Annotated in this window: 54 protein-coding genes and 2 pseudogenes; 29 read left to right on the top strand and 27 right to left on the bottom strand. The window is 68.6% G+C overall.

The features are described 5' to 3' along the window. Positions 1 to 97 precede the first annotated feature (97 nt). Positions 98 to 1,294 (top strand): annotated as a pseudogene (locus EX20_RS33235) (M24 family metallopeptidase); the annotation flags it as partial. Positions 1,295 to 1,361: 67 nt separating this feature from the next. On the opposite strand, the gene EX20_RS00990 reads toward EX20_RS33235, so the two are convergent. The 3 genes from EX20_RS00990 to flgA all read right to left on the bottom strand — a co-directional run bounded on the left by EX20_RS00990 (position 1,362) and on the right by flgA (position 3,622). Beyond that, positions 1,362 to 1,802, bottom strand: a complete 441-nt coding sequence (locus EX20_RS00990) for a flagella synthesis protein FlgN (protein WP_011886266.1) — start codon at positions 1,800 to 1,802, stop codon at positions 1,362 to 1,364. A gap of 85 nt (positions 1,803 to 1,887) precedes the next feature. Further along, positions 1,888 to 2,220 (bottom strand): flagellar biosynthesis anti-sigma factor FlgM, encoded by a 333-nt coding sequence (gene flgM / locus EX20_RS00995; protein ID WP_011886265.1) that lies wholly within the window; start codon positions 2,218 to 2,220, stop codon positions 1,888 to 1,890. Between the two features lie 118 nt (positions 2,221 to 2,338). After that, positions 2,339 to 3,622: a flagellar basal body P-ring formation chaperone FlgA gene (flgA, locus tag EX20_RS01000; RefSeq protein ID WP_034192492.1), complete on the bottom strand. Its 1,284-nt coding sequence runs from the start codon at positions 3,620 to 3,622 to the stop codon at positions 2,339 to 2,341. Between the two features lie 205 nt (positions 3,623 to 3,827). On the opposite strand from flgA, the gene flgB reads away from it, so the two are divergent. The 13 genes from flgB to EX20_RS01065 all read left to right on the top strand — a co-directional run bounded on the left by flgB (position 3,828) and on the right by EX20_RS01065 (position 17,258). Then, positions 3,828 to 4,316, top strand: coding sequence for a flagellar basal body rod protein FlgB (gene flgB / locus EX20_RS01005; RefSeq protein ID WP_011886263.1), 489 nt, complete (start codon positions 3,828 to 3,830; stop codon positions 4,314 to 4,316). A 40-nt stretch (positions 4,317 to 4,356) separates the two neighbouring features. After that, entirely contained in the window at positions 4,357 to 4,782 is a 426-nt protein-coding gene (gene flgC / locus EX20_RS01010) for a flagellar basal body rod protein FlgC (RefSeq protein WP_034192493.1), read from the top strand. Positions 4,783 to 4,838: 56 nt separating this feature from the next. Further along, entirely contained in the window at positions 4,839 to 5,585 is a 747-nt protein-coding gene (locus EX20_RS01015) for a flagellar hook assembly protein FlgD (protein ID WP_011886261.1), read from the top strand. Between the two features lie 28 nt (positions 5,586 to 5,613). Continuing rightward, positions 5,614 to 6,855 (top strand): flagellar hook protein FlgE, encoded by a 1,242-nt coding sequence (gene flgE / locus EX20_RS01020; RefSeq protein ID WP_014723814.1) that lies wholly within the window; start codon positions 5,614 to 5,616, stop codon positions 6,853 to 6,855. Positions 6,856 to 6,875: 20 nt separating this feature from the next. Next, on the top strand, positions 6,876 to 7,634 hold the full coding sequence (flgF, locus tag EX20_RS01025; RefSeq protein ID WP_011886259.1) for a flagellar basal-body rod protein FlgF: 759 nt from the start codon (positions 6,876 to 6,878) through the stop codon (positions 7,632 to 7,634). Between the two features lie 35 nt (positions 7,635 to 7,669). Further along, positions 7,670 to 8,458, top strand: coding sequence for a flagellar basal-body rod protein FlgG (gene flgG / locus EX20_RS01030; RefSeq protein ID WP_011886258.1), 789 nt, complete (start codon positions 7,670 to 7,672; stop codon positions 8,456 to 8,458). Between the two features lie 20 nt (positions 8,459 to 8,478). Next, positions 8,479 to 9,168 carry a flagellar basal body L-ring protein FlgH gene (flgH, locus tag EX20_RS01035; RefSeq protein ID WP_011886257.1) on the top strand — a complete coding sequence of 230 codons (690 nt, stop codon included), beginning with the start codon at positions 8,479 to 8,481 and terminating at the stop codon, positions 9,166 to 9,168. Positions 9,169 to 9,173: 5 nt separating this feature from the next. Then, on the top strand, positions 9,174 to 10,346 hold the full coding sequence (locus EX20_RS01040) for a flagellar basal body P-ring protein FlgI (protein WP_034192572.1): 1,173 nt from the start codon (positions 9,174 to 9,176) through the stop codon (positions 10,344 to 10,346). Then, positions 10,346 to 11,335, top strand: coding sequence for a flagellar assembly peptidoglycan hydrolase FlgJ (gene flgJ, locus EX20_RS01045; RefSeq protein ID WP_014723811.1), 990 nt, complete (start codon positions 10,346 to 10,348; stop codon positions 11,333 to 11,335). Before EX20_RS01040 ends, flgJ begins: the two co-directional genes overlap by 1 nt. Before the next feature lie 231 nt (positions 11,336 to 11,566). After that, a complete protein-coding gene (locus EX20_RS01050) occupies positions 11,567 to 12,322 on the top strand; it encodes a flagellar brake protein (RefSeq protein WP_014723810.1) in 756 nt (251 codons plus the stop codon). A 136-nt stretch (positions 12,323 to 12,458) separates the two neighbouring features. Further along, positions 12,459 to 14,426 carry a flagellar hook-associated protein FlgK gene (gene flgK / locus EX20_RS01055; protein WP_011886253.1) on the top strand — a complete coding sequence of 656 codons (1,968 nt, stop codon included), beginning with the start codon at positions 12,459 to 12,461 and terminating at the stop codon, positions 14,424 to 14,426. A 22-nt stretch (positions 14,427 to 14,448) separates the two neighbouring features. Beyond that, positions 14,449 to 15,690: a flagellar hook-associated protein FlgL gene (gene flgL / locus EX20_RS01060; RefSeq protein ID WP_011886252.1), complete on the top strand. Its 1,242-nt coding sequence runs from the start codon at positions 14,449 to 14,451 to the stop codon at positions 15,688 to 15,690. Between the two features lie 260 nt (positions 15,691 to 15,950). Beyond that, positions 15,951 to 17,258, top strand: coding sequence for a solute carrier family 23 protein (locus EX20_RS01065; protein ID WP_034192494.1), 1,308 nt, complete (start codon positions 15,951 to 15,953; stop codon positions 17,256 to 17,258). Positions 17,259 to 17,291: 33 nt separating this feature from the next. Here the strand turns inward: EX20_RS01065 and EX20_RS01070 are convergent, their stop codons facing one another. Continuing rightward, positions 17,292 to 18,176, bottom strand: coding sequence for a transcriptional regulator GcvA (locus EX20_RS01070; protein ID WP_034192495.1), 885 nt, complete (start codon positions 18,174 to 18,176; stop codon positions 17,292 to 17,294). Positions 18,177 to 18,272: 96 nt separating this feature from the next. Here EX20_RS01070 and EX20_RS01075 point away from each other — a divergent pair, with 96 nt between their 5' ends. The 9 genes and pseudogenes from EX20_RS01075 (at position 18,273) to EX20_RS01115 (ending at position 26,627) form a co-directional block, all read left to right on the top strand. Continuing rightward, positions 18,273 to 18,887, top strand: a complete 615-nt coding sequence (locus EX20_RS01075) for a chromate transporter (protein WP_014723805.1) — start codon at positions 18,273 to 18,275, stop codon at positions 18,885 to 18,887. Next, entirely contained in the window at positions 18,884 to 19,411 is a 528-nt protein-coding gene (locus EX20_RS01080; protein WP_011886248.1) for a chromate transporter, read from the top strand. Before EX20_RS01075 ends, EX20_RS01080 begins: the two co-directional genes overlap by 4 nt. Positions 19,412 to 19,491: 80 nt before the next feature. Then, a pseudogene (locus tag EX20_RS01085) lies at positions 19,492 to 20,223 on the top strand (YoaK family protein); the annotation flags it as partial. Between the two features lie 665 nt (positions 20,224 to 20,888). Then, positions 20,889 to 22,010, top strand: a complete 1,122-nt coding sequence (locus EX20_RS01090) for a porin (protein WP_014723803.1) — start codon at positions 20,889 to 20,891, stop codon at positions 22,008 to 22,010. A gap of 331 nt (positions 22,011 to 22,341) precedes the next feature. Beyond that, positions 22,342 to 22,566 carry a hypothetical protein gene (locus EX20_RS01095; protein ID WP_034192573.1) on the top strand — a complete coding sequence of 75 codons (225 nt, stop codon included), beginning with the start codon at positions 22,342 to 22,344 and terminating at the stop codon, positions 22,564 to 22,566. 240 nt (positions 22,567 to 22,806) lie between these two features. Next, positions 22,807 to 24,162 carry a glutathione-disulfide reductase gene (gor, locus tag EX20_RS01100; protein WP_034192497.1) on the top strand — a complete coding sequence of 452 codons (1,356 nt, stop codon included), beginning with the start codon at positions 22,807 to 22,809 and terminating at the stop codon, positions 24,160 to 24,162. A 590-nt stretch (positions 24,163 to 24,752) separates the two neighbouring features. Beyond that, the gene (locus EX20_RS01105; RefSeq protein WP_014723798.1) at positions 24,753 to 25,430 is read left to right on the top strand and encodes a CsgG/HfaB family protein; all 678 of its coding nucleotides are present in this window, start codon (positions 24,753 to 24,755) and stop codon (positions 25,428 to 25,430) included. Positions 25,431 to 25,486: 56 nt separating this feature from the next. Beyond that, positions 25,487 to 25,942, top strand: a complete 456-nt coding sequence (locus EX20_RS01110; protein WP_011886243.1) for a DUF4810 domain-containing protein — start codon at positions 25,487 to 25,489, stop codon at positions 25,940 to 25,942. Positions 25,943 to 25,952: 10 nt separating this feature from the next. Further along, positions 25,953 to 26,627: a DUF799 domain-containing protein gene (locus EX20_RS01115; protein ID WP_011886242.1), complete on the top strand. Its 675-nt coding sequence runs from the start codon at positions 25,953 to 25,955 to the stop codon at positions 26,625 to 26,627. A 116-nt stretch (positions 26,628 to 26,743) separates the two neighbouring features. On the opposite strand, the gene EX20_RS01120 is transcribed toward EX20_RS01115, so the two are convergent. The 11 genes from EX20_RS01120 to EX20_RS32695 form a co-directional block, all read right to left on the bottom strand. Then, positions 26,744 to 28,045: an NAD(P)/FAD-dependent oxidoreductase gene (locus EX20_RS01120; RefSeq protein WP_011886241.1), complete on the bottom strand. Its 1,302-nt coding sequence runs from the start codon at positions 28,043 to 28,045 to the stop codon at positions 26,744 to 26,746. Between the two features lie 22 nt (positions 28,046 to 28,067). Next, positions 28,068 to 29,372, bottom strand: a complete 1,305-nt coding sequence (locus EX20_RS01125) for an NAD(P)/FAD-dependent oxidoreductase (protein ID WP_034192498.1) — start codon at positions 29,370 to 29,372, stop codon at positions 28,068 to 28,070. 112 nt (positions 29,373 to 29,484) lie between these two features. Beyond that, on the bottom strand, positions 29,485 to 31,077 hold the full coding sequence (locus tag EX20_RS01130; RefSeq protein ID WP_034192499.1) for a DUF3138 family protein: 1,593 nt from the start codon (positions 31,075 to 31,077) through the stop codon (positions 29,485 to 29,487). Between the two features lie 98 nt (positions 31,078 to 31,175). Continuing rightward, positions 31,176 to 32,015, bottom strand: coding sequence for an ABC transporter permease subunit (locus EX20_RS01135; protein ID WP_011886238.1), 840 nt, complete (start codon positions 32,013 to 32,015; stop codon positions 31,176 to 31,178). Then, positions 32,012 to 32,998 (bottom strand): ABC transporter permease subunit, encoded by a 987-nt coding sequence (locus EX20_RS01140; protein WP_034192574.1) that lies wholly within the window; start codon positions 32,996 to 32,998, stop codon positions 32,012 to 32,014. Before EX20_RS01140 ends, EX20_RS01135 begins: the two co-directional genes overlap by 4 nt. 10 nt (positions 32,999 to 33,008) lie before the next feature. Next, on the bottom strand, positions 33,009 to 34,163 hold the full coding sequence (locus EX20_RS01145; protein ID WP_014723792.1) for an ABC transporter ATP-binding protein: 1,155 nt from the start codon (positions 34,161 to 34,163) through the stop codon (positions 33,009 to 33,011). Between the two features lie 190 nt (positions 34,164 to 34,353). Continuing rightward, a complete protein-coding gene (locus EX20_RS01150; RefSeq protein ID WP_011886235.1) occupies positions 34,354 to 35,469 on the bottom strand; it encodes a polyamine ABC transporter substrate-binding protein in 1,116 nt (371 codons plus the stop codon). 61 nt (positions 35,470 to 35,530) lie between these two features. Next, positions 35,531 to 36,964: an aspartate aminotransferase family protein gene (locus tag EX20_RS01155; RefSeq protein ID WP_011886234.1), complete on the bottom strand. Its 1,434-nt coding sequence runs from the start codon at positions 36,962 to 36,964 to the stop codon at positions 35,531 to 35,533. A gap of 37 nt (positions 36,965 to 37,001) precedes the next feature. Next, positions 37,002 to 38,339 (bottom strand): glutamine synthetase family protein, encoded by a 1,338-nt coding sequence (locus tag EX20_RS01160; RefSeq protein WP_011886233.1) that lies wholly within the window; start codon positions 38,337 to 38,339, stop codon positions 37,002 to 37,004. Positions 38,340 to 38,368: 29 nt separating this feature from the next. After that, positions 38,369 to 39,154, bottom strand: coding sequence for a gamma-glutamyl-gamma-aminobutyrate hydrolase family protein (locus tag EX20_RS01165; protein WP_034192500.1), 786 nt, complete (start codon positions 39,152 to 39,154; stop codon positions 38,369 to 38,371). A gap of 282 nt (positions 39,155 to 39,436) precedes the next feature. Then, positions 39,437 to 39,661, bottom strand: a complete 225-nt coding sequence (locus EX20_RS32695) for a hypothetical protein (RefSeq protein WP_011886231.1) — start codon at positions 39,659 to 39,661, stop codon at positions 39,437 to 39,439. Between the two features lie 414 nt (positions 39,662 to 40,075). Between EX20_RS32695 and EX20_RS01170 the strand changes: the two genes are divergently transcribed. After that, a complete protein-coding gene (locus tag EX20_RS01170; RefSeq protein ID WP_011886230.1) occupies positions 40,076 to 40,627 on the top strand; it encodes a cupin domain-containing protein in 552 nt (183 codons plus the stop codon). Positions 40,628 to 40,710: 83 nt separating this feature from the next. Further along, complete coding sequence (locus tag EX20_RS01175) at positions 40,711 to 42,201, top strand: aldehyde dehydrogenase (protein ID WP_034192501.1); 1,491 nt, start codon at positions 40,711 to 40,713, stop codon at positions 42,199 to 42,201. Positions 42,202 to 42,250: 49 nt separating this feature from the next. Here EX20_RS01175 and EX20_RS01180 read toward each other — a convergent pair whose 3' ends face one another. After that, complete coding sequence (locus EX20_RS01180; protein WP_011886228.1) at positions 42,251 to 42,451, bottom strand: heavy-metal-associated domain-containing protein; 201 nt, start codon at positions 42,449 to 42,451, stop codon at positions 42,251 to 42,253. A gap of 306 nt (positions 42,452 to 42,757) precedes the next feature. Here EX20_RS01180 and EX20_RS01185 point away from each other — a divergent pair, with 306 nt between their 5' ends. Both EX20_RS01185 and EX20_RS01190 read left to right on the top strand, forming a co-directional pair. Next, positions 42,758 to 43,090 (top strand): cupredoxin domain-containing protein, encoded by a 333-nt coding sequence (locus EX20_RS01185; RefSeq protein ID WP_011886227.1) that lies wholly within the window; start codon positions 42,758 to 42,760, stop codon positions 43,088 to 43,090. A gap of 12 nt (positions 43,091 to 43,102) precedes the next feature. Next, positions 43,103 to 43,939, top strand: a complete 837-nt coding sequence (locus tag EX20_RS01190) for an FTR1 family iron permease (RefSeq protein ID WP_011886226.1) — start codon at positions 43,103 to 43,105, stop codon at positions 43,937 to 43,939. 72 nt (positions 43,940 to 44,011) lie between these two features. On the opposite strand, the gene EX20_RS01195 is transcribed toward EX20_RS01190, so the two are convergent. The 7 genes from EX20_RS01195 to EX20_RS01225 all read right to left on the bottom strand — a co-directional run bounded on the left by EX20_RS01195 (position 44,012) and on the right by EX20_RS01225 (position 50,367). Beyond that, positions 44,012 to 44,230 (bottom strand): hypothetical protein, encoded by a 219-nt coding sequence (locus EX20_RS01195; protein ID WP_011886225.1) that lies wholly within the window; start codon positions 44,228 to 44,230, stop codon positions 44,012 to 44,014. Beyond that, positions 44,230 to 44,706, bottom strand: coding sequence for a hypothetical protein (locus tag EX20_RS01200; protein ID WP_034192502.1), 477 nt, complete (start codon positions 44,704 to 44,706; stop codon positions 44,230 to 44,232). Before EX20_RS01200 ends, EX20_RS01195 begins: the two co-directional genes overlap by 1 nt. A 50-nt stretch (positions 44,707 to 44,756) precedes the next feature. Then, on the bottom strand, positions 44,757 to 46,574 hold the full coding sequence (gene glmS / locus EX20_RS01205; protein WP_011886223.1) for a glutamine--fructose-6-phosphate transaminase (isomerizing): 1,818 nt from the start codon (positions 46,572 to 46,574) through the stop codon (positions 44,757 to 44,759). Positions 46,575 to 46,631: 57 nt separating this feature from the next. Further along, on the bottom strand, positions 46,632 to 47,993 hold the full coding sequence (glmU, locus tag EX20_RS01210) for a bifunctional UDP-N-acetylglucosamine diphosphorylase/glucosamine-1-phosphate N-acetyltransferase GlmU (protein WP_034192503.1): 1,362 nt from the start codon (positions 47,991 to 47,993) through the stop codon (positions 46,632 to 46,634). A 136-nt stretch (positions 47,994 to 48,129) separates the two neighbouring features. After that, entirely contained in the window at positions 48,130 to 49,143 is a 1,014-nt protein-coding gene (ttcA, locus tag EX20_RS01215; RefSeq protein WP_034192504.1) for a tRNA 2-thiocytidine(32) synthetase TtcA, read from the bottom strand. Then, positions 49,140 to 49,544 (bottom strand): dihydroneopterin aldolase, encoded by a 405-nt coding sequence (locus tag EX20_RS01220; RefSeq protein WP_034192505.1) that lies wholly within the window; start codon positions 49,542 to 49,544, stop codon positions 49,140 to 49,142. Before EX20_RS01220 ends, ttcA begins: the two co-directional genes overlap by 4 nt. 79 nt (positions 49,545 to 49,623) lie before the next feature. Then, positions 49,624 to 50,367 carry an SDR family oxidoreductase gene (locus EX20_RS01225; RefSeq protein WP_034192506.1) on the bottom strand — a complete coding sequence of 248 codons (744 nt, stop codon included), beginning with the start codon at positions 50,365 to 50,367 and terminating at the stop codon, positions 49,624 to 49,626. A 13-nt stretch (positions 50,368 to 50,380) separates the two neighbouring features. Between EX20_RS01225 and EX20_RS01230 the strand changes: the two genes are divergently transcribed. Then, positions 50,381 to 51,571 carry a class I SAM-dependent methyltransferase gene (locus EX20_RS01230; RefSeq protein ID WP_034192507.1) on the top strand — a complete coding sequence of 397 codons (1,191 nt, stop codon included), beginning with the start codon at positions 50,381 to 50,383 and terminating at the stop codon, positions 51,569 to 51,571. Positions 51,572 to 51,583: 12 nt separating this feature from the next. Next, entirely contained in the window at positions 51,584 to 51,778 is a 195-nt protein-coding gene (locus tag EX20_RS01235) for a DUF2905 domain-containing protein (RefSeq protein ID WP_011886217.1), read from the top strand. Between the two features lie 134 nt (positions 51,779 to 51,912). On the opposite strand, the gene EX20_RS01240 is transcribed toward EX20_RS01235, so the two are convergent. From EX20_RS01240 to EX20_RS01255, 4 genes are all read right to left on the bottom strand, one after another. Next, a complete protein-coding gene (locus EX20_RS01240) occupies positions 51,913 to 52,134 on the bottom strand; it encodes a hypothetical protein (RefSeq protein ID WP_011886216.1) in 222 nt (73 codons plus the stop codon). Between the two features lie 128 nt (positions 52,135 to 52,262). Continuing rightward, positions 52,263 to 53,171, bottom strand: coding sequence for a carbohydrate kinase family protein (locus EX20_RS01245; RefSeq protein ID WP_011886215.1), 909 nt, complete (start codon positions 53,169 to 53,171; stop codon positions 52,263 to 52,265). After that, on the bottom strand, positions 53,168 to 54,448 hold the full coding sequence (locus EX20_RS01250; protein WP_034192508.1) for an AGE family epimerase/isomerase: 1,281 nt from the start codon (positions 54,446 to 54,448) through the stop codon (positions 53,168 to 53,170). Before EX20_RS01250 ends, EX20_RS01245 begins: the two co-directional genes overlap by 4 nt. Next, a complete protein-coding gene (locus EX20_RS01255; RefSeq protein ID WP_014723774.1) occupies positions 54,445 to 55,464 on the bottom strand; it encodes a LacI family DNA-binding transcriptional regulator in 1,020 nt (339 codons plus the stop codon). The genes EX20_RS01250 and EX20_RS01255 overlap by 4 nt, the downstream gene beginning before the upstream one ends. Positions 55,465 to 55,680: the final 216 nt, after the last annotated feature.

A 55,680-nucleotide genomic window follows, 5' to 3' on the forward strand; every position in this document is an offset into this window, starting at 1 on the left:
CACGGCGAGCGACACGGCGAGCGACACGGCGAGCGACACGGCGAGCGACACGGCGACCGCCACGGCGACCGCCACGACGAGCGACACGACGCCCCCCACGACCGCCTTCCTCACCTGCGCGTCCGACGATCTCGCCTATCTGCTGAACAGCCGCGGCTATCACATCCCGAATGCGTCGTCGCATCTCGGCTTCCTGTTCGTGCTCGGCGAGCAGGTCGCGCTGTTCTTGCCCGAAGGCTGCGACCGCTGTGCGGTCGACCTGCCGTCGTACCCGGCGTTGCACGTGATCCGCCGCGACTTCGCCGAACTGGAGCGCTTCCTTGCCCGCTTCGCCGTCGAGCACGTCTGCTACGGCTTCGAATCGGTCAACTGCGCGCTCGTCGAATCGGTGCGGCGCGTCTGGCCGCATGCGCGCCACGCCGATTTCAACCCGGTCGAGGCGCTGCGGGCGAGCAAGACGCCGGCGGCGCTCGAGCGCTTTCGCGATGCGTTCGCGCGCAGCTCGGCGGCGATCGCCGAGACGATGCGCTGGGCCAAGACCGGCGAGCCGGGACGGCGCCACACCGAATACGACCTGGCGCGCAAGATCAACGACGCGTACGGCGCGCGCTCGGCCGTCGCGCTGACGTTCCCGTCGATCGCCGCGAACGGCGCGAACAGCGCGTTCGCGCATTACACGGAGGCGAGCGCCGACGTCGAACTGACCGAGGGCGAACTCGTGCTGCTCGACAGCGGCGCGTACTACGACGCCGGCTTCGCGACCGACTGCACGCGCGTGGTGCTGCGTCGCACGCGAGCGGAGACGGTCGCGCAGCCGTGGCAGCGCGAAATCTACACGGTCGCGCTGAAGGCCTGCATCAAGGGGCTCGTCACGCGCTTCCCGAACACGGCGACGGGCGGCGACGTCGATGCGACGGTGCGCCAGGTGTGCCGCGACCACGGCTACGATTACGGCCACGGCACCGGTCACGGCGTCGGCATCCACGTGCACGAGGGCGGCGTGCGCTTCGCGCCCGGCGCGTCGTACGGGCTGGTGCCGAATGCGGTGATTTCGGTCGAACCGGGCATCTACCTGCCGGGCAAGGGCGGCGTGCGGATCGAGAACATCGTGATCGTCCATGCGGACGACGCCGAAGCGGGCACCGTCGCGTTCGAAAACCTCGTCACGGTGGGCTACGACTGGGACCTGATCGACGTCGCGCTGCTCGACGACGACGAGCGCGCGTATCTGCGCGACTACGAACGGCTTTGCGCGCAACGCGGCACGCAGGTCACCGCGTGTCCGTTGCTGTAAAGGAAGGGTAGTGCGGCGCGGCCGCGCATGATGCGACGGGGCGCCGGCGCTGCGGCGCGCGCGGCGCTCAGCGCATCAGCGCCGACACGCGTCCGTCCGGCCCGTAGACGCCGGCCGGCGCGGACGCCGAGCGCAGCACCGCGAGCGCGCGATCGTTGTAGTCCATCCGGATCCGGATCAGCATCCCGTTGGTCGCATTGGCCTGGCGCGCGCGTTCGGTGGCCTGCAGCAGCAGTTGCCAGCGGCCGGCGAGACGCGCGTCGCGCTCGGCGGCCTGATCCATGCCTTTCTTGCCGGCCGGAAAGCCGAGCGCCGACAGCTGCGCGTCGCGCGTGCGCTCGAGCTGCGCGAGCCGATCGATCAGCTCGCTCTTCTTTTCGACGATACCCGGCAGCATGTCGAGCGGCTGCGGCGTCGTCAGCGCCTTTTCTTCATACGCGAGCAGCGACGCGAACGCTTCGACCGTCGCGTGTTCGTCGTTGACCGTGGCCAGCAGCTCTTCTCTCATCGCGTCATGCTCGTCGCGCCGGCACGCGTTCCCGCATGCCGGCCATCCAGGGGACCGGTCAGGGCGTGACGGGCCCCGGGCCGGCTCAGTTGCTCTGCGAGCGCTGCCGTTGCAGCAGGTCGCGGGCGGTATTCAGTACGCCGTCGGCGATCTTGTTCACGTCGATCGTCAACGAGCCGTCCTTCAATGCGTCCTTGATCGACTGGACCAGCGCCGTGTTGATGTCGGCGCTGCCGGAGGCCGACAGCGAACGCAGCTGTCCCGACAGACCCGACAGGTTCACGCTCGTGTCGCCGCCGGTCGATCCAGCGTCGCCGGCCTGCGCGGACGACGACGAAGCCGCGCCGGATTGCGCGCGGGTCGCGCCGTTGCCGGTGGGCGCGAGTGGGCTCGGGTTCGGAGTGGAATCGATTTTCACGATGGTTTTCCTGTTCGGTTTGACCCAGATAACGGCCGGTCCGGCCCGAACTTTAGCATCGCGGGTGCGAAATTCTCCGAATAAACAATTCTTTGCAATGTTGCGGTGGGTCCGGTCCCTATAGCGGAATTTCCACCGTGCCGGCGTCCTTGACGATCGCCGTGACGATCTGCCCGGCCGCCATCCTGACCCGCACCGACTGGCCCGGCGCCGCGTTCGCGAGCGCGTTGCCCTCGGCCGAGATCGTGAAACCAAGGCCGGCCGCGACCACCCGCACCGTCTGGCCGGCCGACACCGACGCGGCGCTTTTGAGCATGTCCTGGCGCAACGGTAGCCCGGCCGCGATCCGCGCGAGCGAGGTCGCGCCGATCGCCTGCGCCGGATCGGTGATCACCGCGAGCGGCAGCACCGTCAGGTCGCCGTTGCGCGCGATCAGGTCGGCGGCGGTGAGTGGCTCGCCCGGCGCGATCTGCCGCGCGGCGACGTAATAGGTGGCCTGCACGGTGACCTTCGCCTGCAGATAGACCGTCCACGGCCGCGCGCCCGCGCAGCGCACGCCGACCGTCGTGCGGCCCCACAGGCGCGCGCCGGTCGGCAGGAACGGCTCGAGCGTCGTGCATTCGGCGAGCCCGCGCGGAAACGCGGCGGCGACCGTCGTGGTGGTCTTGCCGGGCAGCCCCGCGATCTGCTGCTGCAGGAACGCGAGCGCGCTGCGCCGGATCGATTCGGGGTCTTGCTGGCCGGGCGGGGTCGCAGGCTGCGCCGCGGCGGCCGGCTGGGGCGCGGGCGCGGCGTACGCGGTGCGCACGGCGGCCGCGCGCGCGGCGAAGGCCGGCCGCGGCGCGTTCGACGCCGGTTCGGGCGCGCCGGCGACGACGGTCGCGACGGCGCCCGGATCGGCAGCGCGCGGTGCCGCGTAGCGGGGAGCGGCGTAACTGGAGGCGGTAGCGGCAGTAGCGGCGTGCGCGGCATAGGCGCTGCTGACGGAATTGGCGCGCGCGTCCGCGTAGGCGGCGCGCGGGGCGGCGCTCGGCACCGCAGCCGGCGCCGGGACGTCGACCACGACCATCGTGCCGGCCGGCTGCGCGGCAGGTGCAACCGTGCCCGCGCCGACCATGCCGGCACCGGCATTCCCGACCGGCGCCGCGCCGCCGCTGCCCGCGACCGTCGCAACGCCTGCGCCGCCTGCGCCGCCGCGGCCCGGTTGTCCCACACCCGCCACGCCCGCCGCGCTCGCATGGGCGAGCGCGGTCTCGACCGTCTCGCCGCGCCCCGGGATCACGATCATCGCGTCGTCCGCGTGCGCGCCCGGCGCCGCGAGCCACAACGCCGCGGCGAGCGCGAACGCACGCCGCACGCGCTTGCCGCGTGCGCCGTCGTTGCGAAGTGCGCTGCCTGTCATCGCCGTGTCCTCGAAACCGTTGATCCGATTCGCATTCTAGGCAGCGGGGCCGTCGCGCAAACGATGAATAGAGGGGGCCTTTGGCGCGTTATTCGTCCGATTGCGGGTTGTGCCGCACCCCTACCATCGGTGTCATGGAAAAAAGCCCCTTGGGTCGCCATCCGGCGCGGGGGGCGTGCAGCGCTTCATCTGGAGAGACGCACACATGCTGGACAAACTCGATGCCGAATTCGCGTTCGGCCGACAGGCGCTCGACGTGCGCGCCTATCGGCAGGAACTGTTGTCGTCGAACATCGCGAACGCCGACACGCCGGGCTATCAGGCGCGCGACGTCGATTTCGCGTCGGCGCTCGCGCGCTCGCTGAAGCAGACGGACGGCGGCCTCGCGCCGAGCAACGCCGCGCAACTGCCGATGGCGCAGCCGGCCGGCGTGACGAGCGGGATGACGATGGTGTCCACCGCGCCCGGCCACATGGCCGGCGCCGCGAAGCTGATCCCGACCGGCGGCCCGGCCGACGACTACGGTCGCGCGCAGTACCGGATGCCGCTGCAGCCGTCGCTCGACGGCAACACGGTCGACCTCGACGTCGAGCGCGTGCAATTCGCGAACAACGCGCTGCACTACGAGAGCGGCATGACCGTGATGACCCAGCAGATCAAGACGATGATCGCCGCGATCACGAGCAACCAGTAACGGCGCGCCCCGCCATCGAATCCGAGCACCAGGAGCCACCATGCCCTCGTTGATGAACATTTTCGGCGTCGCCGGTTCGGCGCTGTCCGCGCAATCGCAGCGCCTGAACGTCACCGCGTCGAACCTCGCGAACGCCGACAGCGCGACCGGCCCCGACGGCAAGCCGTACAAGGCCAAGCAGGTCGTGTTCGCGACCGACCCGCTCGGCGGCGTGCGCACCGCGTCCGGCCAGGGCGTGGGCGGCGTGCGCGTGACCAAGGTCGTCGACGACCCGTCGCCGATGAAGTCGACCTACGACCCCGCGAACCCCGCCGCCGACGCGAACGGCTACGTGCAGATGCCGAACGTCGACCCGGTGCAGGAGATGGTGAACATGATTTCGGCGTCGCGCTCGTACCAGGCCAACGTCGAGACGCTGAACACCGCGAAGACGCTGATGCTCAAGACGCTGACGATCGGCACGTAAGCCGCGCGCCGCGCCAGATTCGACAGTTCCGACAGTTCCGACCCAAGGCCACCAGGATGACATCCTCCAACACGACGATCGGCAGCAACGGCACCAACGTGTCGACGTTGCCGACCGACACGATGAACACCAACAAAGTGTCGACGACCGGCACGTCGGCGAGCGACCTGCAGGCGACGTTCCTGAAGCTGCTCGTCACGCAGTTGCAGAACCAGGACCCGACCAGCCCCGTCGACAGCTCGCAGATGACGTCGCAGCTCGCGCAGATCAACACGGTCAGCGGCATCGCGCAGCTGAACTCGTCGCTGTCGTCGCTGTCGACGCAGCTCGCGGCCGGCCAGCAGACGCAGGCCGCGCTGCTGATCGGCACCAACGTGCTCGCGCCGGGCAACGACGTCTCGGTGAAGAGCGGCGCGGCGTCGCCGTTCGGCGTGTCGCTCGCGAACGACGTGTCGAACCTGACCATCACCGTGAAGAACAGCGCGGGCGTCGTCGTCAACACGATCGACGCGGGCAAGCAGTCGGCCGGCACGGTGCCGTTCAACTGGACGCCGACCGATGCAGCCGGCAATGCGCTGCCGGACGGCAAGTACACGGTGAGCGCGCAGTACACGGGCAGCGACGGCAAGACCTATGCGCCGACCGTGCTCGCGGCCGCGCAGGTACAGAGCGTCATCAAGCAGGCCGACGGCACCGCGGGGCTGGTGCTGTCGAACGGCACGACGGTGGGCTTGACCCAGGTCGCGTCGATTTTCCCGAACACCGCGTCGTCGTCGTCCGGCGGCACGACCACCACCAACTGATCCAGCTTTCTCGCAAACGGAGACCGAAATGGGTTATCAACAGGGTCTGAGCGGCCTCGCCGGCGCATCGAACGCGCTCGACGTGATCGGCAACAACATCGCGAACGCGAACACGGTCGGCTTCAAGTCGAGCACCGCGCAGTTCTCCGACATGTACGCGAACTCGATCGCGACGTCGGTCAACACGCAGATCGGGATCGGCACGACGCTCGGGTCGGTGCAGAAGCAGTTCGGCCAGGGCACGATCAACACGACGAATTCGTCGCTCGACGTCGCGATCAACGGCAACGGCTTCTTCCAGATGTCGAACAACGGCGTGACGACCTACTCGCGCGACGGCACGTTCCAGCGCGACAAGAACGGCTACATCGTCAACGCGCAGGGCATGAACCTGATGGGCTACACGGCCGACAAGAACGGCGTGGTCAGCACCGCGCAGACCGTGCCGCTGCAGGCGCCGACGTCCAACATCGCGCCGACGCCGACCACCAAGATCGTCGGCCAGTTCAACCTGAACTCGCAGGACGTGGTGCCGACCAAGACGCCGTTCAACGCGACCGACAGCGCGACCTACAACTACTCGACCGCGATCCAGGTGTACGACTCGCTCGGCGGCTCGCAGGCGGTCAACATGTACTTCGTGAAGTCGGCGGCCGGTGCGTGGGAAGCGTACGCGGGCGTGCAGGGCGGCACGATGACCGATCTCGGCACGGTCAAGTTCGATTCGTCGGGCGCGATCACGAGCACGACGCTGCCCGCGTCGGCCACGCCGACCGCATCGCTCGGCCAGTTCCAGTTCAGCGTGCCGACCACCGACGGCTCGTCGACGCCGCAGGCGCTGACGCTCGACCTGACCGGCACCACGCAGTACGGCGGCAAGGACGGCGTGAACAACCTCGCGCAGGACGGCTACGCGAGCGGCACGCTGACGACCTTCTCGATCGGCGCGGACGGCAAGCTGACCGGCAACTATTCGAACGGTCAGACGGCGGTGCTCGGCCAGATCGCGATCGCGAACTTCAACAACCCGAACGGCCTGATCAACCTCGGCGGCAACCAGTACGCCGAGACGGCCGCGTCGGGCGTGCCGCAGATCTCCGCGCCGGGCAGCACGAACCACGGCACGCTGCAGGGCAGCGCGCTGGAGAACTCGAACGTCGACCTCACGTCGCAGCTCGTGAACCTGATCACCGCGCAGCGCAACTACCAGGCGAACGCGCAGACGATCAAGACGCAGCAGACCGTCGACCAGACGCTCATCAACCTGTAAAGCGCGGATAACCGGCAGCCATGGACCGACTGATCTACACGGCGATGACGGGCGCGTCGCAGTCGCTCGACCAGCAGGCGATCGTCGCGAACAACCTCGCGAACACGTCGACGACGGGCTTTCGCGCGCAGCTCGCGAACTACCGCGCGGTGCCGATGAATTTCGGCGACGGCAGCACGATCGACCCGACGACGACGCGTACCTACGTGCTCGCGTCGACGCCCGGCGCGGACTACGCGCCGGGTCCGATCACGCGCACCGGCAACCCGCTCGACGTGGCCGTGCAGGGCGCCGGCTGGCTGTCGGTGCAGACCGCCGACGGCGGCGAGGCGTACACGCGCGCCGGCAACCTGCACGTCGACGAGAACGGCCAGCTCGTCAACGCGAGCAACCTGCCGGTGATCGGCAACGGCGGCCCGATCTCGGTGCCGCCGAACGCGGAAGTCACGATCGGCAAGGACGGCACGGTGTCCGCGCTGATGCCGGGCGACCCGCCGACCGCCGTTGCGATGGTCGATCAGATGAAGCTCGTGAACCCCGACCCGACCACGCTCACGCGCGGCAACGACGGGCTGTTCCGCACCGCCGACGGCAATCCGGCCGACGCCGACCCGAACGTCGTCGTCACGCCGAATTCGCTCGAAGGCAGCAACGTGAACCCGGTGACCGCGATGGTCGCGATGATCGACAACGCGCGGGCGTTTCAGCTGCAGTCGAAGCTGATCCAGACGGCCGACCAGAACGAGCAGTCGGCGAACCAGCTGCTCAACTTCAGCTGAGCGGCACGGCCCTCGCTACCAGGAGAAGATTCAACATGAACCGATCGCTCTACATTGCCGCCACCGGCATGAACGCGCAGCAGGCGCAGATGGACGTGATCTCGAACAACCTCGCGAACACCAGCACCAACGGCTTCAAGGCGTCGCGCGCGGTGTTCGAGGATCTGCTGTACCAGACGATCCGCCAGCCGGGCGCGAACTCGACGCAGCAGACCGAGCTGCCGTCGGGCCTGCAGCTCGGCACCGGCGTGCAGCAGGTCGCGACCGAGCGCCTGTACACGCAGGGCGGCCTCACGCAGACCGGCAACTCGAAGGACGTCGCGATCAACGGCGCGGGCTTCTTCCAGGTGCTGATGCCGGACGGCACCAACGCCTACACGCGCGACGGTTCGTTCCAGACCAACGCGCAGGGCCAGCTCGTCACGTCGAGCGGCTATCAGATCCTGCCGGCGATCACCGTGCCGCAGAACGCGCAGTCGCTGACGATCGGCAAGGACGGCGTCGTGTCGGTCACGCAGCCGGGCTCGAACAACGCGGTGCAGATCGGCTCGCTGCAGATCGCGACCTTCATCAACCCGGCCGGCCTCGAGGCGAAGGGCGAGAACCTGTTCGCCGAGACCACCTCGTCGGGCGCGCCGAACGTGTCGCAGCCGGGCCTGAACGGCGCGGGCGTGCTCAACCAGGGCTACGTCGAGGCGTCGAACGTGAACGTCGTGCAGGAGCTCGTCAACATGATTCAGACGCAGCGCGCGTACGAGATCAACAGCAAGGCCGTGACGACGTCCGACCAGATGCTGCAGACCGTCACGCAGATGAAGACCTAACCGGAAGTCCCGCCGTCGCCATGAAGCAGGTCCGCCTCCTCCCGTCAGCCACCGTCCGCGCCGCGTGCGCGGTCGCGGTGGCCGCGCTCGCCGGTTGCGCGCAGATTCCGCGCGATCCGATCATCCAGCAGCCGATGACGGCGCAACCGCCGATGCCGATCGCGATGCAGGCGCCCGGCTCGATCTTCAATCCGGGCTTCGCGGGCCGGCCGCTGTTCGAGGATCAGCGGCCGCGCAACGTCGGCGACATCCTGACGATCGTGATCGCGGAGAACATCAACGCGACCAAGTCGTCGGGGGCGAACACCAACCGGCAGGGCAACACCGACTTCAACGTGCCGACGGCCGCGTTCCTCGGCGGGCTGTTCGCGAAGGCGAACCTGTCGGCGACCGGCGCGAACAAGTTCGCGGCGACCGGCGGCGCGAGCGCCGCGAACACGTTCAACGGCACGATCACCGTGACGGTGACCAACGTGCTGCCGAACGGCAACCTCGTCGTGAGCGGCGAGAAGCAGATGCTGATCAATCAGGGCAACGAGTTCGTGCGCTTCTCGGGGGTCGTCAACCCGAACACGATCTCGGGCGCGAACTCGGTCTACTCGACGCAGGTGGCCGACGCGCGGATCGAATACTCGGCGAAGGGCTACATCAACGAAGCCGAGACGATGGGCTGGCTGCAGCGCTTCTTCCTCAATCTGGCACCGTGGTGATCCCGATGCAGCAGCCTCTTTTCCACCGCCTGTCGCGGCGCGCAGCGCGCGCGCTGGCCGGCGCATTCATGCTGATCGCGTGCGCGTTCGGCGCCGCCGGCGCCCATGCGGAGCGCCTCAAGGATCTCGCGCAGATCCAGGGCGTGCGCGACAACCCGCTGATCGGCTACGGCCTCGTGGTCGGCCTCGACGGCACCGGCGACCAGACGATGCAGACGCCGTTCACGACGCAGACGCTCGCGAACATGCTCGCGAACCTCGGCATCTCGATCAACAACGGCTCGGCGAACGGCGGCTCGTCGTCGCTGAACAACATGCAGCTGAAGAACGTCGCGGCCGTGATGGTGACCGCCACGCTGCCGCCGTTCGCGCGGCCGGGCGAGGCGCTCGACGTGACGGTGTCGTCGCTCGGCAACGCGAAGAGCCTGCGCGGCGGCACGCTGCTGCTCACGCCGCTGAAGGGCGCGGACGGGCAGGTGTACGCGCTGGCGCAGGGCAACATGGCGGTCGGCGGCGCGGGCGCGAGCGCGAACGGCAGCCGCGTGCAGGTGAACCAGCTCGCGGCCGGCCGCATCGCCGGCGGCGCGATCGTCGAGCGCTCGGTGCCGAACGCGGTCGCGCAGATGAACGGCGTGCTGCAGCTGCAACTGAACGACATGGACTACGGCACCGCGCAGCGGATCGTGTCCGCGGTGAATTCGAGCTTCGGCCCGGGCACCGCGACGGCGCTCGACGGCCGCACGATCCAGCTCGCGGCGCCGGCCGACCCGTCGCAGCAGGTCGCGTTCATGGCGCGCCTGCAGAACCTCGACGTGAGCCCGGACAAGGCGGCCGCGAAGGTGATCCTCAACGCGCGCACCGGCTCGATCGTGATGAACCAGATGGTCACGCTGCAAAGCTGCGCGGTCGCGCACGGCAACCTGTCGGTGGTCGTCAACACGCAGCCGGTGGTGTCGCAGCCGGGGCCGTTCTCGAACGGGCAGACGGTGGTCGCGCAGCAGTCGCAGATCCAGCTGAAGCAGGACAACGGCTCGCTGAAGATGGTGACGGCCGGCGCGAACCTCGCCGACGTCGTGAAGGCACTGAACACGCTCGGCGCGACGCCGGCCGACCTGATGTCGATCCTGCAGGCGATGAAGGCGGCGGGTGCGCTGCGCGCCGATCTGGAGATCATCTGATGGCGAATCTTCCGAACGCAAACGACCTGACGCAGCGCTTCGCGCTCGACGTGCAGGGTTTCGACGCGCTGCGCGCGCAGGCGAAGGCGTCGCCGCAGGCCGGCGCGAAGGCGGTCGCGGGCCAGTTCGACGCGATGTTCACGGAAATGATGCTCAAGAGCATGCGCGACGCGACGCCCGACGGCGGGCTGCTCGACTCGCACACGTCGAAGATGTACACGTCGATGCTCGACCAGCAGCTCGCGCAGCAGATGTCGAAGCGCGGCATCGGCGTCGCCGATGCGCTGATGAAGCAGCTGCTGCGCAACGCGGGCCAGGGCGCCGATCCGGCGGGCGATGCCGGCGCGGCCGGCCTCGGTGCGACGGGCCTGGGCGCGGCCGGCGCCGGCACGTCGGGCAACGAAGGTAGCCTCGCCGCGATGAACGCGATGGCGCGGGCCTACGCGAATGCGGCGAACAACGGCGCGCTCGCCGGCACGCGCGGCTACTCGGCCGGCAGCGCGCTGACGCCGCCGCTGAAGGGCTCGAGCGGCGTGCAGGACGCGGACGCGTTCGTCGACCGGCTCGCCGCCCCCGCGCAGGCGGCGAGCGCGGCGACCGGCATTCCGGCGCGCTTCATCGTCGGCCAGGCTGCGCTCGAATCGGGCTGGGGCAAGCGCGAGATCCGCGCGAGCGACGGCTCGACCAGCTACAACGTGTTCGGCATCAAGGCGAACAAGGGCTGGACGGGCCGCACGGTGGCGGCGCTCACGACCGAGTACGTGAACGGCACGCCGCGCCGCGTGGTCGCGAAGTTCCGCGCGTACGACTCGTACGAGCACGCGATGACCGACTATGCGAGCCTGCTGAAGAACAACCCGCGCTACGCGGGCGTGCTGAGCGCGAGCCGCAGCGTCGAGGGCTTCGCGCACGGCATGCAGAAGGCCGGTTACGCGACCGACCCGCACTACGCGAAGAAGCTGATCTCGATCATGCAGCAGATCGGCTGACGCGCCGCGCCGCCACGGCCGCGCGGCGTGATTTCCTGCCGTGTTTCCGACCGCGCCCGGCGTCCGCCGCGCGCGGTTTTATCGTTTGCGCGGAAAATAATCCGCGATTCGATCTAAACTTTCGGTCAGCACTGCCGCTAAGTGTGAGAGACCAGCAACCGGGCCCATGTTCAGGCCCGGTTTTATTGCGTCCCGGTTGCCGGGGCGTCCATGACAAGAAACCGGCTAGCCATGAATATCGAAACGTCGACCGACCCGAGCCTGGATGCGGGCCATTCCGGACCCGACTACGCCCGCCGCAATCCGCTCGAGATCGGCGTGCAGTTGCGCAACCTCGTGAACCGGGGCGACTTCCTGACCGTCCAGTATCCCGGCGGGCAGCTCGTCACGCGCCTGCTCGACGTCGACGTCGGCGCGCGCACCTTCACGTTCGACTGGGGCGCGCTGGCCGAGCAGAACGCCGGCATCCTCGCCGCGTCGCATTGCACCTTCGCCGCCGCGCCGGACGGCGTGCGCGTCGAGTTCACCACCGGCACGCCGCGCGAGACGCGCTACGAGGGGCTGCCCGCGTTCGTCGCCGAATTCCCCGAGGTGCTGATGTGCATCCAGCGGCGCGAGTACTTCCGCGTCGATGCGCCGGTCGTCGATCCGTTCCAGTGTCGCGGCAAGCTGCCCGACGGCGAGGGCTTCGTGTTCGAGGTGCAGAACCTGTCGCTCGGCGGCGTCGGGCTGCGCACGATCGACGAGCGCGTCGAGACGCTCGAAGTCGGCACGCTGCTGCCGGAGGTCGAGCTCGAACTGAACGGTCACGGCAAGCTGTCGCTCGACCTGCGCCTCGTGTCGCAGCGCTCGACGCAGCTGCCGAACGGCTCGCGCCGCTATCAGCTCGGGTTTCGCTTCATGTCGCTGCCGGGCAGCGCGGAGAACACGCTGCAGCGCCTGATCACGCAGCTCGAGATGAAGCGCCGCTCGCTCGCGCGGGCCTGACGCACCGCCTCGCGGCCGCCGCGCGCACGCGCGCGCCGCGTGCGCATTTTTCCCTCAATTTTTTCGATCCGCGGCCGTTATACCGGGAGTCACGCAACCCGGCGGCCGCAGCGCGGCCGGCTCATCAGGATCGCGCATGTCCAACACATTCATGAACCTCGGCGTCAGCGGCCTCAATGCCGCGCTCTGGGGCCTCACGACGACCGGTCAGAACATCAGCAACGCCGCGACGCCCGGCTATTCGGTCGAGCGTCCCGTCTATGCCGAAGAGAGCGGCCAGTACACCGCGAGCGGTTATCTGCCGCAGGGCGTGAACACCGTCACCGTGCAGCGGCAGTACAGCCAGTACCTGAGCGACCAGCTGAACGCCGCGCAGTCGCAAGGCGGCGCGCAATCGACGTGGTATTCGCTCGTCGCGCAGCTGAACAACTACGTCGGCAGCCCGACGGCCGGCATCTCGACCGCGATCACGAACTATTTCACCGGGCTGCAGAACGTCGCGAACAACGCGTCGGACCCGTCGGTGCGGCAGACCGCGATCAGCAACGCACAGATCCTCGCCGACCAGCTGAAGGCCACCGGCCAGCAGTACGACGCGCTGCGTCAGAGCGTGAACACGCAGCTCACCAGCACCGTGTCGCAGATCAACACGTACACCTCGCAGATCGCGCAGCTGAACCAGCAGATCGGGGCCGCGAGCAGCCAGGGGCAGCCGCCGAACCAGCTGCTCGACCAGCGCGACCTCGCGGTGTCGAACCTGTCGTCGCTCGCCGGCGTGCAGGTCGTGCGCAACGACAGCGGCTACAGCGTGTTCCTCGCGGGCGGCCAGCCGCTCGTCGTCGCCGACAAGAGCTACCAGCTCGCGGCCGTCGCGTCGTCGTCCGATCCGAGCGAGCTGACCGTGGTGTCGCAGGGCATCGCCGGCGCGAATCCGAAAACGCCGGACCAGTCGCTGCCCGATGCGTCGCTGTCGGGCGGCACGCTCGGCGGCCTGCTCGCGTTCCGCCGTCAGACGCTCGATCCGGCGCAGGCGCAGCTCGGCGCGCTCGCGACCAGCTTCGCCGCGCAGGTCAATGCGCAGAACGCGCTCGGCGTCGACCTGTCAGGCAATCCGGGCGGCAGCCTGTTCGCCGTCGCGCCGGCGACCGTCTTCGCGAATCAGGGCAATACCGGCAACGCGGCGCTGTCCGTGTCGTTCACGAACCCCGCGCAGCCGACGACGGGCGACTACACGCTGTCGTTCGACGGCACCAACTACACGCTGGCCGACCGCGCGAGCGGCTCGGTGATCGGCCAGTCGACGTCGATGCCGGCGTCGCTGGGCGGGCTGCAGCTGTCGTTCTCGTCCGGCGCGATGAACGCCGGCGACCAGTTCACCGTGCTGCCGACGCGCGGCGCGCTGACCGGCTTCGGGCTCGCGACGACGAGCGGCGCGGCGATCGCGGCGGCGTCGCCGGTCGTCGCCTCCGCGTCGACGACCAACATCGGGACGGGGAAGATCGTCTCGAACGGCGTGAGCTCCGGCTATCAGATTCCGGCCACCAAGCTCACCTACGACGCGGCGACGAACTCGCTGTCGGGCTTCCCGGTCGGCACCACGGTCACGATCGCGGGCACGCCGCCCACCTCGGTGACGATCGCCAACCCGACCGACAGCGTGCCGTACAACGCGAGCCAGGGCGCGAAGATGACGATGTCCGGCACGCTGAACGGCGTGACCGTCACGTTGTCGGGCGCGCCGTCCGACGGCGACTCGTTCTCGATCGGGCCGTACGCGGGCGGCACGAGCGACGGCGCCAACGCGCTCGCGCTGTCGCAGCTGGTGACGGCCAAGTCGCTCGGCGGCGGCACGACCACGCTCACCGGCGCGTATGCGAACTACGTGAACGCGATCGGCAACACGGCGAGCCAGCTGAAGTCGTCGAGCGCCGCGCAGACGTCGCTGGTCGGCCAGATCACCAGCGCGCAGCAGTCGGTGTCGGGCGTGAACCAGAACGAGGAAGCGGCGAACCTGATGCAGTACCAGCAGCTTTACCAGGCGAACGCGAAGGTGATCCAGACCGCGCAGACGCTGTTCCAGACCGTTCTCGGCCTGTTCAACTGACCGGATTCGAGGGATAGAAGCGATGCGGATTTCCAGCGCCCAGTTTTTCCAGCTGAACGTCTCACAGATGAACGATCAGCAGGCGCAGCTCTCGCAGCTGTACCAGCAGATCGCAAGCGGCGTGAGCCTGCAGACGCCGGCCGACAACCCGGTCGGCGCGGCGCAGGCCGTGCAGCTGTCGATGACGTCGGCGACGCTGTCGCAGTACACGGCCAACCAGAGCACGGCGCTCGCGTCGCTGCAGGCCGAGGACCAGACGCTGCAAAGCGTGAGCACCGTGCTGACCGGCGTGCAGACGCTGACCGTGCGCGCCGGCGACGGTTCGCTCGCCGACAGCGACCGCGCGGCGCTCGCGACCCAGCTGCAGGGCTATCGCGACCAGCTGATGACGCTCGCGAACACGAACGACGGCGCGGGCACCTATCTGTTCGCCGGGGTCAACAATTCGTCGGCGCCGTTTACGAGCAGCCCGAACGGCACCGTGTCGTATGTCGGCGATTCGGGCACGCGCCAGGTGCAGATCGGCGATTCGAGCAGCGTCGCGCAAGGCGACACCGGCGCGGCCGTGTTCATGTCGGTGCAGTCGCTCGGCAGCGTCCCGGTGCCGGCGGCGGACGCCGCCAACACGGGCACCGGCCGGATTACCGCGGTGACCGTCACGAGCCCGTCGGCCGCGACCAACGGCCATCATTTCGCGATCACGTTCGGCGGCACGCCGGCCGCGCCGACCTACACGGTCACCGATTCGTCGGCCAAGCCGCCGACCACGACGCCCGCGCAGGCGTACACGGCCGGCGCGTCGATCGCGCTCGGCGGCGGGATGACCGTCTCGGTGTCCGGCACGCCGTCGGCCGGGGACTCGTTCTCGGTCACGCCCGGCCCGCAGGCAACCGGCGGCGCGGACATCTTCTCGACGCTCGACTCGATGATCGCCGCGCTGAAGACGCCGGTGACGGGCAATCCCGTCGCGGCCGCCGCGCTGTCGAACGCGATGATGACCGGCTCGATCAAGGTCGGCAACACGATGCGCAACGTGACGACGATCCAGGCGTCGGTCGGCGGCCGCGAGCAGGAAGTCAAGGCGATGCAGGCGGTCACCCAGACGGCGTCGCTGCAGACCACCAGCAACCTGACGGACCTGACCGGCACCAACATGGTGACGACGATCAGCCAGTATCTGCAGGTGCAGAACGCGCTGACCGGCGCGCAGAAGGCCTACGTGCAGTTGCAGAACCTGTCGCTGTTCCAGTACGTCAATCCTTGATCAGCGCGCAGCATCGCGCGATGTGAGCCTTCGCTCACGTCGCGCGGTGCGCGTGCCGGTCGCCCGCGCGGCGGCCGGCGCGGTGACCCACGGCCGCCCGGCCGGCTCGTTCCCCCGTCATACCGCAAGCCCGCCCCCGGCGCGCCATTGCCGCGCGTGCGGCGGCGCGCTTGCCAGCCCCATTTCCGCTCCGTAAACTCGCGCCAGATTCCAGGCCGGCGCACCGTCCGCCGCCGGCGACCGACAGGAGCCCTTTCCCCATGTCCGATTCCTACTTCCCGCGCTGGCGGGTGCAACCGGCCGGCGCGGCGTCGCGCGTGGTCGGGCCCGACGAGCGCCTCGCGTGGCCGCAGATGGTCGCGATGGGCGTGCAGCACGTCGTCGCGATGTTCGGCTCGACCGTGCTCGCGCCGCTGCTGATGGGCTTCGATCCGAACCTGTGCATCTTCATGTCGGGCATCGGCACGCTGCTGTTCTTCGTGCTGGTCGGCGGCCGCGTGCCGAGCTACCTCGGCTCGAGCTTCGCGTTCATCGGCCTGGTGATCGCGGTGACCGGCTACGGCGGCAGCGGGCCGAACCCGAACATTCCGGTGGCGCTCGGCGGGATCGTCGCGTGCGGCGTCGTGTACGTCGCGCTCGGCGCGCTGGTGCAGGCGATCGGCACGCGCTGGATCGAGACGCTGATGCCGCCGGTCGTCACCGGCGCGGTGGTCGCGGTGATCGGGCTGAACCTCGCGCCGATCGCGGTCAGGGGCGTGTCGGCTTCGACCTTCGACTCGGTGATGGCGCTCGTGACCGTGCTGTGCGTCGGCGGCGTCGCGGTGTTCGCGCGCGGGATGGTGCAGCGGCTGCTGATCCTGGTCGGGCTCGTGATCGCGTACGCGCTCTATGCGGTCGCGACCAACGGCATGGGCCTCGGCAAGCCGATCGACTTCTCGATCGTCGCGCATGCCGCGTGGTTCGGCGTGCCGCGCTTTCGCGCGCCGGTGTTCGATCCGCACGCGATGCTGATGCTCGCGCCGATCGCGGTGATCCTGGTCGCCGAGAACCTCGGCCACATCAAGGCGGTCAGCGCGATGACGGGCACCAACCTCGACCGCTACGTCGGCCGCGCGTTCATCGGCGACGGGCTCGCGACGATCGTGTCGGGCAGCGTCGGCGGCACGGGCGTGACCACCTACGCGGAGAACATCGGCGTGATGGCCGTCACGCGGATCTATTCGACGCTCGTGTTCGCGCTCGCCGCGCTGATCGCGATCGGGCTCGGCTTCTCGCCGAAGTTCGGCGCGGTGATCCAGACGATTCCGGGCCCGGTGCTCGGCGGCGTGTCGATCGTCGTGTTCGGGCTGATCGCGGTGACGGGCGCGCGGATCTGGGTCGTCAACAAGGTCGACTTCTCCGACAACCGCAACCTGATCGTCGCGGCCGTCACGCTGGTGCTCGGCGCCGGCGACTTCTCGCTGAAGTTCGGCGGCTTCGCGCTCGGCGGCATCGGCACCGCGACGTTCGGCGCGATCATCCTGTACGCGATCCTGCGCAAGGAGAAGGAGCCGGGCCCGGTGGTGTGAGCGGGTAGCGGAAGCGGCCCCGCCGGCGCCCGCTCATGCGCCGGTGTTCGACTGCCCCTGCAGCCACGCGCAGAACTGCGCGACGAGCGGATCGTCGGCGGACGCGCCCGGCGCGATCCACCAGTAGCTGCGCGTCGCGATGCGCGGCCCGTCGAGCGGCATCACGAGGCGGCCGCTCGCGAGCTCGTCGTCGATCAGCGGCAGCGGGCCGAGCGCGACGCCGAGCCCGTCGACGGCCGCCTGCAGCGCGAGATAGAAGTGGTCGAACGACTGCCGCTTGCGCCCCTTCATCGTCACGCCGGCCGCGGCGAACCAGTCGCGCCAGCCTTCCGGCCGCGTATCCGAATGCAGCAGCACGTGCCGCGCGAGATCTTCCGCGCGGGCGATCGGCGCGCGCTTGAGCAGCGCGGGGCTGCAGACGGGAATCACGCTTTCGTCGAGGAAATGGCCGCTGCGCCAGTTCGGCCCGGGGCCGGGCTCGCGGCGGATCGCGACGTCGAAGCCGTCGAGCGTGTCGAGCGCCGCGTTCGACGTGGACAGCTTCAGCTCGACGTTCGGCACGTCGCGCTGGAACCGCGACAGGCGCGGCAGCAGCCACTTCATCGCGAAGGTCGGCAGCGCGTTGATGCGCAGCACGCGCGTCGCGCCGGCGTTGCGCAGCTGCTCGGTGGCGAGCGCGATGCTGTCGAACGCGGCGCGCACGGTGTCGAGATAGCGGCGCCCGTCGTCGGTGAGCTTCACGCGCTTGCCGTAGCGCTGGAACACCGGCTTGCCGAGCCACGCCTCGAACCCGGCGATTTGCCGGCTGATGGCACCGTGGGTCACATGCAGCTCGTCGCCGGCGGCGCTGAAGCTCTCGTGTCGGGCCGCTGCTTCAAAGGCACGAAGCGCGGAAAAGGGCGGTAGGTCGCGTGGCATGCTTGTGATTCTAGATCACAAGGACGCGCCGATAAAATCGTTTTGCCGTCCTCCGCGACGGCGGTAACCTCGTGGCACCGCTTGATGAGGATCCCCATGCAATCCGTTTCCCCACCGCCCGCCGCCGCGCCGCGCCCGATCGGTCTCGCCGAGCTGTTCACCGGTTTTCTGTCGCTCGGGCTGATGTCGTTCGGCGGCGCGCTGCCGTTTGCGCGGCGCACCATCGTCGACGAGCGCAAGTGGCTGTCCGCCGACGAATTCACCGATCTGCTCGGCCTGTGCCAGTTCCTGCCGGGCGGCAACGTGATCAACCTGTCGGTCGCCGTCGGCATGCGCTTTCGCGGCGTCGCGGGCGCGTTCGCCGGCATTCTCGGGTTGATCGCGGGGCCGACGCTCGTCGTGGTCGCGCTCGGCGTGCTGTATGCGAAGACGCAGGCCGACCCGCACGTGCAGCACCTGTTCGGCGGGCTCGCGGCCGCAGCCGCGGGGCTGCTCGTCGCGATGGCGGTGAAGGTCGCACGGCCGCTGCGGCAGGCGCCGCGCACGGCCGCCGGCATCGCGGCGCTCGCGTTCGTCGCGATCGCGGTGCTGCGCGTGCCGCTGCTCCCGACGATGCTGGTGCTGACGCCCGTCAGCATCTGGCTCGCGTCGCGGCGTCGCGACACGCCGGCGCAGCCGCGCGCCGAGGCACGCGACGGAGGCGGCCGATGAACGACACACTGATTGCGATCGCGACGATCTTCAGCCAGCTGTCGCTGCTCGCGTTCGGTGGCGGCAACACGATCCTGCCGGAGATGCAGCGGCAGGTCGTCGACGTGCATCACTGGATGAGCGCGCACGAGTTCACCGCGCTGTTCGCGCTCGCGCAGGCGGCGCCGGGGCCGAACATGATGATCGTGTCGCTGGTCGGCTGGCACGTGGCCGGCTGGGCCGGCCTGCTGGTCGCGTCGATCGCGAAGTTCGGGCCGTCGTCGATCGTGACCGTGCTCGCGCTGCACGCGTGGGAGCGCTTTCGCGACCGGCCGTGGCGCCGCTACGTGCAGCAGGGGCTGATGCCCGTCACGGCCGGGCTCGTCGCGGCCAGCGCGATGCTGATCTCGCAGGCGTCGAACCGCAGCGCGATCCAGTGGGGCATCACCGCCGCATGCGCGGTGCTCGCGTGGCGCACGCGCATTCATCCGCTGTGGCTGCTCGCGGCGGGCGCGTTGATCGGGCTCACCGGCATCGGCCAGTGAAGGGCGGCCGGCCGCCGCGCCGACGCCGATGAATCGCCCGCCGTCCGCGGCGGCCGGGCGGCACACCACACGGAGGATCGATGAATCTCGACGGCGCCAGCCGCAACCTCACCGTCGCCGCGCTGCTCACGCTCTCGGGCGGCTATCTCGACGCGTACACGTACGTCGGCCACGGCCACGTGTTCGCGAACACGATGACCGGCAACGTCGCGCTGCTCGGCATCAACCTGTCGGCCGGCGAATGGGCGGCCGCGCTGCGTCACGTGCCGCCGCTCGGCGGCTTCGTGGTCGCGGTGCTCGTCGCGCACCTGCTGGGCCTCGCCGCCCAGCGCGGCTGGATGCGCCACACCGCGTTCGCGAGCCTGATCGTCGAGATCGCGTTTCTCGGCCTGGCCGCGAGCGGGCTGGTGGGCGCGTCGAGCGCGTGGCTGATCCCCGGCATCACGTTCGTGGCGACGCTGCAGACGCTGTCGTTCACGCATCTCGAGGCGCTGTCGTACACGTCGGTGATGACGACCGGCAATCTGCGCCGCGCCGCGCAGAAGCTGTTCGTCGGGCTGATACCGCGCTACGACGCCGGCGCGCTGCACGATTCGGCGCTGCTCGCGACGATCAGCTTCTGCTTTCTCGGCGGCGCCGTGTGCGGTGGACTCGTCACGCGGCTCGCGCCCGATGTCGCGCTGTGGGGCGCGGTGTTGCCGCTCGTCGGCGCGTTCGCGGAGATCGTGCGGCGGGCGCGGCAGCGGGCGGGGGATCCGGCAGGCGGCGCGGGCGGCGCGGGCGGTGATGGAGGCAACGGCAGCGATGGCAGCAACGGCAGCAACGGCAGCAACGCCCACAACGCCCACAACGCCCACAACGCCCACAACGCCCACAACGCCCACAACGCCCACAACGCCCACAACGCCCACAACGCCCACAACGCCCACAACGCCCACAACGCCAACAACGCCAACAACGCCAACAACGCCAACAACGCCAACAACGCCAACAACGCCAACAACGCCAACAACGCCAACAACGCCGCCGCACCGGAGTACGTAACATCGCAGCGGGCGTGACACCCCGGGGCGTCGCAGCGAGCAGCCGTCTCGGTACGTTGCTGCAGCGCACTCATCGCGCCACCGATCAGCCGCCGCACCCGATTGCCCGAGCCCTGGCCCGCCGCCTCCGATACCGGCAACCGCAGCACTCCTGCACGTGCACGACGGCGCGCCCCGACGCAGCGTCATCGCCTCCAACCCCGCACGGTCCTCGCCGCGCCGCGCCCGGCCTCCCGCCGGCGCAATCCCCGCCCGCCCAATCGACCGTTGTTCGCTGACGACAATCGCGCGTGCGCGGACGTTTCAATTTCTTTCGTTCCGCGTACTGGTCTTATGATTCTGCCGACATCGCGGGCGCCATGAGCGCCCGCGATTGCCACCCGGCTGCACACGCGGCCGGCCATGAACGGAGACACCTACAAATAGGAAAGCTCATGAAGCAGACCACCCGGCTCGCAGCCATCGCAGGGGGCGCGGCACTCGCCGTCGCCAGTCAGTTCGCCGAAGCACAAAGCTCGGTCACGCTGTGGGGCGTCGCCGACGCCAGCATCCGCTACCTCACCAACGCCAATGCGAAGAACGACGGCCTGCTGTCGATGACCAACGGCGCGATCACCAACAGCCGCTTCGGCATCTACGGCTCGGAAGACCTCGGCGGCGGCCTGAAGGCCGTGTTCAACCTCGAAAGCGGCGTGAACCTGCAGAACGGCGCATTCGCCGACAGCGGCCGCCTGTTCAATCGCGCCGCGTACGTCGGCCTGCAGAGCCCGTACGGCACGGTGACCCTCGGCCGCCAGAAGACCCCGCTGTTCGACCTGCTCGCGGACACCTACGATCCGCTCACGGTCGGCAACTACCTCGAGAACGCGTGGCTCCCGGTGGCGCTGGGCGGCGGCCTGTATGCGGACAACCAGATCAAGTACACGGGCACGTTCTCGGGCCTGACCGCGAAGGCGATGTACTCGACCGGCACGAACTACGAGTCGACCGGCGCGGGCGGCTTCTCCGGCCAGATCCCCGGCTCGCTCGGCAAGGGCAATGCATGGGGCGTGTCGCTGTCCTACGTGATGGGGCCGCTGAGCATCGCGGCCGGCGCGCAGCAGAACAGCGACAACTCCGCACGCAAGCAGACCATCTACCACGCGAACGTCGTCTACGCGTTCAGCAAGGCGAAGGTCTACGCGGGCTACCTGCGCTCGAAGGACGACACCGGTTTCGTCGACAGCCTGCTCGCGCAGCAGTCGATTCCGGTCGCGAAGGGCACGGGCCGGATCGACGACGGTCCGTTCGCCGGCGTGAGCTGGCAGGTCAGCACGCCGCTGACGCTGACCGGCGCTTTCTACTACGACCACATGCGCAACGCGATGACCGCCAACGGCACGCTCGCGAGCGGCAACCGCTACGCGATCGTCGGCATCGCCGAATACGCGCTCAGCAAGCGCACGGAAGTCTACGGCACCGTCGACTTCAACAAGACGAACGGCGCCGCGAACGTCGAGCTGCCGGGCCGCAGCAACCAGACCGGCATCGCGATCGGCCTGCGCAATATCTTCTGACGAGAACCGTCGCAGCTGCGCCGCGCCACGCGCGGCGCGCATCCGGGAGGCTCCTGTGGGAGCCTCTTTTTTCGCCCGCCCGCGCCGCCGCGGGCGCTCGTGCTGCCCGTAAGCGTTCCGTCGGCAATCCAGAACATACTTTGACAGTGCGCGCGACGCGTTTGCGCTACGCTGCGCGCATGGTCCGCGGTGCGCGCGGGCGTCGTTCCGGCGCGCGGGTTCGCGCGCGGCCGGCCTGATGGGTAACTTGTGTATCCGGCGATGACAAACGCGGTCCGCCGGTTTTTTTCGTGGGACGATGCGCTCACGATTTTCTTCGAAGGGGATGACGATGGGTATCCTGAATACCGTGGGTGAAATCGCTGGTGCCGTCGCGGCCGTCGAGGCTGCGGAGAAGGTCGATCCCGATGCGGGCCTGCTGACCAAGGCAGCCGCGGCGATCGCCGGCTTCAAGGGCGCGGAGGCGATCGAAGGCATGCTCGAGAAGAAGGACGAGCAGCCGCAGCAGGCAGACGACACGCAGGCGACGGACGGCAGCGACACGTCGCAGGCCTGAGCATGGCGGCCGGTCCGCGGGCGCGCCGTTCGCGCGTGCGGGCGGACCGGCGCCGCGCGGCCGGCTGGCCGGGCATGCGCTCGATCGGTGACGCATGGCACACCCGGCAACCGGGTTGAGCGGCGAGAGGCAGGGTCTCTCGCCGTTTTTTTTCGTGGCGCGCGCCCTGCATCGGCGCTTCCCGCACGAACGCCGGAATCTTGTTATCGTGCCGTCATCCGAACTGCGATGAGGCTTGCGATGGATTTCGACTACGACCTGTTCGTCATCGGGGCCGGCTCCGGCGGCGTGAGGCTCGCCCGGATGTCGGCGTCTTACGGCGCGCGCGTCGCCATAGCGGAACAGGAGCAGATCGGCGGCACCTGCGTGCTGCGCGGCTGCATCCCGAAGAAGCTGCTCGTCTACGCCTCGCACTATCCGCACGAGCTGGAAGACGCGCAAGGCTTCGGCTGGCGCTTCGACGCCGGCACCCACGACTGGCCCGCGCTGATCGCCGCGAAGGATCGCGAGATCAACCGCCTCAGCGACATCTACATCAACCTGTTGCGGCAATCGGGCGTCGACATGCACGCCGGCCGCGCGACGCTCGTCGACGCGCATACGGTCGCCGTCGGCGAGCGCACGTTCCGCGCGCGCCACATCGCGATCGCCACCGGCTCGCGCCCGTCGCTGCCACCGCGGCCCGGCATCGAGCATGCGATCACGTCGCGCGAGGCGCTGTCGCTGCCGGCGCTGCCCGGACGCATCGCGGTGGTCGGCGGCGGCTACATCGCGGTCGAGTTTGCCGGCATCTTCAACGGGTTCGGCAGCCGCGTCGACCTGTTCTATCGCGGCGACCGGATCCTGCGCGGCTTCGACGACGACGTGCGGCAGTTCCTCACCGACGAGATGACGAAGCAGGGCGTCGCGATTCATGCGCACGCGGTGGTCGAGTCGATCGCGCGGGCCGACGACGGCACGCTCTCCGTGCAGGTCGGCGACGCGACGCACGGGCCGTACGATGCGGTGCTCTACGCGACCGGCCGCGTGCCGAACGTCGACGGGCTCGGCCTCGAGCGCGCGGGCGTGCTGCTCGACGCGCGCGGCGCGATCGCGGTCGATGCGTATTCGGCGACGTCGGTGCCGTCGATCCACGCGCTCGGCGACGTCACGTCGCGGCCGCAGTTGACGCCGGTCGCGACGCGCGACGGCAGCCTGCTCGCGCGCACGTTGTTCGGCGGCGCGCGCGTCGCGACCGACCACGAATGGGTGCCGTCCGCGGTGTTCAGCCAGCCGGAAGTCGCGACGGTCGGGTTCACCGAAGCGCATGCGCGCGGCGTGTACGGCGAGCTCGACATCTACCGGACGTCGTTCCGGGCGCTGCGCCACACGCTGTCGGGGCGCGACGAGCGCACGCTGATGAAGCTGGTGGTCGCGCGCGACAGTCAGCGCGTCGTCGGCGCGCACATGGTCGGCCGCGACGCCGGCGAGATCATCCAGGGCATCGCGATCGCGATTCGCGCCGGCGCGACGAAGGCGCAATTCGACGACACGATCGGCATCCATCCGACCGCCGCAGAGGAATTCGTGACGATGCGCCAGAAGGTTGCCGACTAGGGGCGATGGAGTGGCGCGATGTCGCGCCATCGGCGTGTGGGGTCTAGCGGGGCTATGAAGTCCGGGGCGTTGGCGCAGTCCGCATAGCTCGCGGAGTTCGAGCCTTCGACGCCGTCGCATCGGACGCGTCCATCGCATCGGTTGAGTCGGTCGAGTCTGACGAGTCGGTCGCATCCGACCCATCCATCGCATCCGACCCATCCATCGCCCCGTCGCATCCACGATACGCAGGCAACGCAAAAGTTCGTCAATTCGTGCCGGGACGATGCCGAGTCGGCGAAGAGCTTGGTATGATCGGCCAAAAGCATATACGGGGCCAATCATGCGCGATCAACAGCGCAATCACGCACACGACCACATCCACGACCACATGAGCGGCGCATACCGGCGCGCCGCACGCTCGCCTGTCGCCGCAACCCGTCCGTTGCGCGCGCGCTCCCAACGCATGCCGTCACCGTCGCTATCGCCATTGCCGCGATGACGCGGCGCGCGCCGCTGCGCGTCCACGGCATTTCCATCGCTTCCTCCGCCGGTTCGCTCGCGAGCCGGCGCGCCCGTGTCGGGCAATCTTTTTCGCAAGGAGACCAGCAGTGAACATTCAGACACGACGCACCGTTGTCGTCGCGGCGGCACTCGTCGCGGCGCTGTCGGGCTGCGCGACCGAATCGTCGCGCACGCTCGACGTGCCTGCCGTGAGCAGCGCGCAGAAGCCGTATGCGGGCAAGCCCGTCGCGATCGCGATCGGCAAGTTCGACAACCGCTCGAGCTACATGCGCGGGATCTTCTCCGACGGCATCGACCGCCTCGGCGGCCAGGCCAAGACGATTCTCGTCACGCGCCTGCAGCAGAGCCGCCGCTTCAACGTGCTCGATCGCGAGAACCTCGACGAGATCAAGCAGGAAGCCGGCTTCATGAAGAAGGCGCAGGCGGTGAAGGGCGCGAACTACGTCGTGACCGGCGACGTGACCGAGTTCGGCCGCAAGGACGTCGGCGACCACCAGCTGTTCGGCATTCTCGGCAGCGGCAAGACGCAGGTCGCGTACGCGAAGGTCAACCTGAACATCGTCGACACGACGACGTCGGAAGTGGTCGCCTCGAGCCAGGGCGCCGGCGAATTCAGCCTGTCGAACCGCGAAGTGATCGGCTTCGGCGGCACCGCCGGCTACGACTCGACGCTCAACGGCAAGGTGCTCGACCTCGCGATCCAGGAAGCCGTGAATCACCTCGTCGACCAGGTCGACGCGGGCGTGCTGAAGGCGACGAAGTAAGCGCGGTGCGCCGTACGGCGCACCGGATCAATCATCGAATCACAAGAGACCAAACAATGAAACGGGGAATCTGGCTGCCGGCGACGGCAGCCGCCATGCTGCTCGCGGGCTGCGCCGCGCCGACCACGCCGCCGCTCTATCAGTGGAACGGCTATCAGCCGCAGGTGTACGAATACTTCAAGGGCCAATCGTCGCCGCAACAGCAGATCGACGCGCTCGAAAAGGCGCTGCAGGAAATCCGTGCGAAGGGCAACAAGCCGCCGCCCGGCTTCCATGCGCATCTCGGGATGCTCTACGCGAGCGTGGGCAGCGAACAGCAGGCGGGCCAGGAGTTCGAGGCCGAGAAGGCGCTGTTCCCGGAATCCGCGTCGTACATGGATTTCCTGATGAAGAAGAAGGCCGCGCCGACCGCCGCAGCGACCACCGCGGCTGCAAGCGCGCCGACCCCGTCGGCCGCCGGCCAGACGCTCGCCGGCCGCAAGAACGCCGATACGACTTCCGCCAAACAGTAACGCGCCCGCCATGTTCAAGACACTTTCATTCAAGCTGATGTCCGTGCTGTCGCTCGTCGCGCTGCTGAGCGCATGCGCGCAGCCCGTCAAACGCGCCGACTACACGGCGTTCAAGAACAGCCATCCGCGCTCGATCCTCGTGCTGCCGCCGATCAACGAAACGACCGACGTCGGCGCGACCTACGGCGTGCTGTCGCAGATGACGCTGCCGCTCGCCGAGTCGGGCTACTACGTGGTGCCGGTCGCGGTGATGGACGAGACGTTCAAGCAGAACGGCCTCACCAACGCCGCGGAGATCCAGGGCACGTCGCCGGCGAAGCTGCGCGAGATCTTCGGCGCCGATGCCGCGCTGTACACGAAGATCACGAAATACGGCTCGGTCTACCAGGTGCTGGACAGCACGACGGTGGTCGCGGCGTCGGCGAAGCTCGTCGACCTGCGGACCGGCGACGTGCTGTGGCAGGGCGCCGGCCGCGCGACCGGCAAGGAGCTCGGCAACAACGTGAACGTCAACGCGTTCGGTCTCGTCGGGATGCTGGTGCAGGCGGCGGTCAAGCAGATCGCCCATTCGCTGACCGACGAGGCGCACGACGTCGCCGCGCTGACCAGCAACCGCCTGCTGTCCGCCGGCCCGCCGAACGGGCTGCTGTACGGGCCGCACTCGCCGAAGTACGGCACCGACTGAGCGGGGCGCTTCCGCACCTCGGCAGCCCCGCTTGCCCGTTGTGCGGAAGCCGCGATAGCCGATGAAACGGCCGCGCATGCGCGGCCGTTTTGCGTTGCAGCGCGAACGCGCGCCGCTCAGTGCACGCCGAACGCGTCCAGCAGCCTGTACCAGCTCATCGCGAGCACCAGCGCCGGCGTGCGCAGCGTCGCGCCGCCGGGGAAGTCGCGGTGGCGGATCTTGTCGAACAGGTCGAAGCGGCTCGCCTGGCCGTCGATCGCTTCGGCGATCAGCTTGCCCGCGAGCGCGGTCGTGTTCACGCCGTGCCCCGAGAAGCCCTGCGCGAAGTAGGTGGTCGGCGTCACGCGCCCGAAATGCGGCGCGCGGTTCATCGTGATGTCGACGAAACCGCCCCACGCATAGTCGATCTTCACGTCCGCGAGTTGCGGGAACGTCTTCAACATGTCCGCGCGCATCGCGGCCGCGAGGTTGCGCGGCGGCCGCGTCGAATAGCTGACCTTGCCGCCCCAGACGAGCCGCGTGTCCGGCGCCGGCCGGAAGTAGTCGAGCACGAAGCGGCTATCGCAGACGGCCGCGCGCGCCGGCATCAGCGCGGCGGCGCGCGCGTCGCCGAGCGGCTCGGTCGCGATCACGTAGGTGCCGACCGGCATGATCTTCTTCGCCAGCGCGGGCGCCAGCGTGCCGACGTAGGTGTTGCACGCGAGCACCACGAAGCGCGCACGCACGTGGCCTCCAGCGGTCTCGACAACATGGCCGCCCGCCACGTCGCGCACGCGCGTCACGCAGCTGTCCTCGTGGATCCGCACGCCGGCGTCGGTCGCCGCGCGCGCAAGCCCGAGCGTGTAGTTGAGCGGATGCAGATGACCGCTGTCGGGGTCGTACAGGCCGCCGCGATAGCGCGCCGACTGCACGAAGTCGCCGAGCGCGTCCGCTTCGACGAAATGCAAGCGCTCGTAGCCGAAGCGCTTCGCGGCCTCGTCGCGCCAGCGCTTCAGCGCATCGGCGTCGCGCTCGGTGTTCGCCGCGGTCAGGTAGCCGGGCACCAGCGCGCAGTCGATCGCATGCTTGTCGATCCGCGCCTTCACGAGCGACAGCGTCTCGAGTCCCATCTCCCAGATCCGCTTCACGTCGCTGTCCGGCATGAAGTTCCCGAACGTATCGATGTCGCACGCGAAGCCGCCGATCAGCTGCCCGCCGTTGCGCCCGCTCGCCGCCCATCCGACCCGCGACGCCTCGAGCACGGTCACCGAATGGCCGCGCTCCGCGAGGTTCAGGGCGGCCGACAGGCCGGTGAGGCCCGCGCCGATCACGCACACGTCGGCGTCGGTCGCGCCGGCGAGCGGCGCATGGCGGGTCGTATCGTTGACGGTCGCCGCGTAGTACGACGCGACGTGGGGCTGGTTCGCGAATGTCTGCATGATGTGGATGTGATCGATTGGCTCAGAACAGCTCGCGCACGCGGTGATACAGCATGCCGAGTTCGAGCGCCGGCTGGCGCCACGCGTCGCCGCCCGGAAAGCGCCGGTGGCGCAGCTGCGCGAACAGGTCGAACGCGCGCGTGTCGCCCGCGATCGCGGCGGCCACCGCGCGTCCGGCGATGCCGGTCAGCGCGACGCCGTGGCCGCTGAAGCCCTGTACGTAGAAGAAGTTGGGATCGAGCGCGCCGAAGTCCGGCGCGCGGTTGCGCGTGACGTCGACGAAGCCGCCCCACGCATGCTCGACGCGCGCGTCGGCGAGTTGCGGGAACACGCCGGTCATGCGCTGGCGGATCGCTTCGGTGAGCACCTCGGGCGGCGCGCCCGCCGAACTCGCGCGGCCGCCGAACAGCATCCGGTGGTCGGCCGACAGCCGGAAGTAGTCGAGGAAGACGTTGTTGTCGCATACGGCTTCGCGCTGCGCGATCAGCGCGTCGGCGCGCGCACGCCCGAGCGGCTCGGTCGCGATGATGTACGACGCGACCGGCGCGATGCGCGCGGCCGTCGCGGCCGGCAGGATGCCGCCCGGCCCCGCGTTGCAGCACGACACGACGAAGCCGCAGCGCACCTCGCCCGACGGCGTGCGCACGACCGGCCGCGCGCCGCGGGCGACGTCGAGCGCCGGCGTGTGCGCATGCAGCGCGACGCCTTCGCGCCGCGCGGCGTCGGCGAGGCCCAGGCAATACTTGAGCGGATGCAGATGGCCCGACAGCGGATCGTGGACGCCGGCCAGATAGCGCGGCGACGCGATGCGCGCGCGGATCCCGGCGGTGTCGAGCCATGACAGCGACGGGTGGCCCCAGCGCGTGCGCGCCGCGTCCATCCACGCACGCAGGTCGCCGACGCGGCGCGGCTTGGTCGCGACCGTCAGGTAGCCGCGCGTGAAGTCGCAGTCGATCGCGTAGCGCGCGATGCGCTCGGCGATCAGCTCGACGCCGTCGAGCGACAGCGACCACGCGGCCCGCGCGCCGGCCGCGCCGAGCTGCCGCTCGATCACGCCGTCCTTGGCGAAGCCGGTGATCGCCTGGCCGCCGTTGCGGCCCGACGCGCCCCAGCCCGGGCGGTGCGCGTCGATCACCGCGACCGACAGCCCGCGCGCGCGGCATTCGAGCGCCGTCGACAGCCCGGCGAAGCCCGCGCCGATCACGCAGACGTCGACGTCGATCGCGCCGTCGAGCACCGGATCGTTGGTCGGCGGCCGCGTGACGCTGGCTTCGTAATACGAGTCGTGCGCGAGCGCATCGGCGCGGCGGGTGAAAGACTGCGGCATCGAACCGGCTCCCTCGGAGATGGCCGGAGGCGGTGCGCGACGCACCGCGATCCGGCCGGTTGAAATGACGCGGGACGCCGTGCTCGCGGCACGGCGTCCCGCGCGGCCTGCGTCAGAACGAATAGATGAACTGCGTCGCGAGCAGGTCGTTCGACTTGCCGTACGAACCGTCGTTGCGCAGGAACACCTTGTTGTTCGCCCAGTCGTGGCGGTATTCGACCTTCACGGTGATCTGCTGGGTCGGATAGAACAGCAGGTCGAGCGCGACGTCCTGACGGATCGCACCCTTGCAGTCGAAGCCCAGACCGCCGTTCGCCTTCGACGTCGCGAGACAGTCGGCGTCCACGCCGAAGCCGTTGTACGGATCCATGCCGTTGCCGTTCAGCGCGATGCCGCCGCCGCCGCCGCCGTTCTTGCTGTTGACGAGCGCGTCGTAGCGCAGCGTCACGCCCATGCGGCCGACCACCGGCGCGTTGAACTTGCGGTGCGCGAGCAGCGACAGCCCGTACCACTGCGCGAGCCCGCCGTTGTACGCCGCATTCTGCTGCTGGCCGTAGTCGAGCTCGGCGTTGTACTGCGTGTCCGCGAGCATGTAGGTCGCATCGAGTTCGCCGAAGAAGAACGTGCCGTAGCCGCTCCCGCCGTTGCCGCCCGGCCCGTAATGCACGACGCCGTTCGAGTCGATCGCGCTCGCGAGCGTCTGCCGGCCGATGTTGATCGAGCCGCCGAGATCGAGCGCGCTCGACCACGTGTAGTCCGCGCGCGCGGTGAAGGTCGGCACCTTGTTGCTGGTCGTGATCGGATCGCCGAGCGCGTTGGTGCCCGTCTGCGTGACCGAGCCGTAGGTGCGGTACTGCTCGTTGCCGACGAAGAACTTCCACGCCCAGTTGCCCTTCGTGTAGTTCGCGCCCGCGCCGACGTAGCTGCCCGGATCGGAGAAGTCGTACAGCAGGTTGTGCGTGAGCGTGAGCATCTGGTTCGACTGCTGCACCTCGTAGCCGCCGAAGCTCGGGATCAGACCGGCGACCAGCGTGGTGGTCGCGCTGATCGGCACGTTGATGACCGCGGTGTTCAGCAGGTTGTCGGTGATCGAGCCGCGCGAGTTCTGCAGCAGCGTGATGCCGTTGCCGCGGTTCGGCATCAGCGTGATCTCCGCCGACGGCGCCATCGGGCCGACGCCGAAGGTCTTCTTGATGTCGAGGTACAGATCGCCGAACGTGCTGTTGAAGTAGTTGTACGCGTTCTCGTGGTTCGCGAACAGGAACGACGACGAGCCGGCCGCGCGGTTGTAGATGTAGGTCGGATCGAGGTAGCCCGTCACCGACAGGCCCGCGAGCGGCCCGGTGGTGGCCGCGTCGGTCAGCGAGTCGACCTTCAGCTGCTGGTTCGCGATCTGCTGCTTCATTTCGCTGACTTCGTCGTTGGTCAGCGCGGCCTGCGCCTTGCCGTAATCCGGCGACGACGGATCGGCCGCCACGATGGCCGGCCGCGCCGTGCCGCCGGAGCCGGCCGCCCCGGTCGCGCCGGCGTGGGCGACCGCGGCGCCGCCCGGCTGCGCGGCGAGCTGCGCCTGCATGGCCTTCATCTGCTTCTGCAGCGCGGCGACCTGCGCCTGCAGCGCCTTGATCTCGGCGGATGTGGAGCCGGCCAGCGCGACGCCCGGCAACGCGCCGGCCACCAGCAGGCAGATCAGTTTCTTCTTCATTGCGGACTCTCCTTGTCGTGCACCTGTCAATGTGTGATCTGTATTGCGCGCCGCATCGCGCGGCGCGCGGTCATGTTATGAACAGCTGGAAACGCAACTCACGCGGCCGCGAACGCCGCCTTCATGTCGGCCACGCGGCGTCGCTCGCGCGCGATCATCATCTGGTTGACGACGATCACGCCGATCGTCACGGCCGAGATGAACAGCGTCGCGAGCGCGTTCATCTCCGGGTTCAGCCCGAGCCGCACGCGCGAGAACACCACCAGCGGCAGCGTGGTCGAACCCGGCCCGGACAGGAACGCCGACAGCACCAGATCGTCGATCGACAGCGTGAACGACAGCAGCCAGCCGGACAGCAGCGCCTGCGAGATCAGCGGCAACGTGACCACGAAGAACACCTTCAGCGGCGTCGCGCCGAGATCGAGCGCCGCTTCTTCGAGCGACTTGTTCATCTCCTTCACGCGCGACTGCACGATGATCGCGACGTAGGACACGCAGAGCATCACGTGGCCGATCCAGATCGTCACCATCCCGCGGCCCTTCGGCCAGCCGAACATCTGCTCGAGCGCGACGAACAGCAGCAGCAGCGAGATGCCCTGGATCACCTCGGGAATCACCAGCGGCGCGTTGATCATCCCGGTGTACAGCGTGAAGCCCTTGAAGCGGCCGAAGCGCGCGAGCACGAAGCCGGCCCACGTGCCGATCACCACCGACGCGGTGGCCGTCAGCAGCCCGATCTTCAGCGACAGCCACGCGGCAGTCAGCAGCTCGTCGTCGTCCAGCAGCGCCGCGTACCACTTCAGCGAGAAGCCCGACCACACGGTCACCAGCTTCGACTCGTTGAACGAGTAGACGACCAGGCTGATGATCGGGATGTACAGGAACAGGAAGCCGAACGCGAGAACGCCGGTCGACAGCGGTTTGCTTGGCTTGATCATTTCGCTTCCTCCAGTTCCTTGACCTGGTAGTACTGGAACAACGCCATCGGCACCAGCAACAGCAGCACCATCGCGACCGTCACCGCGGACGCCATCGGCCAGTCCATGTTGTTGAAGAACTCGTCCCACATCACGCGGCCGATCATCAGCGTGTCGGCGCCGCCGAGCAGTTCCGGAATCACGTATTCGCCGACCGCCGGAATGAACACCAGCAGGCTGCCCGCGATGATCCCGTTCTTCGACAGCGGCAGCGTGATGCGCGTGAATGCGACCCACGGCTTCGCGCCGAGGTCGTACGCGGCTTCGAGCAGCGTGAGGTCCATCTTCACGAGGTGCGCGTACAGCGGCATCACCATGAACGGCAGATACGAATAGACCATCCCGATGTAGACGCCCGCGTCGCTGTGATAGAGGCGCAGCGGCGTATGGATGATGCCGAGCGCGATCAGCGCGTGGTTCAGCAGGCCGTCGTCCTTCAGGATGCCGATCCATGCGTACACGCGGATCAGGAACGACGTCCAGAACGGCAGCATCACGGCCATCATCAGCACGTTGCGCCGGCCGGGCTCCGCGCGCGCGATGTAGTAGGCCATCGGATAGCCGATCAGCAGGCACAGCAGCGTCGACACCGCGGCCATCTTCAGCGAGCTGAGATAGGTCGCGATGTACAGGTCGTCCTGCAGCAGGAACGCGTAGTGCGACAGTTGCAGCACGAAGTGCACGGCGCCGTCCTTCATCTCGACGAGCGACGTGTACGGCGGGATGCTCATCACCTGGTCGGCGAAGCTGATCTTGAACACCAGCACGAACGGCAGCGCGAAGAACACGGTGAGCCACAGGAACGGCACGCCGATCGCGACGCTGCGGCCCGACGGCAGCAGACGCGACAGCGCGGCGAAGCGGCTGCGGTGCGCGCGGCCGGCGCCGGTGCTGGCCGCGCCGGCGGAAACCGGCGCGGACGGAGTGGAAGCGGAGGTTCTGATCATGGCGTCCTCACTGCGTCAGCACGACGCCGCTCGCCGGCGACCACGACACGAACACGTCGTCGTTCCACGACGGCGCGTCGTCGCGCATCAGGTTCGAGCTCGACAGGTTCGACACGACCGTCTTGCCGCTCGGCAGCCGCACGTGATACAGCGAGTAGCTGCCCATGTACGCGATGTCGGTCACCACGCCGCGCGCCCAGTTGTGATGCGAGCCGGGCTTCTCGCGCGACACGTTCACGCGCTCCGGGCGCACCGAGATGCCGACCGGCATCCCGAGCGGGCCGGTCACGCCGTGGCTCACGTACATGCGCGCCTCGAGGTCGTCGCTCTCGACGAAGATGTGATCGGGTTCGTCCTCGACCACGCGCCCCTCGAACAGGTTCGTCGAGCCGATGAATTCGGCCGAGAAGCGGCTGTTCGGGTATTCGTAGACTTCGCCGGGCGTGCCGATCTGCACGATCTTGCCTTCGCTCATCACCGCGAGCCGGCTCGCCATCGTCATCGCTTCCTCCTGGTCGTGCGTGACCATCACGCAGGTCACGTCGACCTTCTCGATGATGTTCACCAGTTCGAGCTGGGTCTTCTGGCGGATCTTCTTGTCGAGCGCCGACATCGGCTCGTCGAGCAGCAGCAGCTTCGGCCGCTTGACCAGCGAGCGCGCGAGCGCGACGCGCTGCTGCTGGCCGCCCGACAGCTGATGCGGCTTGCGCTTCGCGTACTTGCTCATCTGCACGAGCGCGAGCGCGTCGGCCACGCGCTCCTTGATCTCGTTCTTCGGCGTGCCTTCCTGCTTGAGCCCGAACGCGACGTTCGACTCGACCGACATGTGCGGAAACAGCGCGTACGACTGGAACATCATGTTCACCGGCCGGCGGTACGGCGGCAGCGACGCGAGGTCTTCGCCGTCGACGAAGATCTTGCCGGAGGTGGCCGTCTCGAGGCCGGCCAGCATGCGCAGCAACGTCGACTTGCCGCAGCCCGAGCTGCCGAGCAGCGCGAACAGCTCGTTCTTCGCGATGGTCAGGTTCACGTTGTCGACGGCCGTGCTGTCGCCGAACTTCTTCACGACGTTTTCGATGCGCACGAACGCGTCGTTCTTCGAACGGGCCACGGCGGCCGGCTGGGCCTGGCGTGCAGCAGCGGAAGAGGGTATCGATTGCATGGGATTCACCATTCGTTCTTCACGGATTGCAGGCATGAGCGTCCCCGCACGAGGCGCGCAACGCGACTCGCGGACGAACGGCTCGTGCCGGATGGAACCGGGCGCGCGGTGCGCGCGGGCGGACGGACGGTCCGCCGATTCAGGCGGGCACGCGTTCAGTACGCGCGTGCGCCGCCATGACGAAGCCGGCTCAGTGGCCCGTCTTCAACTGCGCCCACAGACGGTTTTCGAGGCGCAGGATGTCGGCCGGCATCGGCTTCATCAGCACCATCTTCTTCAGCACGTCCTCCGGCGGATAGACGGTCGGGTCCTGCGCGACGGCCGGCGTGACGAACTGGTGCGCCGCCTTGTTCGCGGTCGGATAGAACACCGTGTTGGTGATCGCCGCGTTGACCTTCGCGTCGGACACGTAGTTGATCCACTTCATCGCGGCCTCGGGGTGCGGTGCATCCTTCGGCACCACCATCACGTCGAACCACAACAGCCCGCCTTCCTTCGGGTTCGAGAACTTGATGTCGTACGCGCGTTTCGCCTCGGCCGCGCGGCGATGCGCGATGCCGACGTCGCCCGACCAGCCGAGCACGACGCACACGTCGTTGTTCGCGAGGTCGTTGATGTAGCCCGACGAGTTGAACTGCGTGATGTACGGGCGAACCTTCTTCAGCACCTCGAACGCGGCCTGGTAGTCGCCGGGGTTCTTGCTGTTCGGATCGCGGCCCATGTACTGCAGCGTCGCCGCGAACACGTCGACCGCCTGGTCGAGGAACGACACGCCGCAGCTCTTCAGCTTCTCCATGTTGGCCGGGTCGAACACCAGCGCCCAGCTGTCGACCGGCGCCTTGTCGCCGAGCGCCTTCTTCACCGCCTGCGCGTTGTAGCCGATGCCGTCGGTGCCGTATGCCCACGGCACGCCGTACTGGTTGCCCGGATCGGCGTCCGCGATCATCTTCATCAGCAGCGGATCGAGGTTCGCGAGATTCGGGATCTTCGACTTGTCGAGCTTCTGGTAGACGCCGGCCTGGATCTGCTTGGCCATGTAGTTCGAGGTCGGCACGACGATGTCGTAGCCCGAGCTGCCGGCGAGGAGCTTCGCCTGCAGCGTGTCGTCGCTGTCGTAGTTGTCGTACTTGACGTGGATGCCGGTCTGTTTCTGGAAGTTCGGGATCGTGTCCGGCGCGATGTAGTCGGACCAGTTGTAGACGTTCAGCTCGTCCGCGTGGGCGCACGGGCTGGCGACCGACGTGAACGCGGCGGCGGCGGCGAGGGCCGCGATGGAACAGGCTTGGCGAAGAAAGCAGGCACGCATGGTGGAGTTCCCCTGGTTATGGCGGCGTGCGGCGCCCGCCGCACGCCCGTAGTCAAAGCCGTTACGAAAGGCCCAGCTGCTGGGCGGTTGCATCGACGGCTTTCTTCGCCTTCGATACGAGTTCGTCGATTTCCTGACGCGAGATCACGAGCGGCGGCGACAGCAGCATCCGGTCGCCGGTCGCACGCATGACCAGGTTGCCGTTGAAGCAGAAGTCGCGGCAGATCGTGCCCACCTCGCCGCCGTTCGCGAAGCGGCGGCGCTCGGCCGGCGCCTGCGCGAGCTGCAGGCTCGCGACCATCCCCTGGCCGTGCACCTCGCCGACGATCGGATGCTGCGCGAAGGTGTCGCGCATCAGCGCCTGGAAGTACGGGCCCGTGTCGCGCTTCACGCGCTCGACGATGCCTTCGTCGCGCAGCAGCTTCAGGTTCGCGACCGCGACGGCCGCCGCGACCGGGTGGCCCGAGTACGTGAGGCCGTGATTGAACTCGCCGTTGTCGATGATCGGCCGCGCGACGCGCTCGTGAATGCCGACCGCGCCCATCGGCACGTAACCGGACGTGAGGCCCTTGGCCATCGTGATCAGGTCGGGCTCGAAGCCGAAGTGCTGGTGTGCGAACCATTCGCCGGTGCGCCCGAAGCCGCCGATCACTTCGTCGGCGACCAGCAGGATGTCGTACTTGCGGCAGATCCGCTGGATCTCCGGCCAGTACGTCGACGGCGGGAAGATCACGCCGCCCGCGCCCTGGAACGGCTCGCCGATGAACGCGGCGACGTTCTCCGCGCCGAGCTCGAGGATCTTCGCCTCCAGTTGCTGTGCGCGGGCGAGGCCGAACGCTTCGGGCGTCTCGCCCGCTTGCGCTTCGCCGAAGAAGTACGGCTGATCGATGTGCACGATGTGCTCGACCTTCGACGGCATCTGCTCGTGCATGTAGTCCATCCCGCCGAGCGTCGCGCCGGCGATCGTCGAGCCGTGATAGCCGTTGTGGCGCGAGATCACGTACTTCTTCTGCGGCTTGCCCTGCACGCGCCAGTATTGATAGACGAGGCGCAGCACGGTGTCGTTGCCTTCCGAGCCGCTGTTGCAATAGAAGAAGTGGTTGAAGCCCGCGGGCGTGACTTCGGCGAGCATCGCCGACAGTTCGATCACCGGCGGGTGCGTGGTCTTGAAGAACGTGTTGTAGAACGGCAGCTCCTGCAGCTGGCGATACGCGGCGTCGGCGAGTTCCTTGCGGCCGTAGCCGACGTTCACGCACCACAGGCCGGCCATCCCGTCGATGATCTTGTTGCCGTCCGAGTCCCACAGGTACACGCCGTCGGCCTTCACGATCACGCGGCTGCCGGCGCGATTGAGCGCGCCCATGTCCGAGAACGGATGGATGTGGTGCGCGGCGTCGAGCGCGCGGTATTCGGCGGTCGTGCGCGCCTGCGTGGTGCGCGGTGCGGTGGCCGGCGCGGCCGGCTGGACCCAGGCGGATTCGTTGCGGTAAGTCATGTTTTCTCCGTATTTCCGTAATGCGATCGTGCGCCGCTTACACGTGCAGCAGCAGATGACGGCGTTCCCACGAGCTGATCACGCGGAAGAACGCTTCGTATTCGGTTTCCTTCAGCGCGAAATACGCCTTCAGGAACTTGTCGCCGAGGATGCCGGCGAGCGGCTCGCACGCGGCCATCAGCGTGAGCCCTTCCTCCAGGTTGCGCGGCAGCTGGTACGGCAGCGAGTAGCCGTCGCTGACGAGCGGCTCGGTCGGCTCGAGGCGCTGCGTCATCCCGAGGTAGCCGGCTGCGAGCGTCGCCGCGAGCGCGAGATACGGGTTGCAGTCGACGCCCGGAATGCGGTTCTCGATGCGGCGCGCGGCCGGCCCCGAATGCGGAATGCGGAAGCCCACCGTGCGGTTGTCGTAGCCCCACTGCACGTTGATCGGCGCGGCCATGAAGCGCGACAGCCGGCGATACGAGTTGATGTACGGCGCGAAGATCGGCATCAGCGCGGGCGTGTACTTCTGCAGCCCGGCGAGGTAGTTGTAGAACAGCGACGTCGCGCCGCCCGTCTCCGGCGACGTGAACAGGTTGCGGCCCGTTTCCTCGTCGACGATGCTCTGGTGCACGTGCATCGCGGAGCCCGGCTCGCCTTCCATCGGCTTGGCCATGAAGGTCGCGTACATGCTGTGGCGCAGCGCGGCCTCGCGCACCGTGCGCTTGAACAGGAACACCTGGTCCGCAAGCGACAGCGCGTCGCCGTGCATGAAGTTGATCTCCATCTGCGCGGCGCCCACTTCGTGGATCAGCGTGTCGATGTCGAGGTTCTGCATTTCGCAGTATTCGTAGATGTCCTCGAACAGCGGATCGAACTCGTTGACGGCCTCGATCGAATACGACTGGCGGCCCGTCTCGGGGCGGCCCGTGCGGCCGACCGGCGGACGCAGCGGCAGGTCCGGATCCTTGTTCATGTCGACCAGGTAGAACTCCAGCTCGGGCGCGACCACGGGCTTCCAGCCCTTCGCCTTGTACAGCTCGAGCACGCGGCGCAGCACGTAGCGCGGCGAGATCTCGACCGGCGAGCCGTCGAAGTGCACGCAGTCGTGGATCACCTGCGCGGTCGGATCGACGGCCCACGGAATCAGGCGGATGGTCGACGTGTCGGGCACGCACACCATGTCGGGGTCGGTCACGCCGGTCAGCGAACCGTCTTCCGGATATTCGCCGGTGACCGTCTGCACCATCACGGCCTGCGGCAGCCGCATCGATTCGCCGGACGTGAACTTGTTGCGCGGCGTGATCTTGCCGCGCGCGATGCCGGCCATGTCGGGGATGATCGCTTCGATCTCGGTGATCCGGTGCTGCTTCAGAAAGTCTTCGATGTCTTGCATGTTCGTTCTCGTTATGTGGGTCGGCGCGCTCATGCGAGCGCAGCGGAGCACGCGGCCTGCGTGCGCGCGTGGCGGCGTGCGCGGCATGCGTCGCCGAACGCGCGGAAGATCGCCGTGGACAGCGGGTCCTGCGCGTGCCGCCATTCCGGATGCCATTGCACGGCGAGCGCGAACGCCGGTGCGTCGACGACGCTGACGGCTTCGATCAGACCGTCCGGCGCGACGGCTTCGACGGCGAGGCCGGCGCCGAGCTGCGCGATGCCTTGCTTGTGCAGCGAGTTGACGTGGACGTCGTCGCGGCCGCCGGCGAGCGTGTGCAGCAGGCCGCCCGGCGTCAGATGCACGACGTGCGCGGGGCCGTACTGCGTGTCCATCGGCGCGTCGTCGTCCTCGCGGTGATCGTCGAGGCCCGGCACTTCGTGCACGCGCTGATGCAGCGTGCCGCCGCAGACGACGTTCAGCTCCTGAAAGCCGCGGCAGACGGCGAGCACCGGCACGCCCGCGTCGAGCGCGGCGCGCAGCAGCGGCAGCGTCGTCGCGTCGCGGGCCGGATCGTGCTTGGTGCCGGGCGCGCTCGGCTCGCCGCCGTATCGATGCGGCTCGACGTTCGAGTAGCTGCCGGTAAACAGCAGGCCGTCGACCGTCGCGAGCACGTCGTCCACCGACTGGCGATTGCCGAGCGCGGGCAGCACCATCGCAAGCGCGTGTGCGCCGTCGACGATCGCCGCGACGTACTTGTCGCCGACCGTATGCGACGCGTGAGCGCCGATCTGCGTGAGGTCGGCAGTGATGCCGACGAGAGGTTTCCTTTCCATGACGTCTATCAGTTGTGCGTAGGGCGTGTGCGTGCGCGGTTCCCGAACGTGCAGGAACGCAGGCGCGACACGGCCCCGCAGCCGCGCGCAACACGCGAGGCCGCTGATGAATGGGCACGACGGGACGATTGGCGACCCGTGCTGTGCGCGACGGTCAGGCCGTCGTTCGTTTCGCTGCGCGACGCGACGCAGCAACGAATGCGCGAACGCGTTCCGTCACCGCGCGGATGGCGCGGTTAGCGAGCAGGCAGCAGAAACGAACGACGAAAAAGGGGAGAGGCGCTACGGCAGCAGCGACGCGACTTCGTCGGTGTCGACGGCCACGAATGCACGTGCGGAAACAGCGTTGTGACGCCGAACGGAACGACGGGACAGGATGGTGTAGATCGACAGGTGCAGCAGGCGAGGACTATGCCAGCCGCAACTGCCATCGGAAGCGGGGCCGGCGCTGCGCGAACTTCGCGCATCGCGTCGATCCCACCTCACCAGAGGGCCACGGACTCTCACGATTACACTCGACTGGGTTGTTGAAAGTATTGAACACCTGATCGTTTCGGCGCGCGAGGCGTTTAAAATAATCGAGGTGCCCGATCCGCATCATTGACGTCGAACTGCACCGGTTTTTGCGTTGCGATAACGCTTTTGGTGCGGATGATCGACGAATGACGCTGACCTGAGAGCCAGCATATACGAGCCAAAAACGCCGTCAAATGTTTTTTGTCGGTGTCGTGTCAGGGCTTTCCCGAGGCATTCCGAATAAAAGATTCTTAAATGGAATGACCCGCTCGCTGTTCATTATTTCGAACGCCTTTCAGGGTTTTCCCCGCTGATCCGGGCGATAAAGTGATTAGAATATTCAACGGCAGCCAATGCGTCGCTTCACTTTTTTCCCGCACTCCTATCGTGTCCGAAACCGAATCGATGTCCACTGAAGTCGCCGAGCGTCTGCGTTTCGTGCGCAACAAGCATGGCCTGTCGCAGCGCGAGCTCGCAAAGCGCGCGGGCGTGACCAACGGCGCGATCTCGCTGATCGAACAGGGGCGCGTGAGCCCGTCGGTCGGCTCGCTGAAGAAGCTGCTCGAATGTATTCCGATGAGTCTCGCCGAGTTCTTCACGTTCGAACTGGTCGAGTCGCGCTCGGTCGTGTCGCGTCGCGATCAGATGCCGAACCTCGGCAACGACGCGCTCGCGTTTCATCTCGTCGGCGCGGGCGTGAAGGATCGCAACATGTGCATCATGCGCGAGATCTATCAGCCGCTCGCCGACACCGGCGCGGAGATGCTCGCGCATGCGGGGCACGAGGGCGGCGTCGTCGTGTCGGGGCGGCTCGAGCTGACCGTCGACGGCGAGACGTGGCTGCTCGATCCCGGAGACGGCTACTACTTCGAAAGCCGTTTGCCGCACCGTTTTCGCAATCCCAGCGCGGAGCAGCTCTGCGAGGTCGTGTCGGCCAATTCGCCGGCCACCTTCTGACCGCGCATCACCGCATTCGCCGCCGGCAGCGTTGCCGTTGCGCGGCGTGCCGCAGCGCGAATGCCAAACAATGAGAAATCCTGATGAACAAGTTGACTTTGGCTGACTGGCAGGACAAGGCGGCGTCGCTCCGGATCGAAGGGCGCGCATTCATCGACGGCGCGTCGCGCGACGCGCACGGCGGCAGGACGTTCGACTGCGTGAGCCCGATCGACGGCCGCGTGCTCGCGAAGGTGGCCGACTGCGGCGAAGCCGACGTGAACGCGGCGGTCGCGGCCGCGCGGCGCGCGTTCGACGCCGGCGTGTGGGCCGGGCTGAACCCGCGCGCGCGCAAGGCCGTGCTGCTGCGCTGGGCCGCGCTGATGCGCACGCATCTCGACGAACTCGCGCTGCTCGAGACGCTCGATGCGGGCAAGCCGATCGGCGACACGACGACGGTCGACGTGCCGGGCGCCGCGTATTGCGTCGAGTGGTTCGCCGAAGCGATCGACAAGGTCGGCGGCGAGGTCGCGCCGGCCGATCATCATCTGGTGGGTCTCGTCACGCGCGAGCCGGTCGGCGTGGTCGCGGCCGTCGTGCCGTGGAATTTCCCGATCCTGATGGCCGCGTGGAAGTTCGGGCCGGCGCTCGCGGCCGGCAACAGCGTCGTGCTGAAGCCGTCGGAGAAATCGCCGCTGACCGCGATCCGGGTCGCGCAGCTCGCGTACGAGGCCGGCATCCCGGCCGGCGTGTTCAACGTCGTGCCGGGCGCGGGCGAGCCGGGCAAGCTGCTCGCGCTGCATCGCGACGTCGACTGCATCGCGTTCACCGGTTCGACCGCGGTGGGCAAGCTGATCATGCAGTACGCCGCGCAGTCGAACCTCAAGCGCGCGTGGCTCGAACTCGGCGGCAAGTCGCCGAACATCGTGCTGCCCGATTGTCCGGATCTCGAGCGCGCCGCGCAGGCCGCCGCGGGCGCGATCTTCTACAACATGGGCGAGATGTGCACGGCCGGCTCGCGCCTGCTCGTGCATCGCGACATCAAGGACGCGTTCATCGAGAAGCTGGTCGCGGCCGCGCGTGCGTACGTGCCGGGCAATCCGCTCGATCCGTCGGTGTCGATGGGCGCGATCGTCGACGGCATCCAGCTCGAGCGTGTGCTCGGCTACATCGAAGCGGGGCGCAGCGAGGGCACGCTGGTCACCGGCGGCGCGCGCGTGCGGCAGGAGACGGGCGGCTTCTACGTCGAGCCGACCGTGTTCGAAGTGAAGCCCGACGCGAAGATCGCGCGCGAGGAGATCTTCGGGCCGGTGCTGTCGGTGATCGTGTTCGACGATGTCGACGAGGCCGTGCGGATCGCGAACGACACCGAATACGGGCTCGCGGCCGCCGTCTGGACGTCGGACCTGACGACCGCGCACGACGTGTCGCGCCGGCTGCGCGCGGGCACGGTGTGGGTGAACTGCTACGACGAAGGCGGCGACATGAACTTCCCGTTCGGCGGCTACAAGCAGTCGGGCAACGGCCGCGACAAGTCGCTGCATGCGCTCGAGAAGTACACCGAGCTGAAGTCGACGCTGATCCGGTTGCGGTGAGGTGGGAGCGGGGCGCGCGGCGCCGTACCGCCACCGCGCCCCGTCTGCGTCAAGCCGCGCGCAGCGTCGGATGGAAGCCTGCGGCCTCGATCACCGATTGCACGCGTTCGGCGCCCTGCGCCGATTCGACCTTGACCGTCTTCGCGGCCACGTCGATGTCGAGCTTCGCGGCGGGATCGGCGGCCGTCACCGCGCGTGTGATCGCATTGGCACAGCCGCCGCAGGTCATGTCCTGGACTTCGAATTCCATCGTGTTCTCCTGAGTTGACGATTGACGAGTAGGTTCAGCATGAAGCTTGCCATGGTGGGAAGGTCAAGCGGCGCGCGAGGGTTTTCGTCAGCGTGAAGTCAGACCAATCGACCGCCTCCGCCCGTCCGAATTTTTCCCGATTGACGGTGCGATGACGGGGCCAAAACGCGGCGCTCGCGTTGCCCGGCGCGGTGCGGCACGTGCGCGCACCCATCGATCTTCCCGATTGCTTTAAGGATACGCCAGGGTGAAAATGCGAATCGCTCTTAATATCAATCCGCTTCGGCATTTCACCTCATGATGCACATGAATCGTTTCGTTCTCGGTTTCGCCGTCGCCCTGCTCGGCGCATCGGCCAGCTCCGCATTCGCCGCCGACGACGTCGTCAACCTGACGTTGAAGGACCACAAGTTTTCGCCCGACGGCGTGACGATCCCGGCCGGCAAGCGCGTGAAGTTCGTCGTGAAGAACCTCGACGCGACGCCCGCGGAATTCGAGAGCGACGACTTCAAGGCGGAGAAGGTCGTGCCGGCCGGCAAGTCGGTCGAGATCCTCGTCGGGCCGCTGAAGGCCGGGACTTACGAGTTCCACGACGAGTATCACGAAGCGCAGTCGAAGACGCACCTCACCGTCAAGTAAGCGGACGCCGCCATGCTGTCAACTGCCCTGATCGTGTTCCGTGAAGTGCTCGAGGCCGCGCTCGTCGTGTCGATCGTGATGGCCGCCACGAAGGGCGTGCCGCGCCGCGGCTGGTGGGTCGGCGGCGGGCTCGTCGGCGGCGTGATCGGCGCGGGCCTGATCGCGGCGTTCGCCGACGCGATCTCGCAGTGGGCGTCCGGCATGGGGCAGGAAGTCTTCAACGCGGGCGTGATGTTCGTCGCGACACTGATGCTGGCGTGGCACTGCATCTGGATGAGCCGGCACGGCCGCGAGATCGCGCTGCAGATGGGCGAGGTCGGCCGCGCGGTGGCGGCCGGCAGCCGGCCGCTGACGGGGCTCGCTATCGTGGTCGGCGCGGCGGTGCTGCGCGAAGGCTCGGAGGCCGTGCTGTTCCTGTACGGCATCGCGGCCGGCGACCCTGGGCAGACGCCGCAGATGATCGCCGGCGGCCTGCTCGGCGTGCTCGGCGGCGCGGGCCTCGGCTACGCGATGTACGCGGGCCTGCTGCAGATTCCGCTGAAACGCCTGTTCTCGGTCACCAACGTGCTGATCGTGCTGCTCGCGGCCGGGATGGCGAGCCAGTGCGTGGGCTTTCTGCTCGCCGCGGGCCTCGTGCCGTCGTGGGGCGATGCGGTGTGGGACACGTCGTGGCTGCTGAAGGAATCGAGCGTCGTCGGCAAGGCGCTGCATGCGCTGATCGGCTATACCGCGCGTCCGGCCGGCATCCAGATCGCCGCGTACGTCGGGACGCTGGTCGCGATCGTCGCGCTGGCACGGCTCGTCGGCCGGCCGCAGCCGGCCGTGCGGCCGCCGCGCGCCGCGGCCTGAATTTCCGCTATCCGCATGCAACAAGGGGCGTCGTCGACGCCCCTTGTTGCATGCGCCCGTCGTGCGGGCCGTTCACTGATGACCGTCGATCCACGCGCGGGCCCATTCGAGGCCGGCTTCGCGCGCTTCGTCTTCGGTATCGAACACGCCGAGCACGCCCGACGCTTCGACGAGCCGGTTGTTCTGCGTGATCGTGCCGCTCGCCGCGAACCGTTCGGGTTGCAGGATCTCGTCTTGCTGCAGGATCGCATGGCCCCAGATCTGGTAGCCGTGATAGGTCTGCGCTTCCATTATCGCGTCACCTCCGCGGAACGGCTGCCGGTGCCGACGCGCAGCACGTTGCCGTCCGGCGTGTATTGCCGCGGGATGTCGGAGAAGCCCAGCGCGTGCTGCGGGTCCGGCGCGGCCGGCTGCATCACGGTGAGCCGGCCGGGCGCGGGCTGCGCGACCGGGCGCGGCGCGGCCGGCGCGTCGGCCGCCGCGGCAGGCGGTCGATGCGGCGTGGCTTTGACGGCTTGCGCGACGCGGCGCTTGTGCGGCTTGACGGAAGCCTTCGGTTGAGCGCTGGCGTGCTTTTCCGCGGTCTTGCCGCCGGCATGCGAGTCGGCACTGCTGCCGGTACGTGCGGTAGGCGTACGGGCATCCGCCGCGTGCGCGGCCGGCGTGCGCGCCTCGGGCGGGTTCCAGACCTCGACGTAGTGCTCGGCCGCCCAGCCCGTCGACGCGACGCTCAGCGCCAGCAATCCGCATCCAAACAGTCTTACCATGGTCTCTCCGTCAGTCTCGTCGGTGCGCCGGGCTGCGCTGCGCCGATTGCTTATTCCACCGTCACCGACTTCGCGAGGTTGCGCGGCTTGTCGACGTCGGTGCCGCGCGCGCACGCGGTGTGATACGCGAGCAGTTGCAGCGGCACGACGTGCAGGATCGGCGACAGCTGCCCGTAGTGTTCCGGCATCCGGATCACGTGCAGGCCGTCGTCGTTGACGATCTGCGTGTCGGCGTCGGCGAACACGTACAGCTCGCCGCCGCGCGCGCGCACTTCCTGCATGTTCGACTTCAGCTTCTCCAGCAGCGTATCGTTCGGCGCGACCGTGACGACCGGCATCGCTTCGGTGACGAGCGCGAGCGGCCCGTGCTTCAGCTCGCCGGCCGGATAGGCTTCGGCGTGGATGTACGAGATTTCCTTCAGCTTCAGCGCGCCTTCGAGCGCGATCGGGTAATGCAGCCCGCGGCCGAGGAACAGCGCGTTTTCCTTGCGTGCGAATTCCTCCGACCACGCGATGATCTGCGGCTCGAGCGCGAGCACGCTGTTCAGCGCGGCCGGCAGGTGGCGCAGCTGCTTCAGGAATTGCGCTTCCTGCGCGGCGTCGACGTGCCCGCGCAGCTTGCCGAGCGTCGCCGCCAGCACGAACAGCGCGACGAGCTGCGTCGTGAACGCCTTGGTCGACGCGACGCCGATCTCGGTGCCCGCGTGCGTGAGGAACTGCATCTCGGTGAGCCGCACCATCGCGCTCGTCGCGACGTTGCACACGGCGAGCGTGTGCGTGTGGCCGAGCGACTGCGCGTGCTTGAGCGCCGCGAGCGTGTCGGCCGTCTCGCCCGACTGCGAGATCACCAGCACGAGCTGGCGCGGGTTCGGCACCGACTCGCGGTAGCGGTATTCGCTCGCGATCTCGACCTGGGTCGGAATCTTCGCGATGGATTCGAGCCAGTACTTCGCGGTGAGGCCCGAGTAGTAGCTGGTGCCGCACGCGAGGATCAGCAGGCTGTCGATGTTCGCGAACGCGGCGCTTGCCGCCGCGCCGAACAGCGTCGGGTCGAACGCTTCGGTTTGCGGCACCGTGTCGCTGATCGCGCGCGGCTGCTCGAAGATTTCCTTCTGCATGAAGTGGCGATAGGGGCCGAGCTCGACCGCGCCGCCGTACGCGCTGACCACGCGCGTCTCGCGCTCGACGAGCGCGCCGTGGCGATCGACGATCTTCACGCCGTCGAGCGACAGTTCGCAGACGTCGCCTTCTTCGAGGAACGTGAAGCGGTCGGTGCTGCCGGCCAGCGCGAGCGCATCGGACGCGAGGAAGTTCTCGCCGTCGCCGTGGCCGACCACGAGCGGCGAGCCCTGGCGCGCGCCGACGACGGTGTGCGGCTGATCCTTGTGCGTGACCGCGATCGCGTATGCGCCGTGCAGTTGCTGCACGGCCTCGCGCACCGCTTCGAACAGATCGCCGCGATACAGGCTGTGCACCAGATGCGCGATCACTTCGGTGTCGGTCTGCGACACGAACTCGTAGCCCTTCGCGCGCAGCGCGTCGCGCAGCGTCTCGAAGTTCTCGATGATGCCGTTGTGGACCAGCGCGAGCGCGTTCGACGAGAAGATCGGATGGGCATTCTGCGTGACGGGCGCGCCGTGCGTGGCCCAGCGCGTGTGCGCGACGCCGGTCGTGCCTTCGAGATGGGCTTCGTGGACCTGAGCGTCGAGATCGGCGACGCGCGCGACGCTGCGTGCGCGGCGCGGTGCGTCGGGTTCGAGCACGGCGACGCCGCACGAATCGTAGCCACGGTATTCGAGGCGCCGCAATCCTTCGATCAGCACCGGAACGATATTACGCTGCGCAACTGCGCCGACAATGCCGCACATGAGTCGTCAATCCCTGTAAGTCGAAGCGGGCGCCGTGCCGGCGCCCGCCATAGGTGTTCAGCTTTTCTTCTTGACCGGGCGGACGTAGCCGCTCTTCGCGGTCTGCGTCTTCTCGTTCAATGCGAGCGTGCCTTCGGCGACGTCCTTCCAGACCGTCGTGCCGGCCGCGATCGTCACGCCCCGGCCGACGCGCACCGGCGCGACGAGCTGCGTGTCCGAGCCGACGAACACGTCGTCCTCGATCACGGTGCGGAACTTGTTCGCGCCGTCGTAGTTGCAGGTGATCGTGCCCGCGCCGATGTTCACGCGCGCGCCGATGTCGGCGTCGCCGATGTAGGTCAGGTGGTTCGCCTTCGAGCCGTGGCCGATCACCGCGTTCTTCACCTCGACGAAGTTGCCGACGTGCGCCTCGTCCGCGAGCTGCGCGCCGGGGCGCAGCCGCGCGTACGGGCCGATCACGGTGTTCGCGCCGAGCTGGGCGCCGTCGATGTGCGTGAACGCGTCGATGCGCGTGCCCGCGCCGATCGACGCGTTGCGGATCACGCAGTTCGGGCCGACCGTCACGTCGTCGGCGAGCGTCACGTCGCCTTCGAACACGCAGTTCACGTCGATCGACACGTCGCGGCCGCAGCGCAGCGTGCCGCGCACGTCGACGCGCGCCGGATCGGCCAGCGTGACGCCTTCGACGAGCAGCGCATCGGCGACGTTGCGCTGATGGATGCGCTCCAGCTCCGCGAGCTGCGCCTTGCTGTTCACGCCGAGCGTTTCCCAGTCGTCGTCGGGCTGCGTGGTGACGATCTCGAAGCCGGCCTCGATCGCGAGCTCGACCACGTCGGTCAGGTAGTACTCGCCCTGCGCGTTCTCGTTCTTCAGCGCGCCGAGCCACATCGACAGCTGCGCGGTCGGCGTGACGATGATGCCGGTGTTGATCTCGGCGATCTTCAACTGCTCGGGCGACGCGTCCTTCTGCTCGACGATGCGCGTGACGAAGCCCGCCGCGTCGCGCACGATTCGGCCGTAACCGGTCGGCTCGTCGAGCGTGACGGTCAGAATCCCGTAGCGGCCGTCGTGTGCCGCGTCGACCAGACGCTTGAGCGTCGTTGCACGCGTGAGCGGCACGTCGCCGTACAGCACGAGCGTCGGTTGCGCGGGATCGAGCAGCGGCAGCGCCTGGCGCACCGCGTGGCCGGTGCCGAGCTGCTCGGCCTGCACCGCGAACTGCACGTCGGGCGCGGCGACCGCGGCCTGCACCTGCTCGGCGCCATGCCCGACGACGACGACGAGCCGGGACGGCTGCAGCGTGCGCGCGGTAGCGATGACGTGGGAGAGGAGCGGCCTGCCGGCCAGGGGATGGAGCACTTTCGGCAGCGCGGAACGCATGCGCTTGCCGGTGCCTGCCGCCAAAATCACGATATTCATGGCGCCAGCTATGTCAGAGGAGTTCGAAGCCGTCCATTTTAGCATGCGGCCCCTGGCGTCCCGGGCCTGTCGCGGCGCGGCGACAGCGCCGCAACGGGCGCTCGCGCGCCGTCGCGACGCGCGTTCCGGCCCCTGCTTACAGGTCGTCGAACTGGACGATGGAGATCGGCCGCGCGGCGCCGCTCGTCGTGTTGCCCGCCGCGTCGCCCGCGGCATCGCCGGACGCGCACGGCTCCTCGTCGAACGCGATGTCGCCCAGCGGATCGGCCACGCCGGTCGCGCGCAGCGACGCGAACGGGAACAGGCCGGTATCCATCAGGTGCGACGGCACGACGTTGGCGAGCGCGCTGAACATGTTGTCGACGCGGCCCGGGAAGCGCTTGTCCCATTCGCGGATCAGCGCCTTCATTTCCGCGCGCTTCAGGTTCGGCTGGCTGCCGCACAGGTTGCACGGGATGATCGGGAATTCGCGCAGCTCGGCGTATTTCTCGAGATCGGTTTCCTTCACGTACGCGAGCGGGCGGATCACGACGTTCCTGCCGTCGTCCGACTGCAGCTTCGGCGGCATCCCCTTCAGCTTGCCGCCGTAGAACATGTTCAGCAGCAGCGTCTGCAGGATGTCGTCGCGGTGATGGCCGAGCGCGATCTTGGTCGCGCCGAGCTCGCCGGCCACGCGGTACAGGATCCCGCGGCGCAGCCGCGAGCACAGCGAGCAGGTCGTCTTGCCCTCCGGCACGAGCCGCTTGACGATGCTGTAGGTGTCCTGGTTCTCGATGTGGAACGGCACGCCGATCTGCGTCAGGTATTCCGGCAGCACGTGCTCGGGGAAGCCCGGCTGCTTCTGGTCGAGGTTGACCGCGACGATGTCGAAGTCGATCGGCGCGCGCTCGCGCAGGCGCAGCAGCACGTCGAGCATCGCATAACTGTCCTTGCCGCCCGACAGGCAGACCATCACCTTGTCGCCGGCCTCGATCATGTTGTAATCGCCGATCGCCTGGCCGACCTGGCGCGCGATCCGCTTGAACAGCTTGTTGTTTTCGTACGCTTCCTTCTGCTCGCGGCGCGTCAGCGCGCGGCGGCCGGAGTCGGCGGCGATGGCTTCGGTGGCGGCGCCGTCGGCCGCCGTGTCGTTCGTTTGGGGGGCGTTCATGCGCGCTCCTCGTCCTTGATGCGAAAGACTTCGACGCCGACGGCGTCGCAGTCCGGATAGGCGTCCGGTTTCTCGGTACAGACGCGTACCGCGCGCACGGCATCGTGCGCCAGCAGGGTCGCGGCGATCGCGTCGCACAGCGTTTCCTGCAGATGGATGTGGCCGCGCGCGAGACATTGCGCGACGCTTTGCTTCATCAGATCGTAGTCGACGACTTCATGCAGCCGGTCGTCGATCGGGGTCGACTGCGCGAGCGGCACGAACAGGTCGACGTTGATGACGACGCGCTGCTCGCCGCGCTTCTCGTGTTCGAAGGCCCCGATGTTGATGTGCACCTCGTAGTCGCGCAGGTAGAGCCTGCGGCAGTCCGCGAGGCGGGGGTGCAGGAGAGCGGAAAACATGGTCGTCCCAGTCAAATTGGCGTGCGCACACGCAAAGCGGCGCGGGCGGCGGCCCGCGGGCCGCGCGCTCGCGCGCGATTCATTCATTCGGGCCGGCGTCCGGCGGCACCAGGTGCTCGCCGCCGTCGACGGTCAGCGTCGCGCCCGTGACGCCGGGCGCGCTCGCCAGATAGCAGGCGGCCGCGGCGATGTCGTCGGCCTGCGGCGCGTGGCCGCGCACCAGCGCCGCGACCCGCACCTTCGGCGCGAGCGACAGCGCCAGCGCGGCGGTCGCGCGGTTCAGCGCGGCCTGCATCAGCGCATGCGAGAACTGCGCGGGCGCCGGGTGAAACAGTGCCTGATCGAGCACGTGGATCGCGCACGCGCGCAGCGCCTCGTCGTCGCGCGCCGCGTCGGGCGTCGCGTCGGCGAGCGCGCGGGCCAGCGCGAGCGCGGCCGTCACGTTGCGCGCGAGCGCGCCGGCCAGCGCCGCGCCGTCGGCCGTGTGCGCGTCGTCGGCGCCCGCGCACGCGCTGACGAACACCGCGCACGCCGGGCGGCCCAGCGCCGCGCCGCACGCGGCGACCAGCCCGCCGGCGTCGGCCTCCCGCGCCAGATCGGCGTCGAGCACGACCGCGCGGCGGCCGCGCGCGGCGACTTCGGCGATCAGCGCGTCGGCTGCCGCACGCGGCGCGCCGGGGCTGCGCTGCAGCGCGACGTCCCAGCCGCGCTGCGCGAATTGCGTCGCGAGCGCACGGCCGAGCGTGGCGGCGTCGGCCGCGCTGCCGAGCGCGCCGGCGACGAGCGCGATGCGCGGGGGCGACGTATCGGCTGAAACGGTCATTTACAATGCCGGGATGAACCCGAAAGCTCACGAACCCGCTAGTTTACCTGCTCCCGGCCCCGACGCGCTCGCGCAGTCCGAAACCCTTGCCGCGCAACTGCGCGACGAGATCGCGGCGGCCGGCGGCTGGCTGCCGTTCGATCGCTTCATGGAGCGCGCGCTGTATGCGCCCGCCCTCGGCTATTACAGCGGCGGCGCGCGCAAGTTCGGCCGCCGCGCCGACGACGGCAGCGACTTCGTGACGGCCCCCGAGCTGTCGCCGCTGTTCGCGCAGACGCTCGCGAATCCGGTCGCGGACGCGCTCGCGGCGAGCGGCACGCGTCGCGTGATGGAATTCGGCGCGGGCACCGGCAAGCTCGCGGCCGGGCTGCTCGCGGCGCTCGACGCGCTCGGCGTCGAACTCGACGAATACCTGATCGTGGATCTGTCCGGCGAGCTGCGCGAGCGGCAGCGCGAGACGATCGCGGCCGCCGCGCCGGCGCTCGCCGGCAAGGTGCGCTGGCTCGACGCGCTGCCGGAGCGCTTCGACGGCGTCGTGGTCGGCAACGAGGTGCTCGACGCGATGCCGGTGCGCCTGTTCGCGAAGGCGGGCGACACGTGGCTGGAGCGCGGCGTCGCGCTCGACGCGCGGCACGCGTTCGTGTTCGAAGACCGCCCGGCGGGCGCGGCCGGCGTGCCGGCGGTGCTCGCGACGCTCGACGTCGGCGACGGCTACGTGACCGAGACGCACGAAGCCGCGCTCGCGTTCACGCGCACCGTGTGCACGATGCTCGCGCGCGGCGCGGTGCTGCTGGTCGACTACGGCTTTCCGGCGCACGAGTACTACCATCCGCAGCGCGAGCGCGGCACGCTCATGTGCCACTACCGCCACCACGCGCACGACGATCCGTTCCTGTATCCGGGGCTGCAGGACATCACCGCGCACGTCGAATTCACCGGCATCTACGAAGCCGGCATCGCGACCGGCGCGGACCTGCTCGGCTACACGTCGCAGGCGCGCTTCCTGTTGAACGCGGGCGTCACCGACGCGCTGGCCGCCATCGATCCGTCCGATATCCGCGCATTCCTGCCGGCCGCCAATGCGGTGCAGAAACTGATTTCGGAAGCGGAAATGGGCGAGCTGTTCAAGGTGATCGGCTTCTCGCGCGGCATCGACGGCACGCTCGACGCGTTTGCGCGCGGCGACCGCTCGCACGCGCTCTGAAGGGAGCCGGCGATGCTGCGCTGGCTGATGACGTCGTTCGTCGCGGTGATGATCCTGACGCGTTGCTGGCCGTGGCTCGGCAAACTGGGCGTCGGGCGCCTGCCGGGCGACGTCACGCTCACACTGGGAGGCCGGCGCTACCCGTTCCCGTTCATGTCGACGCTGGTGCTGACGATGCTTCTGTCGATGGTCGCGCGGCTGCTGTGAGCAGCCCGCAACGGCGACGGCGCGCCACGGCTGGGGTCGTGGCGCGCGCTTGAGGGTTGGGTTGGTGGCGGCGCGTGAGTCGAAGCTCGAGGTCCAAGCCCGAGGATCAACGCTCGCGGATCAAAGCGCACATCTCAAAGCTCGATCTCGCCGAGGATCCGGTGCGCGAGCGCGATCGCTTCCTCGAATGCCTCTTCCTCGCTCGTGCTCGTCGTATGGACGTCGTAGCGCATGTTCTCGGTCTCGCTTCCGTCGTCCCGGGCGAGGATCACGTAGCCCTGGAACTGGCCGTTGCCGGCGTGGTGCGTATGCGCCTTGGCCGTGTAGATGCCTTTCGTGAATGTGTTCGTGTCCATCATCGTGCCTCTCCCGCAGTAGGACGCCTCATCGTAGCACTGCGGCGCAGCATGTACAGCGCCGCGAAACGGCGACCGATCGACGCGTCGCCGGTGCCCGGTTCGCGGCCCGTCCGCTCCGTCACGCGTCACCGTTCGAGCAGCGCCACGACCTCGTCGAGCGTCGGCGCATGGGCGCCCGTATGCCGGCACGCCGCCGCACCGGCCGCGAGCGCGAATGCGAGGTGCTCGCGCCACGAACGCTGCGGCGCGGCCATCAGGCTGAACAGCATCCCGCCGATCGACGCGTCGCCCGCACCGACCGTATCGACCACTTCGACGCGCGGCGGGCTTGCCTCGAGCACGTCGTCGCCGGCGTAGAGCGTGGCCGCTTGCGCGCCGCGCGTGACGAACACCGCCGCACGCGGGTTCAGCGCGCGCACGGCGGCGACCGCGTCGGGACCGTCGCCGCCGAACAGGTGGCGCAGGTCCTCGTCCGACACCTTGATCAGGTCGGCGAGGCCGGCCATCTTCTCGAGCGTCGGCCGATACGCGGCCGTCATCAGGTTGCGGTAGTTCGGATCGAAGCTGATCTTCACGCCGCGCGCGTGCAGCTGCGCCGCCAGCGCGACCAGCGTGCTCGCGAGCGGCTCGCGCACCAGGCTGATGCAGCCGAAGTGTGCCCACTTCACGTGCTCGGCCCAGCCCTGCGGCAGCCGCGCGGGATCGAACGCGAGGTCCGCGCTCGCGTCGCCGATGAAGAAGTACGCGGGCGGGCGCGTCTCGTGCACGATCGCGAGCAGCGGCGCACGCGGCACGCGCTGCAGGAACCGCAGGTCGAGGCCGGCGGCCTCGCTCGCGCGCCACAGCACGTCGGAGAAGCAGTCCTCGCCGATCGCGCCGGCCAGCGCGCTCGGCAAGCCGAGCCGCGCGACCGCGCGCGCCACGTTCCAGCCGGCGCCGCCCGGCACCGAGGTCCATTGCGCGTCGCCTGCGCGCACCATGTCGGTCAGGATGTCGCCCGCCGACACGAAAGCCGGGAAGGTGCCGCCGCTCATTGCGTCGTCTCGCTGCGCGCCGCGCGCGCCAGGGTCGCGAGCACGTCGTAGCACGCGCCCATCGTGTGATAGTCGGTCTTGCCGGCCGGGCTCTTCTCGTCGCTGTACTTGCGGTTGTCGCAGGTGAGGATGCGGTACCACGCGCCGTAGCGGTGATCGACGAAGTGCGCCCAGCTGTAGCGCCAGATCTCGTCGTACCAGTCCCAGAAACGCTCGCTGCCGGTGCGCGCGCCGAGCATCGCGGCCGCCGCGAAGGTCTCCGCCTGCACCCAGAAATACTTGTTGTGATCGCAGATCGTGAAGTCGGGGCCGAAGCCGTAGCAGAGGCCGCCGTGATCGGCGTCCCACGCGTGCGCGAGCGCCGCGTCGAACAGCTCGGTCGCGCGCGGCACCAGCCAGTCGAGCGGCCGGTGGCGTTCGAGGATCAGCAGCAGCTTCGCCCATTCGGTCTGGTGGCCGGGCTGGAAGCCCCACGGCCGGAAGATGTTCGAGCTGTCTTCCTTGTTGTAGTCCCAGTCGACCGACCAGTCCGCGTGGAAGTGCTCCCACACGAGGCCGCCCGACAGCGCCGCCTGACGCTGCGTGATGTGGCTCGCGACCTTTTCCGCGCGATCCAGATACGTGAGATGGCCGGTCGCCTCGTACGCGGCGAGCAGCGCTTCGGTCATGTGCATGTTCGCGTTCTGGCCGCGGTACGACGATACGTGCCAGTTCGGCGTAGCGTCGTCGGCATAGAGGCCGGCGGCGGCGTCCCAGAAGCGGCGCTCGGCGAGCTCGAAGGTCGATGCGATCAGCGCGCGGGCTTCGTCGATGCCCGCCATCGTCGCGTGCGCGGCGGCGAGCAGCACGAACGCGAGCCCGTAGCAGTGGCGTGTGGCGTCGAGCGTGGCCTGCTTGCGGCCGTCGCGCCACTCGAGTTCCCAGTCGTAGCCCTGCAGCGCGTCGTCCCAGTGCGCGTCGCGCAGGAAGCGCAGGCCGTGGCGCGCGTAGTCGAGGTGGCGCGTATCGCCGAAATGCCGGTAAGCCATCGCGTAGTTGTAGACGAACCGGCAGCTGCTCACCAGATGCCGCGACGTGGGGTTGTAAATGCTGCCGTCGTCGCGGAAATAGTGGTGGAAGCCGCCCGTCGGGTCGAACGCGTTCGCCGCGTAGAAGCGCAGCGTGTCCTCGACGTGCGACAGCAGGAACGACGGATCGCGGAAGCTCGCGACGAACGGCGCCGCTTGCGCGTGACCGGCCGGCGCGGCCGGAGTGGGTTGGACCGGAGGCATGTTCATGATTCGTGGACCGTGGCGGTATCGAGTGCCGGTGAGCCGGCGGGCTGGCTGCTGGCCCGCACGATCAGCTCGACGGGCAGGGAGATCTCGGTGTGCTCGGGCGCTTCCGCGAGCAGCAGTTCGACGCCGCGGCGGCCGAGCGCCTCCTTGTCGACGGCGAGCGTCGTGAGCGGCGGGTTCGCGTGCGCGGCGGCCGGGATGTCGTCGAAGCCGACGATCGCGATGTCCTGCGGAATCCGCAGGCCGCGCGCGATGCAGACGCGCTGCGCGGCGAGCGCGGCGGCGTCGTTGTACGCGAACACCGCGTCGGGGCGCGGGCCGGGCGCGTCGAGCAGTTGCTCCATCGCGCGCGCGGCGCCGGTGTCGGGGTCGAGGCCGGCGTCGATCGTCACTTCGTAGGCGGGATCGAACAGCTTGCCGGCCTCGAAGAACGCGCGCCGATAGCCGATCGCGCGCTGCGCGATGCTGTAGTGCGCGGCCGAGCCGCCGATGAACGCGATGCGCGAGCGGCCGGTGGCGAGCAGGTGGCGCATCGCGAGCGCGGCGCCGGTCGCGTTGTCGATGTTCACCGAACGCAGGCCGGGCGCCCACAGGTCGATCAGCACGAGCGGCCGGCCGGTCGCCGCGAGCGCCTCGATCGTCTCGGGCTCGATGAAGCCGGCCACCGCGATCGCGTCGGGCGCGTGCGGACGCATCTGGCGCAGCACGTCGTCGTTCGGCCCGACCGTGAGCAGCGTGGGCACGATGCCGCGTTCGCGACAGGCGTCTTCGACGCCGTGCAGCACGTGCGAGAAGAACGGGCTCGCGGGAAAGCGGTTGTGCTGGCGATGCAGCAGGAAGGTGAGCCGGCGGATGCGCGGCCGCAACTGCGCCTGGTCGTAGCCGAGCCGGTGCGCGATTTCGACGATGCGCGCGCGCGTGGCCTCGGACAGGCCGGGCTGGTTTTTCAGCGCGCGCGAGACGGTGCCGATCGAGACCTCTGCCGCCCGCGCCACGTCGCGAATGGTGGTGCCCATCGTTCGGGTCCGGTTTGTTTAGGGTGAAGGCGATTGTATAGTAAAAATCCGGGCGCAATTCGGGCCGGATAACCGGGGAATACCCGGAAATAACGGGTTTTTAGGTGCTAATCTGCGAAAACGACGTAACTAAAAATACTAAACAAAACGCGGGAAAGGCAAGGTTGGTGTGGGGCGGTGTTGCGGTGCGCGGGTGGTCGGCGTGAAGTTGCTCAT

The organism is Burkholderia sp. WP42 (genome assembly GCF_000745665.1).
Lineage (GTDB): Bacteria > Pseudomonadota > Gammaproteobacteria > Burkholderiales > Burkholderiaceae > Burkholderia > Burkholderia vietnamiensis.

What these genes read in the sequence shown, in the direction of transcription:
- EX20_RS00990 (WP_011886266.1), bottom strand. Translation starts at nt 1,802, where the DNA reads ATGAGAGAAGAGCTGCTGGCCACGGTCAACGACGAACACGCGACGGTC.
- flgA (WP_034192492.1), bottom strand. Translation starts at nt 3,622, where the DNA reads ATGACAGGCAGCGCACTTCGCAACGACGGCGCACGCGGCAAGCGCGTG.
- flgB (WP_011886263.1), top strand. Translation starts at nt 3,828, where the DNA reads ATGCTGGACAAACTCGATGCCGAATTCGCGTTCGGCCGACAGGCGCTC.
- flgC (WP_034192493.1), top strand. Translation starts at nt 4,357, where the DNA reads ATGCCCTCGTTGATGAACATTTTCGGCGTCGCCGGTTCGGCGCTGTCC.
- EX20_RS01015 (WP_011886261.1), top strand. Translation starts at nt 4,839, where the DNA reads ATGACATCCTCCAACACGACGATCGGCAGCAACGGCACCAACGTGTCG.
- flgE (WP_014723814.1), top strand. Translation starts at nt 5,614, where the DNA reads ATGGGTTATCAACAGGGTCTGAGCGGCCTCGCCGGCGCATCGAACGCG.
- flgF (WP_011886259.1), top strand. Translation starts at nt 6,876, where the DNA reads ATGGACCGACTGATCTACACGGCGATGACGGGCGCGTCGCAGTCGCTC.
- flgG (WP_011886258.1), top strand. Translation starts at nt 7,670, where the DNA reads ATGAACCGATCGCTCTACATTGCCGCCACCGGCATGAACGCGCAGCAG.
- flgH (WP_011886257.1), top strand. Translation starts at nt 8,479, where the DNA reads ATGAAGCAGGTCCGCCTCCTCCCGTCAGCCACCGTCCGCGCCGCGTGC.
- EX20_RS01040 (WP_034192572.1), top strand. Translation starts at nt 9,174, where the DNA reads ATGCAGCAGCCTCTTTTCCACCGCCTGTCGCGGCGCGCAGCGCGCGCG.
- flgJ (WP_014723811.1), top strand. Translation starts at nt 10,346, where the DNA reads ATGGCGAATCTTCCGAACGCAAACGACCTGACGCAGCGCTTCGCGCTC.
- EX20_RS01050 (WP_014723810.1), top strand. Translation starts at nt 11,567, where the DNA reads ATGAATATCGAAACGTCGACCGACCCGAGCCTGGATGCGGGCCATTCC.
- flgK (WP_011886253.1), top strand. Translation starts at nt 12,459, where the DNA reads ATGTCCAACACATTCATGAACCTCGGCGTCAGCGGCCTCAATGCCGCG.
- flgL (WP_011886252.1), top strand. Translation starts at nt 14,449, where the DNA reads ATGCGGATTTCCAGCGCCCAGTTTTTCCAGCTGAACGTCTCACAGATG.
- EX20_RS01065 (WP_034192494.1), top strand. Translation starts at nt 15,951, where the DNA reads ATGTCCGATTCCTACTTCCCGCGCTGGCGGGTGCAACCGGCCGGCGCG.
- EX20_RS01070 (WP_034192495.1), bottom strand. Translation starts at nt 18,176, where the DNA reads ATGCCACGCGACCTACCGCCCTTTTCCGCGCTTCGTGCCTTTGAAGCA.
- EX20_RS01075 (WP_014723805.1), top strand. Translation starts at nt 18,273, where the DNA reads ATGCAATCCGTTTCCCCACCGCCCGCCGCCGCGCCGCGCCCGATCGGT.
- EX20_RS01080 (WP_011886248.1), top strand. Translation starts at nt 18,884, where the DNA reads ATGAACGACACACTGATTGCGATCGCGACGATCTTCAGCCAGCTGTCG.
- EX20_RS01090 (WP_014723803.1), top strand. Translation starts at nt 20,889, where the DNA reads ATGAAGCAGACCACCCGGCTCGCAGCCATCGCAGGGGGCGCGGCACTC.
- EX20_RS01095 (WP_034192573.1), top strand. Translation starts at nt 22,342, where the DNA reads ATGGGTATCCTGAATACCGTGGGTGAAATCGCTGGTGCCGTCGCGGCC.
- gor (WP_034192497.1), top strand. Translation starts at nt 22,807, where the DNA reads ATGGATTTCGACTACGACCTGTTCGTCATCGGGGCCGGCTCCGGCGGC.
- EX20_RS01110 (WP_011886243.1), top strand. Translation starts at nt 25,487, where the DNA reads ATGAAACGGGGAATCTGGCTGCCGGCGACGGCAGCCGCCATGCTGCTC.
- EX20_RS01115 (WP_011886242.1), top strand. Translation starts at nt 25,953, where the DNA reads ATGTTCAAGACACTTTCATTCAAGCTGATGTCCGTGCTGTCGCTCGTC.
- EX20_RS01120 (WP_011886241.1), bottom strand. Translation starts at nt 28,045, where the DNA reads ATGCAGACATTCGCGAACCAGCCCCACGTCGCGTCGTACTACGCGGCG.
- EX20_RS01125 (WP_034192498.1), bottom strand. Translation starts at nt 29,372, where the DNA reads ATGCCGCAGTCTTTCACCCGCCGCGCCGATGCGCTCGCGCACGACTCG.
- EX20_RS01130 (WP_034192499.1), bottom strand. Translation starts at nt 31,077, where the DNA reads ATGAAGAAGAAACTGATCTGCCTGCTGGTGGCCGGCGCGTTGCCGGGC.
- EX20_RS01135 (WP_011886238.1), bottom strand. Translation starts at nt 32,015, where the DNA reads ATGATCAAGCCAAGCAAACCGCTGTCGACCGGCGTTCTCGCGTTCGGC.
- EX20_RS01145 (WP_014723792.1), bottom strand. Translation starts at nt 34,163, where the DNA reads ATGCAATCGATACCCTCTTCCGCTGCTGCACGCCAGGCCCAGCCGGCC.
- EX20_RS01150 (WP_011886235.1), bottom strand. Translation starts at nt 35,469, where the DNA reads ATGCGTGCCTGCTTTCTTCGCCAAGCCTGTTCCATCGCGGCCCTCGCC.
- EX20_RS01155 (WP_011886234.1), bottom strand. Translation starts at nt 36,964, where the DNA reads ATGACTTACCGCAACGAATCCGCCTGGGTCCAGCCGGCCGCGCCGGCC.
- EX20_RS01160 (WP_011886233.1), bottom strand. Translation starts at nt 38,339, where the DNA reads ATGCAAGACATCGAAGACTTTCTGAAGCAGCACCGGATCACCGAGATC.
- EX20_RS01165 (WP_034192500.1), bottom strand. Translation starts at nt 39,154, where the DNA reads ATGGAAAGGAAACCTCTCGTCGGCATCACTGCCGACCTCACGCAGATC.
- EX20_RS01170 (WP_011886230.1), top strand. Translation starts at nt 40,076, where the DNA reads ATGTCCACTGAAGTCGCCGAGCGTCTGCGTTTCGTGCGCAACAAGCAT.
- EX20_RS01175 (WP_034192501.1), top strand. Translation starts at nt 40,711, where the DNA reads ATGAACAAGTTGACTTTGGCTGACTGGCAGGACAAGGCGGCGTCGCTC.
- EX20_RS01180 (WP_011886228.1), bottom strand. Translation starts at nt 42,451, where the DNA reads ATGGAATTCGAAGTCCAGGACATGACCTGCGGCGGCTGTGCCAATGCG.
- EX20_RS01185 (WP_011886227.1), top strand. Translation starts at nt 42,758, where the DNA reads ATGAATCGTTTCGTTCTCGGTTTCGCCGTCGCCCTGCTCGGCGCATCG.
- EX20_RS01190 (WP_011886226.1), top strand. Translation starts at nt 43,103, where the DNA reads ATGCTGTCAACTGCCCTGATCGTGTTCCGTGAAGTGCTCGAGGCCGCG.
- EX20_RS01195 (WP_011886225.1), bottom strand. Translation starts at nt 44,230, where the DNA reads ATGGAAGCGCAGACCTATCACGGCTACCAGATCTGGGGCCATGCGATC.
- EX20_RS01200 (WP_034192502.1), bottom strand. Translation starts at nt 44,706, where the DNA reads ATGGTAAGACTGTTTGGATGCGGATTGCTGGCGCTGAGCGTCGCGTCG.
- glmS (WP_011886223.1), bottom strand. Translation starts at nt 46,574, where the DNA reads ATGTGCGGCATTGTCGGCGCAGTTGCGCAGCGTAATATCGTTCCGGTG.
- glmU (WP_034192503.1), bottom strand. Translation starts at nt 47,993, where the DNA reads ATGAATATCGTGATTTTGGCGGCAGGCACCGGCAAGCGCATGCGTTCC.
- ttcA (WP_034192504.1), bottom strand. Translation starts at nt 49,143, where the DNA reads ATGAACGCCCCCCAAACGAACGACACGGCGGCCGACGGCGCCGCCACC.
- EX20_RS01220 (WP_034192505.1), bottom strand. Translation starts at nt 49,544, where the DNA reads ATGTTTTCCGCTCTCCTGCACCCCCGCCTCGCGGACTGCCGCAGGCTC.
- EX20_RS01225 (WP_034192506.1), bottom strand. Translation starts at nt 50,367, where the DNA reads ATGACCGTTTCAGCCGATACGTCGCCCCCGCGCATCGCGCTCGTCGCC.
- EX20_RS01230 (WP_034192507.1), top strand. Translation starts at nt 50,381, where the DNA reads ATGAACCCGAAAGCTCACGAACCCGCTAGTTTACCTGCTCCCGGCCCC.
- EX20_RS01235 (WP_011886217.1), top strand. Translation starts at nt 51,584, where the DNA reads ATGCTGCGCTGGCTGATGACGTCGTTCGTCGCGGTGATGATCCTGACG.
- EX20_RS01240 (WP_011886216.1), bottom strand. Translation starts at nt 52,134, where the DNA reads ATGGACACGAACACATTCACGAAAGGCATCTACACGGCCAAGGCGCAT.
- EX20_RS01245 (WP_011886215.1), bottom strand. Translation starts at nt 53,171, where the DNA reads ATGAGCGGCGGCACCTTCCCGGCTTTCGTGTCGGCGGGCGACATCCTG.
- EX20_RS01250 (WP_034192508.1), bottom strand. Translation starts at nt 54,448, where the DNA reads ATGAACATGCCTCCGGTCCAACCCACTCCGGCCGCGCCGGCCGGTCAC.
- EX20_RS01255 (WP_014723774.1), bottom strand. Translation starts at nt 55,464, where the DNA reads ATGGGCACCACCATTCGCGACGTGGCGCGGGCGGCAGAGGTCTCGATC.